The following is a 57,671-nucleotide window of genomic DNA, read 5'->3' on the forward strand; positions in this document are numbered from 1 at the left end:
GCTATCAATTCTTTCCTTGATTTCACGTGTTGCTGACATATTTTTCCTTCTTCAATTTCCGGCTGAGCTTATGCGTTCTTTGTCTTATGCGCTTCCGCGTATTCCGCGCCAAACTCATCCGCTGCTGCCAGGATTCTCTCGGTAAGTTCATCCGGAAGCTGTCCCTTTTTGTTGATCTCCTCGACGATATCCGAATACTTATCGGCGAAGAACGCAAGCATCTCCTTCTGGTAAGCTTTCACATTCTTAACCGGAACATTGATCATCTTCTTATGCTCGGCAACGCAGAGAGTAATAACCTGATCTGCTGTTGAAAGCGGATGACCAAGAGGCTGCTTCAGCAGCTCCATCAGAACATTTCCCTGTTTCAGCTGATTCTGCGTTGCTTCATCCAGATCTGAACTGAACTGGGTGAACACCTGCATCTCACGGAACTGTGCCAGATCGATACGCAGGGAACCCGCAGCCTTCTTCATTGCCTTGGTCTGAGCTGCTCCTCCTACACGGGATACTGAAAGTCCGACGTTAACGGCCGGTCTCTGTCCCTCGAAGAACAGATCGGACTCCAGGAAAATCTGTCCGTCTGTGATGGAGATTACATTGGTAGGAATGTAAGCGGATACATCGCCGTCCTGTGTCTCAATGATCGGCAGCGCGGTGATGGAACCTCCACCCAGATTCTCTGACAGCCTTGAGGATCTCTCGAGAAGTCTGGAATGCAGATAGAATACATCACCCGGATATGCCTCACGTCCCGGAGATCTTCCAAGAAGCAGTGACAGCGTACGATATGCAACGGCATGCTTACTCAGATCATCATAAATGATCAGAACATCCTTGCCTCTGTGCATGAAGTATTCAGCAATCGATGTCGCGGCATAAGGCGCAATGTACTGAAGCGGTGCCGGATCTGCCGCGGTGGATGCCACAACAATCGCATAAGACATCGCGTCATTTTTCTTCAGTGTGTTTACAATGCTGGCTACTGTTGATGCCTTCTGTCCGATTGCGACATAGACACAGTAGCAGTCCTTCCCCTTCTGGTTCAGGACGGCATCCATCGCGATGGATGTCTTACCGGTCTGACGGTCACCGATGATCAGCTCTCGCTGTCCACGGCCGATGGGGAACATAGAATCAATTGCCAGGATACCGGTTTCCAGCGGGACCGTAACCGGCTGACGGTCAATGATTCCAGGTGCCGGCTGTTCAATTGCGCGATATTCGTCGCCCTTTATCGGTGCTCCTCCGTCAATGGGATTGCCCAGTGCGTCAATCACACGGCCAAGATATCCGTTGCTGCAAGCAATGCCGGCACGCTTACCGGTACCGGTTACACGGGTTCCCTCTCCGATGCTTCCTTCGGCGTCAAACAGAATCGCGCCGATTCCGTCTTCGCCGATATTCTGAACCATTCCTTTTACGCCGTTTTCAAAGACCAGAATCTCTCCGTACTGCACATGATCCAGACCTGTGATGGTTACAATTCCGTCGCCGGCTGTCAGAACATGACCGACTTCAGACTGTTCCGCCTCAAGATGGAACTGTTCCACGGCAGCACGCATGATCTCCATGATGCCTTCCTGGCTCTTTTCTCTCGCAGCTCTGGCTCTCGCATCATTGATCTGATTTTCGAACTGTCTCTCTCTTCCGCGGGTACTCCAGTCGTACTCATCGCTTCCGATGTCGAGAATGAAACCACCGTGTACATCCGGATCCTGAACGATCTCAAGATTTACCTGATCCGTGTCTTCAAGCTCATACTTGTTTTTCAGAAACTGAACGAATTTCTGTCTCTGCTCTTCGCTCGGCTCAGTTACACAGCGAAGAACCGCATGAAGCTTTCCGTTCTCGTCCAACTTTATTGTTTTGTTCTCACTCATAGTGTCAGTCTTTCTTATCTTTATTCGCTGAGACCTTCTTCAGGAAGGCATCATACATCTTATCGTCATCCTCAGCCTCTGCGATTCTGGCAGCGGCATCCTTAACCATCTCAACAATGTCTTCCTCAGCTTTGTGCTTCTGGTCTGTCGTCTCTGCAGCTGCTTTGGCTCTGGCATCATTAATGATCTTGTCAGCGTCTGCTTTGGCCGAATCGACAATACGGTCGTATTCCACGTTTGCCTTTGCTCTTGCCTCATCAGCAGCTTTCTTTTTCTCATCATCAATGCTCTTGATCGTATCCTCATACTGTGTCTTGAGAGCATTGGCATCATTCTGTGCCTTTTCTGCGTCCGTGTAGGACTTCTCAATGTCTTTTGCTCTCTGATCGAGGATCTTGTGTACTCTTCCAAAAAGGAACTTTTTAAGAAGGAAATACAGAATCAGAAGATCGATGACCGTCCATAAAACATTTAAATCAAAACGTAACATGTCTTCTCCTAAGTTGTTCCGTACTCTGATACGAAATCTTTGTCACTGAAATTTATTTACGCGAACAGTGAGCCGCAGCCGAATGCGAAGTATTCGTGTGCGGCGAGCGTCGCGATAGCGAGATAAAACTCGCGCAGCGTGTTTCATCTCGTTTCAGTATCACTGAAACATTTCCCGATATGGCTTATGCTACAAACAGAATCATCAGACCCAGTACAAAACCGTAAATAGCGGTTGCCTCTGCAAGTGCGGATCCGAGAAGAAGGTTTCTCATGATTTTGTTGTCAGCTTCCGGCTGCTTTGCGATAGCGTCTGTTGCATGTCCGGTTGCGATACCGATTCCAAGTCCTGCGCCGATACAAGCCAGTGCTGCAATTCCTGCTCCAAGTGCTGTCATTTTTTCTTTCCTCCTGTAATCTTCCGGCATCCGACCGGAAATTCTTCTCAATACTCCCCGGGGTAAACCGGGAATTCCTACACGGATTCTATCCGTAAAAATAATTGATTGAAAGTTGACTTTAAATAGTTGACTGTGTAAATGATTGTGGCCAGTGGATACATCTGACACCGATCTTATTCTGTCTCAGATCTGCGTTCTCGCCGGAACAGCTTACGCGGCAACGGCAACAGCTTTCTTTTTTCTCTTTCTGGTCTTTTTCTTCTTCGGTTCTTCCGGAGTGATCTCTGCCGCCTCAGCGATAAACAGTGAGGTAAGGAATACGAATACGTACGCCTGAATCATTCCATCGAAGATATCAAAGTAAAAGCTGAAGATAAGCGGAACTCCTACCGGAATCAGATTTTCGATCAATGTCATGATGACATAGGATCCAAGTACGTTACCAAAAAGTCGCATGCAAAGTGAAAGCGGACGGATAAATACCTCCAGGATATTAATCGGTGTAACAATTCCGACCGGCTGTGTGAAACTCTTCAGCCATCCCAGAACGCCTTTCCGCTTAATACCAGCCGCCTCAATCAGCACAATGCTCATAATGGCAAGCGCAGCCGTCACATCCAGATCCTTCGTCGGAGGCTTCATTCCAAGAAGTCCTATAATATTGGAAAGACCGATGAACATGATGACCGTCATCAGATATTCCGCATACTCTCCCGCATCGGGACCGAGCATACCCTTGATCGTCTTCTCCAGCCAGGTTACAAACGCTTCAACCGCAACCTGTCTCTTCCCCGGGTTCCGAACTTTCATTCCATGAGTCAGCCAGAGTGCAAGTGCTAAAAGAATACCCATGACGATCCAGGAAACTACAACAGATTCGGCAATATGTATACCCCCGAAGACAGGGATCACAAATGCGTCCTGGACCTTAAGATCTTCCACAAGCTTCTGTGCCATACTCATTCTCACCACCTTCTTTCTAACGTGTTACTGCTGAAGCATTCAGGGTAAACCCAGCGAGGCATTCCGCAGCTGATACATTTTGTTGCTCCCCGTTTCCGGGGTATCGCGCAATATACGCGCATAAAAATAATCACCGGCAATTTTACAGTCAAGCAAGATGGCTCTGATTGCAAGTGATTACTTTATTATTTTTTTATCACTTTCATTTACGATAGTCAATAATTACAGCGGCTGACTTATAGTCAAATCGACGCTTATTACGGTCAAAAGTAGACAGCTGTTACCCTGCAGCCTGAGAGCTGCCGTACCGGCAGATATCCTTCAGACAGCAAATCCCGCACTTCGGATGCCTTGCGACGCAGACCGCACGTCCGTGATTGACGAATCTGTGACAGAGATCACTGCCTTCCTCCGGAGGAATAATTTTCCACAGTTCTCTCTCGACCTTTGCCGGCTCCTTCACATTGTCCACAAGGCCGATCAGATTGCAGAGGCGGATGCAGTGTGTATCCGTGACGATGGCTGGCTTTCCGTAGACATCTCCCAGCACCAGGTTGGCGCTCTTCCTTCCCACACCGGGGAGCTTCAGAAGTTCCTCCATCGTATCCGGAACACGATCATGATACTGCTCATGCAGCATCCGCATGCAACCGGAGATATCTCTTGCCTTACTTGGTCCCAGTCCGCAGGGTCTGACAATTTCTTCGATTTCCGCCGGTTCGGCAGCCGCGAGGGCTGCAACCGACGGAAACTTCTCAAAGAGCTTCGGCGTGATCATATCCACCCGCTTATCTGTACACTGCGCAGCCAGACGGACACTGACCAGAAGCTGCCAGGCATCCTCATATGCCAGCGTGCAGTGAGCGTCCGGGTATTCTTTCTTCAGACGCCGGATCACCTCCAGCGCAAGCTTTTTCTTCTGTTCAAGTTCCGAACCGTCCGTTTTCTTCTTCGCCATACGTTATCTGTCCTGTTCTGAAAAGCGGGTGAGACACCTGCTCCTTATCATTGCCGGTTATTTGCGGATTACAAAGTTTATGATTCTGCCGGGAACGTATACTTCCTTGACAATTGTGGCGTCCTCCAGGAATTTAGCCACATTCGGCTCCGCCTTGGCGGCCGCAAGAGCGTCCTCCCTGCTGATATCCGCCGCAAGCTGTACGGTTCCTCTCACCTTTCCGTTGACCTGAACGCCGAGCTCAATGACAGAATCCTTCGCCTTCTCCTCGCTGTATTCCGGCCAGGAGGAGAGCGTAATAAAGGTTTTTCCGTCCGGGTTCATTCCGATATACTGCCAGATCTCTTCGGTGATGTGCGGCGCGAACGGGGAAAGCAGCTTGATGAAGGTGATCAGGTCATCCTTTGTGATACTCCCCGCCTTATAGAATTCATTGATGAGCGACATCATCGCAGCGATGGCGGTGTTGAACTTCATGTTGTCAATATCTTCCGTAACCTTACGGATCGTCTTGTGAAGGCTGTTCTCAAGCTTCGGATCTTCCTTTTCCGCGGTCATGATATCCGTAAGTCCCGCCACACGGTCAAGAAATCTCTTGCAGCCGCGAACCGCCTCGTCACTCCACGGAGCGGCGCTCTGATAATCTCCCATAAACATGACATAGGTGCGAAGCGTATCCGCCCCGTAAAGCTTTACGATATCCAGAGGATCAATGACATTTCCCTTGGATTTGGACATCTTCTCTCCGTCCGCGCCGAGAATCATTCCCTGATAGGTTCTTTTTGCGTACGGCTCCGGTGTGTTCACCTCACCGATATCATACAGAAATCTGTGCCAGAATCTGGAGTAAAGCAGATGACGCGTCACATGCTCCATACCTCCGTTATACTGATCGACAGGCATCCAGTATTCCAGCTTCTTCCGGTCAGCAAATGCCTTGTCATTGTGCGGATCACAGAAACGAAGGAAATACCAGGAAGATCCTGCCCACTGCGGCATCGTATCGGTCTCGCGCTTTGCCGGTCCGCCACACTTCGGGCAGGTGCAGTTTACAAAGCTGTCGATCTTGGCCAGAGGGGACTGCCCGTCGGTACCCGGTTCAAAATTCTTGACCGGCGGAAGCTCCAGAGGAAGCTCATCTTCCGGAACGGCAACGGTGCCGCACTTCGGACAGTGAATCAGCGGGATCGGCTCGCCCCAGTACCGCTGACGATTGAACGCCCAGTCCTTCATCTTGTACTGAACGCCCTTGTGCCCGATTTCCTCTTCCTCGATATGCTTCAGCATCGCTTCAATGGAATCCTTCTTATTGGTAAAGCCGTTCAGGAATCCGGAATTGATCATCTCTCCGTCTCCGGTATAGGCTTCCTTTGAGATGTCTCCTCCCTTGATGACCTGCACAATGTCCATTCCGAACTTCTTTGCAAAATCATAGTCACGCTGATCATGCGCCGGAACAGCCATGATCGCTCCTGTTCCGTATCCCATCATGACATAGTCGGCGATGAAGAGCGGAATTTCCTTACCGGTAATCGGATTGACTGCCGTCAGTCCGTCGATCTTCACACCTGTCTTGTCCTTTACCAGCTGGGTGCGCTCGAATTCCGTCTTCTTTGCGCTTTCTCTTCGATACTGCTCGACTGCGTCCCAGTTGCGGATTCTGTCCTTATATTTGTCGAGAACCGGGTGCTCCGGGGCAACAACCATGAAGGTTACGCCGTACAAGGTATCGCACCGCGTAGTATAAATCTCGAGCTTCTCATCGGTTCCGGCAAGACGGAAGTTCACAAACGCTCCTGTGGATTTTCCAATCCAGGCGATCTCCTGCTGCTTGATGCTTTCCGGATAGTCCACATGATTCAGACCTTCCAGAAGTTTGTCCGCATAATCGGTGATCCGGAGGAACCATACATCCTTCGGGAGCTGTACAACCTCGCTGTGGCAGATGTCACATTTACCTCCCTGAGAATCCTCATTGGACAGAACAACCTTGCAGTGCGGACAGTAGTTGACCAGTGTCTTGGAGCGGAATACCAGTCCGTGCTCGAATAATTTTTCGAAGATCCACTGGGTCCATTTATAGTAGTCCTTATGTGAGGTAGCGATCACGCGGCTCCAATCGAAGGAAAATCCGACCTTGCGGAGCTGATCGGAGAAATGGGCAATGTTTTTCTCTGTGATGTCATGAGGATGCGTGTTCGTCTTTATCGCGTAGTTCTCCGCCGGAAGGCCGAACGAATCGAATCCGATCGGGAAGAGAACATTATAGCCCTGCATTCTCTTCTTCCGGGAGATAACCTCAATGCTGGAGTATGCCTTAATGTGTCCGACATGCATGCCTGCTCCTGACGGGTAGGGGAATTCCACCAGCCCGTACCACTTCGGCTTATCAGAAAAATCGACCGCCTTGAAAGCGTCATTTTCCTCCCATGCCTTCTGCCATTTCGGCTCAACGGTATTAAAATCGTATTTCATCTTCTGCACCTTCTTCTCTGATAAAATGCGCGGCCTCATCATACTGCCACGTCTGTTTTACGCGTAATTCTTTTTATTATGTTCCATTTTCCACCTTTGTGTCAACTCTTAACGGGCATTTGTCTGCGCACAGCCGGAAAAACCGGAAAGTCCTGACAGAAGAGTCAGAAAAAGATGTACCCCTCTGCTCTTTAAACATTGCTCCAACCATTCTTGAAAGCTTCAGCTTCTTTTTTTATAGTTCGAGCGAAGAAGCCACTTCTGATCGATTTTACGCACCGCATCCGGAAAGCGAATGGTCAGACGCACGGACCCCGTCATCTGTTCGAGATCCTCAATCGTTCCGGATCCGAACTTCGGATGGACCACCGTATCACCCTTCCGGTAGCGGATCATCCGGTTCCGGCTGTCCTCTGCCTCCCTCTTCCGATGAGCAAGATCGAGGAGCGCGGTGTGCGGATTTTTCCACGGATTATTCAATGCCTTCTCATAGTCATGCTTCTCTCTTCCCTTTCCGAACCGGTAATACTCGCTTGGAGCCGCTCCGACCAGCGAGCAGCAATATTTCCAGGCGCTTCCGTGCAGACCGCTCCGGAACCGGTATTCCTGCGGAATATCCATGTGAAACTGCATGTAGTGGGCATACTCATGTCTGTACAAATCCAGTTTGTCTTCCCTGTGCAGCGATTCTCTGCTCAAATATCCCACAAACACAAGGGAAAAGTAGAAGCTCTCCTCCTGTCCATTCCCGGACGGTGTATAAGCTCCAAGTCTTTCTTCATCGAATCCGAATTCAATCGGTACTTCTGCCGCATGCAAACCAAATTTCCGGTCCAGACTCCGGTAAAGCGCCAGAATCTCCGCCTTTAATGCCGGGATCTCCTTCCGAAGCTGCCTCTTTGCGCTCTCACTGATCAAATCATCCATTTTTTTTCATTCCTTTAATCACAGTCCAAAACCGCCATGCCCTGCGCATGCGCAGCTCCTCATAGAGTATAAGCTGCGGATTGCTCCGTGCTCCATACTTCGCGCTCCCCGCAATCCTGCAGTTGACCGGCTTCGCCGGTCTGCCGCGATGTTCGCTCCACCGCTTCCGCGTCACTTCGCTGCTTTGCAGCTTTCGAGCCGATAACAGGTATGAGCATGGAGCGGTGCCTTGCACTTCTCCATGCTCATACCTCTTGACATTGCTAAAGTTCTTCTCCGACGGATTCAGTCCTGTTCCCCCGTCTGTTCTTTCCTTTTGTCCTGTTCGTACATTCTTCCTCTTGCAAAGCCCTCACAGAAGATGATGAAGGAATCCGCGTCCGGCGCAGAAAAATGCTTTGCCATCCGCTCCAGAACCTCCACATCGCGCAGCGTAAGATTATATTTGTTCAGCTTCTGAACGACTGCCGCGCTCTCCGCAACCCTGTCACATACCAGCTTCGCATGTTCACGGTCTGACTCATTCGCATATTCGTTAAAAAAATCATCACTCATTTGAAAATTCATATGTTCCTTCTCCCTTCATCTCCACCTGCCATTTTTCGTGCGTTTCAGATAACAGATGTCTTCATCTCCGGATGCCATCTCCACTGCCCTGCGCTTCAAATAACAGATCCATTATTTTCTCAGAATCTCACTGAGGATCTGAATGCACTGCCTGACACCGACAGCTCCCGTATCAATACAGATATTATAATTGGAAATTTGTCCCATCTCAACCCCGGTGTAGGTCTTGTAGTAGATCTCACGAAGCTGTTCCTTTCTGAATGCTGCCTTCTTCGCGTCAAGGCCCCGGTTCTCCTCAAGTTCCGCGGCTCTGCGGATTCTGTGCTCCTCATCCGCATACAGAAATACCCGGAAAGCCGGGATACCGGCCTCTGTCAGGATGTGATCCGCGCATCTGCCGACGATGATGCAGGGTTCCTCCGCAAGCTTCAGGACCACCTCCTTCTGCGCCTCAAAGATTCTGTCGTGTGAACTCGGATAGGAGGCAGCATTGTTCAGCAGATCATTCATGAACTTTCCTGCCCTGCTGAGGTCCTCTCCCTCGCGCCTGATATCTTCCTCGGAAAAGCCGCTCTGCTCGGCTGTTTTCCGGACCACATCCTTATCATAATACGGGATTCCCAGCTCCTCCGACAATCCCTTCGCCACGGTGCGTCCATACGCGGCATACTGACGGCTGATCGTAATCACAGGATACCTTAACTCAGTCATAATTTTCCTTTCCGCGCGGTCCGGATCCGCCGGCCGCGTCATTCAAAAATGCTTCAGAAATCACGAAACCGCTGCACTCTTTCTGCGTTTTCCGTACTGAATCAGAAGACAAATCACAACAATACACAGACCTGCCACATCAGTAAGCGTACCGGGGTGAATCAGCAGCAGGCCACCCGCCGCAATGATCACCCGCATCACCGGATTCATACCGGCGAAGCAATATCCCTCGAATGAGGCGGCAATGCCGAAGATACCGATGGCCGCAGTGATCGCGATCCGCACGACGGTCAGCGCGGATGTATCGATCAGAAGCATGGCCGGATTGTAGCAGAACATATAGGGTACAATAAACACCGCAATCGCCAGCTTCGAGGCGTTGAACGCTGTCTTCATCGGATTGCTCTTTGCGATCGCGGATCCCGCGTAGGCGGCAAGCGCAACCGGAGGTGTAATATCCGCTACGATTCCAAAATAGAACACAAAGAAATGCGCCGCGAGAATCGGTACTCCCATCCGGATCAGAATCGGTGCGGTCGTCGCCGCCATGATACAGTAGTTTGCCGTCGTAGGTACGCCCATCCCCAGGATGATGCAGCAGACCATGGTCAGAAGAAGCGCGATGATCAGTTTATTCCCGGCCACTCCGACAATCGCGTTAATCAGATCATTCGCCAGTCCCGTCATTGTGATCGATCCCGAAATGATTCCCGCAACTCCGCAGGCAGCCGCCACCGTGATGGTGCTCCGCCCTCCTGCCTCCAGCGCATCAATAATTTTATGGGGAGTGATCCGGTTATCCCTGTCGAACAGGCTGACCACGATGGAAAGAACAATGGCAAGAGAAGCCGCTTTCTGCATGGTCATGAAGTTTCCGGATACCCAGATGACGAGCATCACCAGCGGAAGCAGCAGATAGATCTTCTTCATCAGTTTGCCCGCGCGCGGAAGCTGCTCCTTGGGAATACCATGAAGATTCAGCTTTTTTGCCTCCAGATGAACCGAAATAAAAATTCCCATGAAATAAAGGATTGCCGGGAGAACCGCTCTTCCGATGATATCTGAGTATGGAACACCGACGAAGTCGGCCATCAGAAACGCGGCGGCTCCCATGATCGGAGGCATGATCTGTCCTCCGGTAGAGGCCGCGGCCTCTACCGCTCCGGCAAACTCCGGACGGTAACCGGTCTTCTTCATCATTGGAATCGTCACGGAACCGGTGGTCACCGTGTTGCCGACCGATGATCCGGAGACCATGCCGCAAAGCGCCGAAGAGATGACCGCTACCTTTGCCGGTCCTCCCGCAAATCTTCCCGCCACGCAGTTTGCCAGATCAATAAAGAAATTGGAGATTCCGGTCCTCTCCAGAAACGCGCCGAAGATAATGAACACGACGATGTACTTGGAGCAAACGTTGACCGGAGTCGAAAAAATTCCTTCCTTGGTATAAAACAGATTCCGGACAAGATACTTCAGCCGCCCGAAAAAGTCGGGGTTCGTCAGTCCGTAGGTCAGTGCATAGATAACGAAAGCCGCCGCGACAATCAAAATCGGAAGTCCCACGCACCTTCTTGTAATCTCGACGAGTGCGGCAATACCGACAATGCCGATGATGATCTGATACCACTGAAACCGGGTACCCTGATTGATGATGGTGTTCGCGGAAAACGTAAAATAAAAGAATGATGCCGCACCCGCAATCATGAAGATGATATCACCGAGCGGCATGTAATTTTCCCTCTGGACTCCCTTCTTCGAAGGATAGATCAGAAATCCCATCAGGATGACCAGCCCCAGAAAGGAGGTCAGGCGGATTTCCTCCAGAAAGGTGGCGAACAAAGTTACGTAGATGCACCAGATCGAAAAAGCCGCCAGAATTGCGGTGATCATGATCTTCGGTTTTCCGGTCCATATCCTGGTATTGGATTCCCGGTCATACTTCCGCATCAACGCGTCGAGATCGTCCTTCACGGCGCCCTGACCGTCCCCGTTTGTCACTTCCGCACTGGAAGCTCCCGGCGTTGTCTTTTCTTTTGAATCGTTCAATCTTATCTCCTCCTCATTTGAATCGAACAGACAGGCATTCTGCAAGAATATTCGTTTAGTAAACGGCCATACGATACATTGCGCCACACACTGTATAAGTCCCCGCATTCTCGCGTTGCTTCGCACCGCTCCATGCTTATTCTTCCGTATTCACGGTGTAGCCCTGTTCTTTATAGTATCTTGCAGCGCCCTCATGATACGGGACTGTCGTAATACTTGTCGCCGTTTTAAGGTTCAGCTCCTCGCCTCTCGCATTCTCCTTCGCGATTTCCTTCGCGTTTGAGAATATTGCCCTGGTCAGATCATAGACCGTGTCCGTGTCCGCGGATGCCGATACGATCACGGTCGCAAGCACGGTAATCGTATCTATATCCTTCTTCTGCCCCGGATAGGTGCCGGCGGGAATGGAATAAGATTCATAATACGGACATTTCTCCATGATGGAATCCCGGACCTCTCCGTCAATATTCACAAAGTTCACTCCGTTGGTCGTTGCGAGCTCGGTGATCGCCGAGGTGGGTGCGCCCGCCACGATAAATGCGGCATCGATCTTGCCGTCTTTGAGAGATTCCTTGGAATCCTCAAAAGACTGGTACTGCGGTTTGATATCGTCGATATCCAGCCCCGCTCCGGCAAGAACGTCAATCGCGTTGAAATATACACCGGATCCGGCTTCTCCGATGGATACGCTCTTACCCTTCAGATCCGATACGCTTTGAATATCCTTATCCATGGTAATCAGCTGAACCGTCTCCGCGTAGAGCGCCCCGAGCACACGGAAGGAATGCGTCCCGCCGTCCTTCTCAAAAGCGCGGGTGCCGTCCCAGCCGTACGACATCACGTCTGACTGCGTAAAGCCGAGCTGAAAATCTCCGTCCTGGATGCTCTGGATATTCACCTTGGAACCTCCCGTAGAAACTGCTGTAACACGGACATTCGCGTAATTCTTCATATATTGGGCCAGAACACCGCCGTACGAATAATACGTTCCTGCCGTTCCTCCGGTACCGAACATCATCCTCTCCTTATACTGTGTGCAGCCTGTCATGCTCACCGAGACAGCAAGTACAAGCAGCACACACAGCATTCGGAATCCTTTTTGTTTTCTCATGATATAAATCTCTCCCTCAAATTATTTGTTAACTTGTCCGGCCATGACATTGACCATGAAACGTCAAATTCCCTCCCTGGAATTCTCATCCGCAGCCGACATGACATGACCGATATCCCTGGGATGGATCGCCGCCTGCAGGGACTCATCAAGAAGATCCCGTCCTCCCTGCTCCACAAACTGGCGTATAAACGGAAGCTTCAGGAAATCCGGATCTTCGCCGGAGTAACGGATGGCATCCGCGATAACCGCGTCGCCCGGCGTCTCCGAGAAGCGTGCCAGAACATCCTCCCCGTCAAAGTAAAGATTGATTTTTCGTGTGCAGGCTTCTTCCAAAAAAGCGATTTCCAGAAGCAGAACCACGTGATCGTACTCATCCGTCGCAATCCGCCCGGTGGTTCCGATATAATACGGTTCTCCATGCAGTACAATCTCACTGATCTCGGGTCTCTCAAATCCCACATTGACATGATGAACGTCATCTCCCTCGTACAGAAGAATGACCATCGTATCCTCAACCCTCTGAAATCCGATCTTTTGAATGCCGTCCGTGTAATTATTGTGCGTTACCTGGCACACCAGCGGAAAAATACCGGCTCTGCCTTTTTCCATTACGTAGGTGTGTGCGTCCAGAACGTCCAGCATCTCAGAAGGAGACATCACGGTGGATTTTTTCGACCACAAACCCCAGCCCTTTCTTCTCCTCCGCCTCTTATGATACACCGGTATCTCTGCCAGATTCTGCTTCGCTGCCTCTGAAAGAACCGCGCTTCCGACACCGGAACCACCGAAGGTATCATATCCGCTGTACTCGGCAATGGTACTCATCAGCTTGCGAAGAGCCGCAGGATTCTCCGCCAGGGGACCATCCGAAGCCACAAAAGATGCGCCCCAGTACCGCCTCATAATTTCAGTCAGATTGCCCTCCTGGAACAGCTCTCTGTTGCCCGCGTTAACCATGAGGATCATATCCAGATCCGGGTAGCAGATGACATCCTGCCCGAACAGCCCGTTCATGGCATATCCACCCGGACGCTCCTCCATCCAGACCTGATAGCCATAGCCGAACTTGCCGTTATCCACGTGAGATCTGGTTATCTCCTCTACCCAATGCTTCGGCACAAGCTGTTTTCCATTCCACTCGCCCTTGTTCATCAAAAGCTGACCGATCTTGCAGGCGTCCTCCGGCCGGATAAAACACCCCCATCCGCCCTTCGTGTATCCCATCGGACTTTTCTCCCAGAAAATCTCCCGGATTCCCATCGGGTCAAAGATCCTGTCCTTCAGGAAATCAAACATAGTCTGTCCGCTTTTCACCTGGATAGCCGCAGAAAGCATAAAGGAATTCATCGAATTATAATCAAACTTTGTTCCGGGATCCGACTTGAATCCCGCCGACATGAAATTCGTACACCAGTCGCTGCCATCCAATGCGCCAGACTCCGAATAATCCACCCCGCTTGTCATCTGAAGAAGATCCCGCACCGTGACCCGCTTGCGGCTGAACCGGCTAAGGAGCTTAATATTGGAAGGAAAAATCTCATCCAGTCCCTCGTTCAGAGTCAGCAGTCCCTCATGGATCGCCAATCCCGTCGCAATGCCGGTGAAGGTCTTGCACATGGAATAAGTTACATGCCACATGCCACGCTGATAAGGCGCGAAGCTGCATTCACAGATCACCTTCCCGTGACGGATAACCATGGCCTGCTGGATAGCCGCCTCCGGATCATCATGAAGAGAAATCAAATACTCCCTGATATGATTCGAAGAAATCCCCTGCGATTCCGGAGTCGCCCGCTCAAAAGGCTGCTCCACAGGCTTCCCCTCAAAATGCGGTTTCTGCGGCACAAAATCAATCTTGCCGATCTGCCCCGTCTGTCTCGCCAAAATCCGAAAGAAAAGTTGAATAAAAGAAAACCTGAACTCTGCCATATCTCTCCCCATGATGTATACTGTACTGTATAAAGTCGTCGTCAAGCGGGCAGTTTTGGGCATGCGAAGCATGCACAGAAAACTGCATGCTTGAACGACGCTAACATGTATGAGCATGGAGCGGTGTGAAACACCGCGAAAATGCGAATATGCGCGGGCAGTGAGCCACATCCGCTCACACAAAGTGTGAAGCGGTGGGGCGAACGCCGCGGCAGACCGACGAAGTCGGTCACATGTGGCAGCTGCGAGAGTTGCGAAGCAACGGAGCAGCTGGCTTTATACAGTATGTGGTGATTTCAAATATCTGCCAGCGGCACGGAAGCTGCGAAGCAGCATTCAGCCCGACACATATAGTAATGATAGCATAAACGGAGAACTATATGAATATTTTTACATGGATCCAGAAAATCTGGCGCACCCTTTCCAGTATCTCAGGCAACGTTGTCACAGCCGCCTTCCTGATCTCCCTGATTGTCTTCCTTATTGAAAAATACAGATATCATTATAAAAGAGCAGCATATAAAAAGGAAGAAAAATCTTTTCTCTCAGGCATACGTATGCCGGAAGGCTCCGCTGTCCGCAAAGTGGCCGTCATTACCGGAGCCTCCAGCGGCCTCGGCCGGAAATACGCTCTGTCCATTGACCGAAATCCCGCGAAATACGATGTCACAGAATTCTGGCTGATTGCGAGGCGCAGAGACCGCCTTGAGGCTCTGGCATCCGGGCTTCATCTCCCGGTGAAGGTTCTCTGCCTTGACCTGACAGATTCTGAAAACATCGACTTCCTTGAAAAATGTCTGGAACAGGAATCTGCATCCGCTGGAGGTTCCTCTGCCTTCACGGTTTCCATGCTTCTGAACTGTGCCGGCTATGGGAAATACGGTTCCTCGAGAGACATCGGAAGGCAGGAGGAATGCCGGATGATCGATACAAACGACAAGGCGTCGATCAGTGTCACTGCCGCCGTCATCCCGTATATGAATGCCGGAAGCCGGATCCTCGAAGTCTGTTCGGTCGCCGGTTTTCAGCCAATCCCGTTCTTTAACTGTTATGCCGCGTCCAAGTCTCTGCTCTATTCCTACAGCCGCGCGCTCCGGATCGAGCTTCTCAATTCAGGGATCAGTGTCACTGCCGTCTGCCCTTACTGGATCAAAGATACGGAATTTATAGCAAAGGCAGCCGGTAAGCAGAAAGACCTCTTTCTCGCTTCAACCGCCTCCCGTGTGGTCCGGATCTCCCTGTTCGATGTGCAGCACCACCACGCGCTCTCCACGCCAGGTCTTCTCTGCACGCTTGACCGCATCTTCGCCAGATGGATACCGGACGAGGTTCTTGCGTATATCATGACATTTTTCCTTTGACATTGTCTGACCGGAATATTCCCAGCCTCCTCTTTGTATCTGACATAAGGGGTTGTTTCCTCAGACCAGAGCTTAAATATCTGGTCCACATCAGCATATGATATTCAAAGTCAAAACGGGAAATGCCCGGTCCGCATTCCTCTCGAAATTCAGACCGGGCATTTCCCGCAAGTTCTCTTTTTATGTTTTTTATACGTTTTTCGCTATTTGTGAAAAGTAAATCACCAGGAAAGATGATCAATAGCGGCCTTCTCTACCGCAATTCCCGCGCGGTAGTGTTCAGCGAAGGTCTCGTATCCCGCCTCGTCCGCAGGATCCGGATCGATCGTAATTCCCTCCTGTCCGGCAAAAATCTTCTGTGACAGGTAATCGCCCAGTGAATCGTATTCGTTCGCGCCGCTGATCCGGTACGCTGCCAGTACAGCCATTCCCCATGGACCACCCTCGCTGGCGGTCTTCATGACCGTCACCGGCACATGAATGGCGGCAGCCAGATACTTCTGCGCCACTCCTTCCGTTTTAAACAGTCCGCCGTGACCGGTGATGCGGTCGATATGCACATTTTCCTCCTTCAGGATATCCATCCCGAGCTTAACCGCAGCCAGAGAAGTATACAGATTTGCGCGCATCAGATTTGCCAGATTGAACCGGCTGTCCGGCATTCTGACATACAGCGGCCGTCCCTCGTTCAGCATGGTTACATTCTCGCCCGAATAATAACCGTATGCCAGAAGTCCGCCGCAGTCCGGATCTCCCTTCAGTGAATTGGTGTAGAGCTTCTGATACAGCTCTCCCATATCCGCCTGAATCCCCATCAGCTCGCAGAACTCATGGAAGATCCCCACCCAGGCATTGAGGTCTGTTGTGCCGTTGTTCGCGTGAGACATCGCGCAGGGCGCCCCGTCCGGCGTCGTAACCATGTCAATTTCCCGGTGAAGCTTCTTCAGCGTCTGTCCCTTCTCCAGCACAATCATCGCAAACGTGCTGGTTCCCGCAGAAATGTTTCCGGTTCCCGGTGCGACAGAATTCGTGGAGACCATCCCGGTTCCCGCATCCCCTTCCGGCGGAGCCATCGGCACGCCCGGCTCCAGATTTCCGCTCTCATCCAGAAGGGCCGCTCCCTCCGCTGTCAGAGTCCCGGCATCCTCTCCCGCACACAGGACCTTCGGGAACAGATCTTCCGCGCGGAAGGAGTACCCGTGCTTCTGAAGAAGTCCGTCAAAAAGCTCCATCATGTGCGCGTCATAGTCCATTTTTGAGGTATCTATCGGGAAGATTCCAGACGCGTCTCCTGCGCCGGTCACCTTCCGCCCCGTCAGGCGGTAGTGCATGTAAGAGGCAAGGGTGGTGACAAAATCCACCTTATCCAGATGTTTCTCATGATCCAGAACACACTGATACAGATGCGCTGATGTCCAGCGGAGCGGAATATTGAAATCAAACAATTCCGTCATCTCATCCGCTGCCGCCTGCGTATTTGTATTCCGCCATGTCTGGAACGGAGCAATCGTATGATCCTCCTGATCCAACGCAATGTATCCATGCATCATGGCACTGATGCCCAGCGCACCAAGCTTCCGGATCACAACGCCATACTTCTGTCTGACATTCTCCCGCAGCGAGGTATAACACCCACGAAGGCCCCTGTCAATTTCCTCATAGCTGTAGGTCCAGATACCATCCCGCAGTTTATTTTCCCAGTCATACACACCTGTACCAAGTACATTTCCGTCAAGATCAATCAAAACCGCCTTGATTCTCGTCGAACCGAACTCAATGCCTAGTGCCGTCTGTCCCGCCTCGATCTGTTCTCCTGCTCCCATATTCTCTCCCTTCTCCTTTCGCACACAGCTCATATCTCTGTCTCAGGCAGCCATTTCTCACCTGTCCCCTGTAACTTACGGGGCTGCCTGCAAACCCGCAGATTCTGAAGTCATTCCTCCTTCTGACCGTAGTACGCGCCTGCTCCGTGCTTGCGGAAATAATGCTTGTCCTGAAGCGCCTGCGGTGCCGGCTGCACCTTGGGATTGATGCATTCACAGAGCGCCGCCATTTTCGCCACTTCCTCTACGACAACAGCATTGTGAACCGCTTCCTTTGCGTCCTTTCCCCAGGTAAATACTCCGTGATTCTTGCAGAGAACTCCCGGCACAGCGGCGGGATCTCTGTGATTTTCTTCAAAATCATCCGCGATCAGCACGCCGGTATTGGTCTCGTAGGCCTCCTCGATTTCCTCTTTTGTCAGGTTTCTCACGCAGGGAATGTCCCCGTAAAAATAATCTGCGTGCGTTGTTCCATAGCAGGGAATTCCACGCCCGGCCTGTGCCCAGCTGGTCGCCCAGGTAGAATGCGTGTGAACAATTCCTCCGATTTCCGGAAAACGATTATACAGAACGGTATGTGTCGGCGTATCAGAGGAAGGATTATAACGTCCTTCCACCTTCTCCCCCTTCAGATTTACCACAACCATATCCTCCGGCTTCAGCTTCTGATAATCCACACCGCTCGGCTTGATGACGAACAGGCCGCTCTCACGGTCAATCGCGCTGACATTTCCCCACGTAAAGGTGACAAGATGATATTCCGGCAGAAGCAGATTCGCCTCCCAGACCTTTTTCTTTAATTCTTCCAGCATGTCATATTCTCCCGTATGTTAATCTTATTTGTTATTATCCTTCTTTGTTATTATCCTTCTTTGTTAATCTTCCACGTTTTTGTTGTTCGTTTTTCTCTGTATTATTCTTCTGCGTTATTGTTGTGTGTTTTTCTTCGGCAGTATTCTTCCACGTTTTTGTTGTGCTTTTTTCTTCTGCAGCATTCATCTGTGTTACTGTTCTGATTTTTCTATCTTCCTCACAGATTCCCGGATCACCGGCTCAGCGTCATACAGATAATTCCCGTCAAAATCCGGATTTTCAATCATTTTCAGAAGATTTTCAGCGACGCGGATTCCGAGCTTTTCCTTCGGATGAGGAAACGAGGTAAAGGGAACGCGGCAGATCGACGCAAGATTGGAATCATCGATGCCGACCACAGAGATGTCCTCCGGCACCTTTACCCCGTGCGACAGCAGGATATTGATCACCTCCATCGCCACCTCATCATTATAGCAGACAACCGCCGTACAACCGGAAAGCCGGTACAGCAGATAATCCTCCAGCCGGTGAATGTTCTGCTGCATGGAAGTATCACACCAGATTACGGAAAAACGCTCAAAAGGAATGTTGTTTCGCATGATCGCATCGACATACCCCTGATAACGGAGCGGTCCCTGACCGTCGTCGGACTTGAATATTCCGGCTATTTTCCTGTGGCCATTCCGGATCAGAAGTTCGGTCGCGTGATCCGCGATCTTCCTGTCGTCAATTCTGACACAGGGTATCTTCAGATCGGGATAAAAGGTATTGAAGAACAGAATCGGAATATGTCTGCTCAGAATCTCCTGATAATATGGAAAATTCGGATTCGGAAGCGCGCTCTGCGTAGCCTCCACAATAAATCCGTCAATATCACTTTTTTCAAGAATCGACTCCAGATTTCTTCTCTCAATATCCGGCCGGTTATCTGTGAATGCGACCTGCGTCGTGTAACCCGCATTCTGCAGAACAGAGACGATCCCCCTCAGAATCGGCGGGAAAATATAGCTTTCATTGAACGTGCTGAGCACGGCGATGTTCATGAACCGCTCTCTTCGAACCGGCTGGAAAGACGCTCCAATATATGTGCCGCTTCCCTGAACCCGCGTCAGAATATGTTCCTTCTCAAGCTCTCCCGTCGCATGGCGGATCGTCTGACGGCTTAACCCGAACTTCTGACTGAGCTCCTTTTCAGACATCAGCTTATCGCCATACCGGAGACTTCCATCCCGGATTCCCTCCTTGATCCATCTGATCACTGTCTGATATTTGGGCTGCTCTGTCATACTTTTTCCTCATTTCTACGAATGTCAGGCTGCGGCTGTTCTGTGTATTCATCCGCAGAAAATTATACTGTCACAAATTACAAGTCTGAAATTTATACAAACACAAGTGATCGTCCGAAAATTATTCGAACACAAATGATGCACCTGAAAATTACCCTATCACAAATTATACACCCGACGCACAGATCATTCACACCATGAAAATTAAATTTTTTCTTTTTTCAGGAAAACGCATCCGTTCAACACGAAAAACGTCTGAGATCCTCCCGGGTTGTATCATCTCCGATTGTGATCAGCTCGGTTCCGGTCAGCCTTGCGAACATCTCAATATCCGCGCGGTCAAGTGCAGTTGATATTACGCTGTGATGTGCGCCTCCCGCATAGCACCATGCCGCGGTTCCGGTCTGAAAATCCGGTTTGTGACGATACATTATCCTCGCAACCGGAAGCTTCGGCATCTGCTCCGGCTGTTTCACAAGCTCAACATCAGCACAGATGATCCGGAAATGATCTCCCATGTCCACAAGCGTCACCTGGATTCCATCTCCGGTTACGCCGTCAAATACCAGCCGGGCAGGATCGTCCTTTCCTCCGATACCAAGCGGATGTACCTGAATCTCCGGCTTGTTCGCGGCAAAGGAGGCCGGAACCTCAAGCATATGAGACGCAAGTTCCAGTTCATTTCCCGGCTGGAGATCATATGTGTAGTCCTCAATGAATCCTGTTGCTCCCTCTCTTCCCTCAGCCATCTTCATCAGAACCGCAGAAAGAGCGGCGATCTTGTAATCCCCCTCCGGTCCGAATCCGACGCCTTTCGCCATCAGATCCTGGGCAGCAAGACCTGGAAGCTGGCGAAGACCAAACAGGTCCTGGAACGTATCGGTAAACGCAGAGCACCCGTTCTCCCGGATGAACTTCTCGAAAGCCACCTCGTATCGTGCCTGCTCACGTACCGCATCGAGATTATCAGTCGCCATGGTATACTTCTCGCTGTATTCCTCCATCTTTGCGTTGATCTCATCGTCCGTCACTTTCGCAGAACGATCCGCAATTTCTCCGATTCCCCAGTACTTAATCTCCCATCCATACCGGATCTCTGCCTCGAGGCGGTTGCCGTCGGTCACCGCAACATCACGCATATTGTTGCCGAACGTTGCAACGCGCAGGTTATGAGAAAATCTGACCGCCTTCGCTACCTGAGCGAAGCGCCGGATTCCGTCCAACACATCCTCGTGTCTGTAATATCCCGCAACAACCTCATGCGGGATGTGCAGTCTTGCAAGGATATATCCAAATTCTCTGTCTCCATGCGCAGACTGATTCAGATTCATGAAGTCCATATCGATCGCATCGTATGGAAGTCTCTCATTTGCCTGTGTGTGCAGATGAAGCAAAGGCTTTCTCAATTCCTGAAGGCCCTTAATCCACATCTTGGCTGGCGAAAACGTATGCATCCATGTGATCACGCCGGCGCAGTCATCATCATCCATTACTTTACGAATATCCTTCACGCAGGTTTCTGAGGTGATGACTGTCGGCAGAAGCTCGATGCGGATTGTGTCCGATAATTTGCTGTTCAGAAACGCTGTCATTTCTCCGGCATCCGCTGCTACCTGGCGAAGACACTCCTCGCCGTAGAGATCCTGACTGCCGACAATGAAATATAGTTTTTCCATTTTATTTTCTCCTAAATAAATCAGTTAATATGCGCTTTTACAGTATGTGGCACGATGTGTCGTATGGGAGTTATTTAATAACCTGAATGGATTGTCTGTCCGCAAAGATCAGTACAAACACCAGGAAGATAACGCTCTCAATCATCTGCATCGTCTGTGTGGACATTCCAAGCATCTGCAGTCCTGACTGAAGAATCGTGTACAGCAGAGCTCCGACGATTACATTCTCAAATCTGACCTTTGCTCCGCCGGAAATCGGCATTCCGCCTAATACCAGCGCAATCAGAATCTGTGTTTCCAGCTGGTTTCCGCCGGAGGACGTAACCGAACCGGCATGTACAATGCTTACAAACGCGGCAAAACCGGTTATTGCTCCGGAGAGCACATATACCCAGAACTTCATCCTGTCTGTTCGGATTCCGGCAAACCGAGCTGCCTTTTCTCCGGCGCCGATTGCCTTCAGGTCTGTTCCGAAACGCGTAAATTCGAAGAAGAAGAAACCGAGTGCCACTATAATCACCATACAGGTGAGCTTCACCGGAATCGTATCATAATTCAGCTGAAGCGCAGCACTTCCTGCTACCGGCGCGTTGCTTGTCAGATACTTGATGATTCCACGGAAGAGGAACATTGTACATATCGTAACAATAAAGGACTTTATCTTGCGGTTTACATAGAAGAAACCGTTAATCGCTCCGATTGCAGCACCGGCAGCGATTCCCGCAAGAATCGCCACTGCGATCGGCGCGAAATTTGACACGGTACAGATCACAATGCCTGCTATGCCGAGAATGGACCCCTGCGAAAAGTCTAGTCCGCCCATCGTCATGATGAAGAATACCCCGGTGCAGGCGATCATCAATGAATAGAGAGAACTTATGGTAAGGCTCAAATTTGTGATCATTCTTCCGCCCGTCAGAATATTAAAGATGATGAAGACAAGGACCAGACCGATCACCGGAAGGACTGCACGGAATGCGGAGGACTGAGCAAAACTCTTCCGCTCCGTTTTATCTGCTTTAACTGCTTTTTCCATAATTGACAATCTCCTTCCTTAAACCATTGTTGCGATCAGCGAGTTCTCATCGAGGCTTCTGCTTCTCATCAGTTCACCGCTGATCTTGCCATCACGCATGATAATGATCCGGTCACACATTCCGATCAGCTCCATCAGCTCCTCGGAAATCATTATGATTGATTTCCCCTCCTTGCGCATCCGGTTCATCAGCTGATAGATATCCTGCTTCACCTTAATATCAATACCTCTGGTCGGAGAATCCAAAACCAGAATATCAGAATCCGCGCCCAGCCAGCGTGCCAGGACAACCTTCTGCTTATTTCCTCCTGAGAGCTCAGAGACAAACTGATTTGTGCCAACCATCTTGACAGACATCTCTTTCGCGTATTTTTCGGCAAATGCCTTATTTGCCCTGTGGTTCTGCAGCTTCAGCGGTCCCTTACCGAGCTTGTCCAGGGAAGGAAGGAGAATGTTGTCGCCGATGCTCTGATTGATCACCACAGACTCATTATCCCGGTCTTTCGAAGTATAGGCGATGCTATGACGGATTGCTGTCGGTATATCATTGATCTCCGTACCGTCTGCCAGCTTCACGCTTCCGGTTCGATCATAAGAGGCTCCGAAAATAGCCTTGCCCACCTCGTGCATTCCGGATTCAGATAGCCCTCCAAAGCCAAGAATCTCACCCTTATGCAGCTGAAATGTCACATTACTGATCATCCTGGGAACAGATACATCATCGACTGTCAGGACTACCTCATCCGATACCTTTTCATCGTAATCCGAACGATAGTAATCTCCTGTCATTTCACGGCCGACCATCATTTTCTTCAGTTCTTCTTCCGACATCTCATTCGACGCAACACAGCCGATGTACACACCGTCGCGAAGAATTGTGATACGATCCGATTTTTCCAGAACCTCCTGAAGATCATGTGAAATAAAGATTACCGTACCCCCATAATCACGCACCCGGTTCATAACCTTGTACAGTTCCTCACGTCCCTCCTGGGAAAGAGCCGTCGTTGTCTCATCCACAACCAGTACCTTTGGCTTGAAATACGTTGACTTCACAATTTCCACAAGCTTCCGGTCCTCAAAATTATAATCATCTACGTAATCCGATGCTTTTATCCGTTCAAATCCATACTCCTTCAGGAGTCTGTTTGCCTCTCTGTTCATTGCCCCGGTATTCTTGATTCCGTGTTTCACAAAACGGTCTTCATGACCGAGGAAGATATTCTCCGCGACCGTAAGCCCGTCCAATGTTCCAAGCTCCTGTACAATAATCGCAATCCCATGATTATTTGCATCTACCTGATTGACCGGTCTGACATCCTTTCCGTCAAGGACAAATCTTCCGCTGTCAATGGAATAGATTCCTGTCAGCATGTTTGTAAGCGTTGATTTTCCGGAACCGTTTTCTCCGATCAGCGCATGAATTTCACCTTTGTAGAATTTTTCAGATACGTGCTGTACCGCCTTAGTGATACCGAAGGTTTTGCAGACGTCTATGGCTTCCAGCCTTACTTCATCACTCATGGTTCCTCCTCCTTACTTGACAATCTCGCCTTTTACGCTTCTTGTGGTTACAGTGATGATAACCAGAAGTGCAAGACCGGTGATAACATCCTGAATTGCCGTCGGTGCGCCAAGAGCTATGAATCCATAAAAAATAATATTCACGAAGAACTCACCGATCACAATTGCCTGAAGCGGAATGCCGTATTTCCTGAATGCCAATCCGAAAAAGCAGCCCATCGTGGGGATAAAGTTACGGCTCATGGAACTCATACCCGTAACGGCCACCATCGAAGATCCGTAACCAATGGAAAGAATTGCCTCAGCTCCGAAGAACGCGCCGGAAATTATAAACGCAATCAGTTTAAAACGATCTACGTTGATACCCATGTTTTTTGCCACAAATTCGTTGGAACCGATCGCATAGGTATAAGTTCCGATTTTGGTATAATTAAGAAGCATATATGCTATAAAAAACGCTGCAGCGGCCAGTACAATCGATCCCGCCGTAGAGCCAAACCAGCGCAGGTTATCGGGAAGGGTCTGCGTCTCACCGTTTGCCACAAAGTTTGCAAGCGATTCGAAGATCAGAGCTGTTCCAACAGTAACGATCATTGAAGGAATGCGCAGCTTCGTATAAAGAAATCCATTCAGCAGTCCGACAAGTCCGCCGGTAATCAGGCTTCCAATTACAAGTCCGAAATAGCCTAGCCCCAGTCTCGAAGCAAAAATACAGCCAACAATTGCAGAAAGAATTATATTCGATCCGATGGAGAAATCGAACATCCCCATAACCATTACAAAATAGAAACCGACCGCACCGGTCGCAGCCATAAGGCCCGCCTGAAAATACGAGATCAGATTTGCCGGAGACCCGAAGTTTCCAGGCGTAAGAATCTTGAATACCGCCCATGCAGCAAATACCAGAGCTGCCAGAATAAGGTATCCTTTCACTTTACCGTTTATTTTTCCGGTTTTTTTATTTTTTACAACAGATTCCATACATTTTACCTCAATTCAAGAATTGGTATAGAACAACCTTGTGCATAATCAAGGCCGGTATCGCCAGGATACCGGCCCGACAACCGATGAATCGCCTGTCTTTTCTTTCTGAAATTCAAAAACCCGCTTTATGAAGCTGAACTTACACTTACATTCTCACCGCCTGCTCTGGATGCGGCATCCTCAATCGAAAGCTTAGACGCGGCATTTGCCAGATCATCAAAGCTCATATCGGACATCTTCACGATTTCATCATCTGTATAAGGAAGCTGATCTACAAAATATTTCTCGTACTGTGCATAGTCATCTGCAGAGGATACATACAGATACGGGAACTGAATCTCATCAAACTTTCCTCCGAAGTCCTTATAATTGCCTTTGATTGCATTATAAACCATCAGGAACGCAAAGAGGGGATCGCAGTAATGTCCTCCAGACTCTCCTGCCATAGATCCATTTGCAAGACGGTCGCCAAGATCCGGAAGGAAGTCTGTAGATACGATATCAATGCTGTCCGTTTTTCCAGCTTTCTCAACTGCCGCAATCGCTCCCTGCAGAGGATCTCCGCCGCCGCCGGCAGGAATCAGTGCATCCAGCTTCGGATCGGACTGCATCAGCGCATCCGCTGCCTTTGCTCCACCATCAGAGGTTGTTCCAGCATACTGCGGCTCGGAAAGCTTCGCCTGATCATCCGGATTCTTTTTGTTCCACTCATCAATGCCTTCCTTGTATCCTTCCCATCTTCCGAGCCAGGTTGCGTCTCCCTGCTCCCATCCGATCAGTCCGATATCGCGGTCGCCTTTGTCCAGAAGCATCTGTGCAAGTTTCTTTCCGTTTTCAACCTCATTCTCATGAACGGCTCCGATATAGTACTCGGAGTCTGTCGCAGCCTTATAAATATCCGGGCTGCTGTCCTTATTGATGATACGGAAGAACTGTGCCAGATAAACCTTGTTATCATTGCAGGTTTTAATTGCCGATGTCATCTCTGTATCGGAAGAGTTGCAGATGATAATTCCCTGACACCCCGCTGCGCAAAGCTGTTCCACAGATGCGGTAACCTTTTCGGATACATGGCCCTGGTCGACATACTGAACATCAACTCCAAGGGCTTTCGCTGCCTCGTCCAGAATCAGCTTACACTGTGATCCGAGTACATCGGTGGAAGACCAGATGGATACACCGATTTTGATCTTGCTGTTGTCTGTTTCCGTTGCCGTTGCCGCAGCAGTACTTGATGTCTTTGCTGCCGCTGAGGCGCTCTTCGATGCAGCAGCGGTACTTCCGCATCCTGTGAGAAGTCCTCCGAGCATGGCTATGGACAGCCCTGCCCCCAGAAGTCTCTTGCCAATTTTTCTCATAACTTTTCCCTCCTCCTTTGCATACATCCCTGTACATAACAAAATTGACATCTGGATCTAAGTGTTTCATGAATACATATTGCAAATACATATTATGCATCTCTTAATGTGGTACATATATATATTTGTGGTATGCAATCATATTGTAATAATACAACTGCAGATTTATCACTTCTCGTTTCCAAATGAACTCCCGTGAAATTATGTAAATTATCGGGGGTTTATCCGGATATTATTGGTGATTCAGCAGATCTATTATCTTTACATCTTGCAGTACTTTGTTAATATGTACAAATCACTTTGTGATTGTTAATGTACCATTTATGTATTTTGCTGTCAATATGTATGGTATATTTTCGTTGTCTTCACTAATTTGTACGTTTAATTTTTGGGAAATTTTCTTCTTTGAAGCATTAAGTTGTACACCTTGTATATCTCAGGTCTAATGTAAGCGCACACGAATACTTCGCATTCGGCTGCAGCTCACTGTTCGCGTAAATAACGGGGCTGCTCCCGCAGATCAGAGAATATATATCCGACCTGCGGGAGCAGCCCCGTTTCACTGCATGCCCTCCTCCAATCGCCGGACGATTCGGCACCGTTCCTTCGATGAATCACGCAGTTTATCATTCATGTTTTTTCAATTTTTCTTTATCCTGAATGAATACATAAAAAATGTCGCCGAAATGCTCATCATGGACCATTCTTCCTATGTCGATTACATTTCGGACATTTCCGTTCTTTGTCAGGATCCGATATTCCACATAGTCATCAAACGTTGATTTCAGCGGATCCGACGAGTTTTTCTCGTGCAGAATCTGATCTCGTATGGACTGTTCCACTTTTATATAATCATCCGGATGAACAATATGACGGAAACTGGAGTGTGTGTATTCCAGAAATTCTCTGTGATTTTTGCATTCGAACAGCCGGACAAGATCATCATTTGCAAATAGAATCCGCTCATCTCCTTCCGCCTGATAGATGAGAACAGCCCCCGGGAGCCCTGTAACCATGCTTCTGACATTAAATCCCATGTAATCCCGGCTGATATTCATCATATCCGATTTGAAATGTAAGACTGTATGTTTTCCTGCGGTTTTCGCAGCGTAGAGCGCACTGTCCATCTGCTTCATCAGCGTTTCACGATCTGAAGCCTGTGACGGAAAATCAGCATATCCGCCGGAAATTGTGTAGCGAATCATCTTCCCGTCAAATTCGAATTTTCTATCCTCTGTGAGTGCATCTAGAATGATCTTCGCACAGTCCTCCGGAGACTTATTTCGAATAATCACGCAGAACTCATCTCCTCCGGTTCTTCCGATCAGACATCCCGGAAAAGCAAAAACAAGGTATTCCGCCAGATCACGCAAAGCAGCATCACCTGCCACATGGCCGTACAGATCATTAATCAGCTTAAAATCATCCAGATCGATAAACACACCTGTCATCTCATTCCTGTCATACGAACTGCAGTAATCATCCAGATGTGCAATCAGACCGCCCCGGTTGTACAGACCCGTCAGATGATCGCGGTATACAAGCATCCCGAGTTCCCGGTTCTTTTCAACAAGTATGGAATTATATTTTCTGCTGAATAAACCCGCCGTTATCATCGTGACAATCAATGCGGCAATCATCATGATTAAATTTGCACGAAACACATAGGGCAGGAGATGTCTTCGCTGAATTGTTTCGTATTCCTGGATACTGGAAAGATTTTCGCCTTCACAGATGACCCAGTTATATTCCCTGTACAATCGGCAGTAAGTCATCTTCTCGGTCACCTTGTCGCTGTGCAGTTCTTTAAAATAATACCGGTAAAATCCACTTCCGGATCGGTTGACCAGATCAAGTTCCTCCTGGTAAGGCTTATTGCCCTGTTCGTCTGTGGTATTCGTCGAAAGCTTTTCTCCCTCGGTATCCGGAAGATTCGGATGCATCAGACGAATCGCATATCCGTCACCGCCGTTGTAATCAATGATCTCATTGACCCATATATATCTTCCGTTTTCATATTCACTTAAATGTATTTTCGCATATAATCGATTCTGGATCACGTTCTTTATCTCTGAATCTGACTTTCCTTCTTTTTTCAGACGTTCTTTGGTATTTTCAATATCCCGGATAATGTTATCGACCGAATTCTTCAGCACTTTCTCATCCGAAGCAAGCATAATATTGGAAATAACCTCTGAATTCTTGCTCAAAAGCAGTCTGGTGCTGACGGTGAAAATCACGATAAGCTCAACTGCAACGAGTATAAACATAATCAGATTGATTCTCAGAGCAAAATTACTTCTCCCCGAGTGATATGAATTCTTCTTCATGATAAATCACCTGTGCATATAATCGATCGCAGCCTTCTCTGCCGCGATTTTCCTATAGAAACACGCATATATGCAATCGTATAACCGATTCTCCCCGTCACACTTCATAATCAGATGACCATTTTCACGGTCTATGGTGTTGACATTTTTCTCCGGATTCCGTTTGAATCTTTTTTTCAAACAGACAAAACGCTTTTCAATTATACAACAGACTCGTAAATCTTTCAGCAAAAATATTTCAGTCCCGAAATCTTCAATAAGCCACAAATGATAAAACCCTAAAATCTTCAGCTTTCACATTTTACACACCGCAGCGCACACAACGAGATAAAACACGCTGCGCGAGTTTTATCTCGCTATCGCGACGCTCGCCGCACACGAATGCTTCGCATTCGGCTGCGGCTCACTGTTCGCGTAAAAAACAGGGGCTGTCGCATAATCTTGCAACAACCCCGTTTTTACGATTTTGAAAATGTAATGGATCAACATTACCAGTCAGGGAAGAACCTGAGGATATCTTTGTATTTGAAAATAACTCTTTATATCTCCGTTCTTTAACGAAATATATATATTTCTGTCAAAATGACCTGCATTCCCAAATATATATTTCTGTTGAAATGGCTGGCCTGAATTCCTTTGATTGAAAAATATATTTCCGATTTTACATTTTCTCGTGAATGCATCTGGAGATAACATCCAGCTGCTGTTCTCTCGTAAGGTCGATGAACTTCACCGCATAACCGCTGACACGAATTGTGAAGTTTGCGTATTCCGGCTTCTCCGGATGCTCCATCGCGTCCTTAAGCTTCTCCAGACCAAAGACATTGACATTGAGATGATGCGCGCCCTGATCGAAGTATCCGTCCAGTACCCGGACCAGATTCTCTTTTCTTGAATTATCATCATGGCCGAGCGCTCCAGGGTTGATCGTCTGTGTGTTTGAGATGCCGTCAAGAGCGTACTCATACGGAAGCTTTGCCACGGAATTCAGGGAAGCCAGAAGGCCGTTCTGTTCCGCTCCGTAAGCCGGGTTTGCTCCGGGAGCAAACGGCTTGTAAGCCTCTCTTCCGTCCGGAAGTGCTCCGGTTGCCTTTCCGTATACCACATTGGATGTGATGGTGAGGATCGAAGTAGTCGGCTCAGAATTCCGATAGGTGTGATGCTTTCTGATCTTCTTCATAAAGGTCTTGAGCAGCCATACGGCGATGTCGTCGGCTCTGCTGTCATCATTTCCGTAGCGCGGGAAATCTCCCTCGATCTCATAATCAGTCACAAGTCCGGACTCATCACGGACGGTTTTTACCTTTGCGTATTTGATCGCGCTCAGGGAATCGACGACATGTGAGAATCCTGCGATTCCGGTCGCAAAGGTTCTGCGGACATCGGTATCGATCAGTGCCATCTCTGCCGACTCATAATAATATTTATCATGCATATACTGGATCAGATTCAGGATATTCACATAAAGATCTGCAAGCCAGTCCATCATGATGTCGAACTTGTGAAGAACTTCGTCGTAATCGAGATATTCAGAGGTGATCGGCGCGTACTCCGGCCCCACCTGCATATGGTTTCCCTGCTTGTCCAGGAATTTTTCATCCTTTCCTCCATTGATTGCGTACAGGAGGCACTTCGCGAGGTTTGCTCTCGCGCCGAAGAACTGCATTTCCTTTCCGGTCTGTGTCGCGCTGACGCAGCAGCAGATGCTGTAGTCGTCTCCCCAGACCGGTTTCATCACATCATCGTTCTCATACTGAATAGATGAAGTCCGGATTGAAATGGAAGCCGCGTATTTCTTGAAGCTCTCCGGAAGTGCGGAGCTGTAAAGCACCGTCAGATTCGGCTCCGGAGACGGTCCCATGTTCTCCAGGGTGTGAAGGAAACGATAGTCATTTTTTGTGACCATGGAACGGCCGTCCATGCCGATTCCCGCAACCTCAAGTGTTGCCCATACGGGATCGCCGGAAAACAGCTCATTGTAGCTTGGAATACGCGCAAATTTTACCATGCGGAACTTCATGGTCAGATGATCAATCAGCTCCTGCGCCTCTTTCTCCGTGAGAGTTCCCTCTTTCAGATCACGCTCAATGTAGATGTCCAGGAAGGTTGAGATTCTTCCGACAGACATTGCAGCTCCGTTCTGTGTCTTGATTGCGGCAAGGTAACCGAAATACAGCCACTGAACCGCCTCCCTCGCATTCTTTGCCGGTGCGGAAATATCGTATCCATATGCCTCCGCCATCTTTTTCATGCCCTTAAGTGCACGGATCTGCTCGCTGATTTCCTCTCTCAGACGGATGACATCATCGGTCATCGTTCCGTCTCCGCAGTTCGCGAAATCTTCCTGTTTCTTCGCGATCAGATGATCGATTCCGTACAGAGCAACTCTCCGGTAATCACCGACGATTCGGCCTCTGCCATATGTGTCCGGAAGACCCGTTACAATATGAGAATGTCTTGCCTTCCTCATTTCCGGTGTATACGCGTCAAAAACGGCCTGATTATGTGTCTTGTGATATTCTGTAAAGATCTTGTGGAACTTGTCATTGATATGATATCCATACGTCTCGGCAGCCTCTTCAGCCATCTTGATTCCGCCGTAAGGCATGAACGCTCTCTTCAGCGGTTTGTCTGTCTGAAGTCCGACGATCTTCTCAAGATCCTTTGTGGATTCATCGATGTATCCTGCGCCGTAAGCGGTCAGTCCGGAAACGACCTCTGTTTCACAGTCAAGCACGCCTCCCTTTGCGCGCTCCTGTTTCTGCAGCTCCTGTACCTTACCCCACAGAATATCGGTTGCCTCTGTCGGTCCTTCGAGGAAGCTCTCGTCGCCGTCATACGGAGTGTAATTCTTCTGGATGAAATCACGGACATCGATATCGTCCGTCCATTTGCTGCCCTTAAAGTCTCTCCACTCGTTTCTCATAGCTCTGTCTCCTTTCTTTCTTGTTGTCTGCTATCATCAGTCTTTACAACTGTTAACTGTGCTGCTGAAAATCCTTCCTGCGCTTTACGCGCTCTTTTCACCGGAAGTCTGCGGATGTTCACCGGCGCCGAGAATGTTTTCCGCTGCTCTCACCTGCTGCGCCGTGGGACTCTTAACCCCCCCCAGCGCATACGGAATACCGAGCAGTTTCCACTTGTAGGCGCCCATCGTGTGATACGGCAGTACCTCTACCTTCTGAACATTACTCAGTCCGTTCAGGAACTTCCGCTCCTTTTTCAGATCCTCCGACGCGTCGGTCCAGCCGGGGACAAGTACCTGGCGGATCCACACGGGCTTCCCGATTTCATTCAGATAGCGGATCATGGACAGGATGTTCTCATTCCTGACGCCTGTCAGCTTCCGGTGTTTTTCCGGATCCATCTCCTTGATATCCACAAGAAGCAGATCTGTATATTGCATCAGATTTCTGAATTTTTCGAACCATTCTCCCTCGCTCGTGAATGGCTGTCCCGCTGTGTCAATGACCGTGTGAATTCCTTTTTCCTTTGCCTTCCGGAACAGCTCCGTGACGAAGTCAATCTGGAGAAGAGGTTCTCCGCCGGACACCGTGATTCCGCCCTCATCGCCCCAGTAAGGACGATATCTTAACGCCTGATCAATCAGCTCATCCGCACTTCTCATATCATCGGACTGAAGCTTCCAGGTATCCGCGTTGTGACAGAATTTACACCGCATCGCACATCCCTGCAGAAAAATTACGAAACGGACGCCGGGCCCGTCTACCGAGCCAAATGTCTCTATCGAATGAATTCTTCCCCTGATCATGTTCTGCCTCCTTTGAAAACGCAAAAGAAAAACCGCCTGTCACAGAGGCTTTCACGAACGGCTCCATATTCCTCCGTTCCTCAGCTTTCCGTGTCAGACGGTTCTGTCATCTGCCATCTGTCAGCTCCCTGTGACAAGCTGATCGTAACAGAATATGGCAGACAACTCCTTGATTATAATCAAATTTAAGTTATTTTTTTAACACATTTTGGGGTCTGATTTTCAACCTGTTTTTTCGGTATATTCCCGCAGTTTCTTATGATCTATCACCTTCAGACACCCGCGGCCCAGCCTTTTCACCATTCCTTCCTTCTCCAGAAACGAAATGTTCCGGCTGACCGTTTCCGGCCGCAGATTGACCGAGGACGCAATGTCATCCAGCTTCAAATTGATCACATCTCCAAGGCATTTTCGTTCCCTTCGCAGCAGAAAAGCAGCTACCCTCTGACGGGGCTCACGAATGGAAAGGACGAAGATCTTATCCTCCGCGTCAGTGATATCACTGGCAAGAACCTCAATCATATTGAACGATATCTGAGGATTTTCGGTGATCATCCGCATAATGACCGATCGGGGAATCTCACAGGTCTTCACCTCTTCCAGAGCTACCACATCATAATTATACCGGTGCTCCTTCAAAAAGATGCCGTGCCACACACTCTGGCCGTCATGAAGAACATCCAGGATATGTTCCTCCCCCATGACATCCGTTCTCGATATTTTCACCTTTCCCCTGCGTATGATGATGATTGAATCAATGCTGTCGTTCTCGGATACGATACGCACGTCTGCAGGATAGATATGATGAACCGAATGATTAACCAGCCTTTTCTGAATCTCCGGAGACAGTCCCCGGAACAGCCGCACCTCGGAAATACAGAATTTGTTCCGTTCCCGAAATTCACAGTTTTCTCTGTTGCATCCCTCTTTTTCCATAGAATTCCTCCACTGTTCCGGACATTCAATCATGCAGCGCGCCGGGCTGTCAATTATGCCTGTTCCATTGCCCGGAAAACGAGATAAAACACGCTGCGCGAGTTTTTTCTCGCTATCGCGACGCTCGCCGCACACGAATACTTTGTATTCGGCTGCGGCTCACTGTTCGCGTAAATTACGGACGGTGCATGAAATCTTCATGCGCCGTCCGCTCGTCTCTGCCTCAGGCAAGAAACTGCCTGGCAAAAGCTTCCGCCTCTCTCAGCTGTTTATCCCCGGGCTTGCCGCGGAAATAAAATGTCCGATCCTCTACGGGAATTCCCTTTGCCTCCAGTTCCTTCCGAATGAGTTCGATTGCATGCTTTGATACCCAGGAAGTGGAGAAGATAACCGCTTTCCTGACCTCTTCCTTCTTCAGGCTGCGCAGATATTCCGTCAGTTTTCTGTCAATGCCGTAGGCATAGAGTGCGCCGCCGACAAACAGGATATCCACTGTTCCTGGAAGTGCCGCATCCGGTGCGTCTGCCGAAACCGCCTCCGTCCCTGCGGCCTTTGCGATTGCCTCCGCCGCAGCCCTTGTGTTACCTGATCTTGAATAATATCTCACTGCAATATCCATGCTCAACCTCCTGAATCGTAAAGTGTCAACAAATTCAGAATAGGTTCCATTTCTGCAGCTGTCAAGAAGGTCATTAAATATCAGCTTCCATTTCCGCAGCTGTCAAGAAGGTCATTACATATTCAGAAGATAACTCGTGATATCCACAGCCGCTTCTCCGCGCGCACGAACCGAAATTCCCTCTGCCTCCGGATCCGAGTAATGCGCCATGCTCATGACTGTTTCTCCGTCATTCACGAAGACTTCTGCACTGAATCGGTCCAGAATCATCCTCAGCTTCAGACCTTCATCTGCCGGAGATACCTTCGCCGTTCTTGAATGAAGCACATCCCGGATCACCCCGGAATGAGACCGGTCTATTGTGAGGGTCTGATCCTGCGGACGGTAGATGACAGCGCAGTAATGACTGCCTCCTTCCGCGAAACGGATTTCAACCTCCCGACAATCCTTCTCCGGACGTATTTCACAGATCAGGTCTGCGCATTTTCCGGAAAGTGCAGGATCTGTGAAGATACGGCTGTCGTCAATCTCAACATTCAGTCTCTCGACCTTGTCCGTCCTGTACTTCTCCAGCTCACGGACAGGTCTCTGCATCAGATGTCCATCCCGGATCGTCAGCTCTCTCGGGAGAGATACCTGGCCAAACCACTTCGCATTGTCCACGCGATAAGGCACAGTATCCCAGCTCTGCATCCAGCCGGTGAGAATCCTCCTCCCGTCCGGCGAGAGCACTGTCTGGGTCGCGTAAAAATCGATTCCATCATCAACCGGATGAACAAATTCCTCCCGGAAACACCCGTTCTCATCTTCCTCATCGAGATGGCCGATCATGCAGAGCACATTGTTGCCTGCATGGAATCCAAGGCTGTCCGGCTCCATATCCTGCGGGCTCATCAGAATCACGCTTTTGCCATCAAGCAAAAAATAATCCGGGCATTCCCACATTCTGCCGAACCGTCCGTGATTTACTGCCAGCTTTGACAGATAGGACCAGTGAAACGCGTCCGGGCTTGTGAAGAGCAGAAGCTGCCCTGTCTCATCCTCAGCCCGGTTCGCGACTACACACCTCCAGGATCCATCGGACTCCCGCCAGATTTTCGGATCACGAAAATCAATACGGCTCGCGCCTTCCGGCAAATCCAGCTCGGAAAGAACCGGATTGCCGGGATATTTCTGATAATCCACGCCGTCACCGATGGCAAGATTCTGTGTCTGCACATCACAGATGGTTCCATCGAGGTGCTTCTCCCGGCGGCATCCGGTATACATCAGAAGATGCCTACCGTCCGGAAGTTCTGCAGCGCCTCCTGAAAAGCATCCCGCTTCCCGGTCCGGAAATGTGTCCGGTGCAAGCGCACAGGGTCTGTTCTCCCAGCGGATCAGATCCTTTGTCACCGCATGTCCCCAGTGCATCGGGCCCCACTGTGTATCATAAGGATTGTATTGATAAAACATGTGGTATTCACCCTGATACCATGAAAATCCGTTCGGGTCATTCATCCACCCGACTCTTGGAGTGAGATGAAACGCCGGTCTCTCCTCCGGACGGATCTTCTTTTCATTTAACTGTTCTGTAATTCTTGCCTTAAGAAGTTCGTCTGATCTGTACATCAATCTGCTTCCTTTCATACTCTGTTTCGTTTCTCCGGTAATTCCCGGATTTCATTTTCATGATAACGATATGGTTTCTGATGTTCATCACCATGATAACGATATGGTTTTCTGCCATTATCTGTCCTGCTTACTGGTCCAGATCATAGCGATCCAGATACTTCTGGAAAATGCCCAGATACTGCTTTAAGCCGTAGGCATCCAGCTTCTTCAGATACGAATTCCACTCGCTGTCAGTCAGACCATTCATGATCCAGTCGGATCTCCTTGCATTGATCTCCGTAGTGATGTCCGCTGTAAGATTCGAAAGCTGCTCGGTATCATCCTGATTCATGAACAGGTTCGGATATACGTACTTTCCGTGCATATCCGGTGTATAGATGTTCTTGATCCAGTCCAAACGGTACTGGGCGTCCGCAGGACAGGTTACATACTTGCCATAGTAATCATTCAGCACCGCAAGCGGTCCGCCGACACATTCTGCTTCTCTTACCTCTACCGGAGAATGATCGCCGAGATCCATATGCTTCAACATTGGCTGTCCGTCTGCATTCTTTGACATTTCAAAAATGTGGAACTCGCCCTTCTTGCCGTAGGTTCCCCAGTTATTCTGCGGAGACTGCATCGGCGCATACATCTGATCCAGCCAGCTGCAGACAAGAGCGGGCTTCTTTGCCAGCGCGGTAACCACACATCTGCCGCGGTCAAATCCACTTGTATACGATCCGTTCTGCGGTGTGATATTTCTGGTGTCCGCAGTCAGAGCCGGAAGCGGCTCCCAGTCCTCCAGATTATCGATGTTGGCAATATCCCAGGAGAAGCATACACCGTATCTTCCGGATTTTCCCTTGGATACATAAGTGGACCATTCCTGCGTGAAGCACTCCGGATCGATCAGGCCCTCCTTATAAAGCTTATGCAGCCATTCGATTCCCTTACGGTAACCGGACTGCGTCGCGGAGCAGATCACCTTCTTGTCGTCCGTGACCGCAATGTGGCGCCCTCTGTCTCCATCGCCGTATCCCTCTCCAAATCCGTTAATCAGAATCGCCGGATCCTGATCCCCGTCATTGATGATGAATGACATGGGAATGATACTTCCCTTAATATTGAAATGCTCCTGAAGATCCTTGGAATGGTCATGAAACGCTTTCAGGACCTCCTCGAATTCATCCACCGTAGTCGGCATCTTCAGCCCGAGGTAGTCCAGCCATTTCTTATTGATATAGCTCATATCACCGATGGTCTGAATGGCTTCCTTGCCCTCGCCGAGCTGTTCGATCCAGGGAAGCGCCCAGATATGGCCGTTCTCATCGGTACACATCGAACGGTATTCCGGATATTCGTCGAAGACCTTCTTCAGATTCGGCATATACTTGTCAATATAGTCCTCCAGCGGGATGATGACGCCCTGCGTTCCATAACGAAGAAGATCACTGTCTGAAAATCCCGCGGTAAAAATGAAATCCGGAAGTGTAGAATAATTGCTCATCTGAAGTGAGATCTTATCTGACCACTGATCGGATGAGATTGCCTTCCAGTTTACATGTACGTTTGTCTGTTTCTCCAGTCTCTCGAAGATCGCTCTCTTATTCGGATCCGATTCTGTGGCACTCGGATAGCTGGTCATGCCGCTGATCGTTTCCTTCTCCTTGAGCGGGAAAGTATAGGAAGCCGGCTCTTCCGCCTTATTTCTTGCCTCTTTATATCCAAAAAACAATTCACCGCAGCCGGTCAGCGATGTCGCCGCGATGGCCGCAGCAAGTGATGCGGCACATATTTTTTTCATCCACTTTTTAAACATTTCTCAGCCTTTCCGCAGATTCTGCTGTAACCCTATCTCAATATCAGCCCTTTACCGAACCGACCATGATACCCGCATCAAAATATTTCTGGAAGAACGGATACATGACGATCAGCGGCAGCGACGAAATAATAATGGTTGCATATTTTAACAGTTCTCCAAGCTGTGCTCTTGCCGCGGTGCTCTGAATATCCGCGATCATTCCCGACTGCGGCTGATTCTGAATCAGGATCGCACGAAGCACAAGCTGCAGCGGCTGCTTAGACGCCGTATTGATATAAATCATTGCGTCAAAATAGCTGTTCCACATGGCGACGAACTGCCAGAGAACCAGGACGGCGATCAGCGGCTTGCAGACCGGCAGAAGAATCCGGAAGAAATACTGCACCTCATTGGCACCGTCTACAGCAGCAGCCTCTCTCAGCTCCTTCGGAATGCCCTGATAATAGGTTCTGGCGATGATCATATTCCATACCGAGAAAGCGCCAGGAAGAATGACCGCCCAGATCGTGTCCAGAAGTCCGAGGTCACTGATTACCAGGTAGGTAGGGATCAGTCCGCCTCCAAAGAACATTGTGATGACAAAGATCACATTGAAGAATCCTCTTCCCTTCAGATCCTTCCGTGACATCGGATATGCCGCAAGCATGGTGACTGCAACCGAGATCAGCGTGAAAGCTACCGAATAGATGACCGCATTCAGGAAGCCGATCCAGATCTGTTTGTTCGTCAGTACCCTCTGATAGGCTGTCACCGTCCACTTCTTGAAGTTGAAGGTGATGCCCTGGTTCTGAAGCGTCACCGGATCCATAAAGGACGCGATCACGATATATATCATCGGAACGATAATCGCAATTACAAAAATTGCAAGAAATAGTCTGCTTATTATGATAAAGGCTTTGTCAGATCTCCCGTATCTGGAAAACGGATGCCTTCTGACCGCTGCATTGATTTCCGCCATTGCTTTTTCCTCCTCATATTCCCTGTCCGTCATTCATCTTCTCCACGATCTTATTGACCGCGATCAGAAGTATGACATTAATGATCGTATTGAACAGACCTACTGCTGTAGAGAAGCTGTAGTCTCCGTCGAGAAGTCCCTTCTTGTACACATAGGTTGCGATGATCTCCGCAGATTTCAGGTTCATATCCGTCTGCAGCGCATAAGCCTTCTCAAATCCGATGCTCATGATATTTCCTGCCTGAAGAATGAACTGAATCACAACCATATCCTTGATTGCCGGCCAGTCTACCACGCGGATCTGCTGCCAGATATTCGCTCCATCCAGAGCCGCTGCCTCACGCAGCTCCTGGCTTGCATTGGACAATGCCGCCGTGTACATGATGGAAGCCCACCCGGCTCCCTGCCAGATTCCGGAGATGATGTAAATCGGCCGGAACGCCTCCGGTATTGTCATGAAATTGATGCTGGTGTGGAGCAGGCCATTTACCGGTCCCGTTACAGAAAGAAGGATACGGACCATACCACAAAGTACGATGACCGACACGAAGTTCGGCATATACAGAACCGTCTGAATCTTCTTCCGGATGCCCGTGCGCTTGATCTGATTCAGGAATAACGCCAGGATGATCGGAATCGGGAATCCCCAGAGCAATCCGTATACACTCAGCTTCAGTGTATTTACCAGATAGCGGATGAAGTCCGGAGACTCCAGGAATCTCTTGAAATACTTCATGCCCACCCACTGGCTTCCAAAGATTCCCTTGATCGGGTTGAAATTCTGAAACGCGATCAGTATGCCTCCCATGGGCGCATACTTGAAAATCAGTGTAAGCAGAAATGCCGGTCCGAGAAAAATTACATAAAGCTGCCAGTGCTGCCTGAAATACAGGAGCCCTCTTCCTTTTCTTCTTGCTTTTTCCTCCATGCTTCCATACCTCCTCATAAATCATTGCATGTCAGATGCCTTGCTGATCTGTCACCCTGCTGTCTCGCCATATTGTTGTCCGGTTGCTCTGTTGACGGTTACTTTGTTGTCCGATTACTCTGTCGACGGGCTGCCCTGTTGACTGGCTGCTCTGTCGACTGGCTGCTCTGTCGACTGGCTGCTCTGTCGACTGGCTGCTCTGTTGTCCGGTCACTCTATATTGTTTTATCGCTCTGTCTTCGTTGTTCAATATAATTCCCGGGTGGTCATTTGTCAATTGTAAAATGTGCATTTGCACTATTTTTACACATGAAAATGAGTTTTTTGTAAAACTTATACAAGAATGGGCAGGCAAAACTGTGAACTTTTCCAGATGCTTTCCTCAGAATCCGGAAGAATGAAAAAAAAACCGTTTAAAGCCTCAGGATTACCCAAAATGACAGGCCGCCGGAGGGGTGAGCCTTTCTGTTTTCCCGCGCATAAAGCTCAGCGGTTCAGATATGCTGTTACAGACTACTTAAACATCTATAATGTAAAATATGCATTTTTACATTTGACAAATTATAATAAGGGCATTATATTATATTGTAGAAAGACTGAAATAGTTCATGTAAAACAGAAACACAGAATGCAACTATTGACAGAACGCAACTATTGACAGAACTCAGGAACAAAGCTGCAGACAGAAATTGAGAACAGCGCTGTAGAAAAACAGGGTCAGAGCTCATTACGGAAGGAAGATAATGCTTGAAGCTGTGAAAAAGCAGAGATTGTAAATGGAACTGCAGCCAGATAAAAAATGGAGTTGATAATATATGGAAAACAGAGTCACAATTCAGGACATTGCGGATTCGCTTGGATTATCAAGGAATACCGTTTCAAAAGCAATCAATAACACCGGAGTCCTCGCGGACAGCACCCGCCAGAAGATTCTCGCGCGGGCTATTGAAATGGGATACAAGCAGTTTTCCTACCTTGATCTCGACGCGGTACAGAACAGTCTTACCCCGCCCGCTCCCGCAAAAAATGAAATTGCGCTGATCACCACCTGGTTCTTGAACAGCTCTCATTTTTCCGCGATGATGCTCGATAAATTTCAGATGGAAATATCCAAGCGCGGATACTCCATGACTATGCATTTCGCCAGAGCAGAAGATATTGCAGCCCAGAGACTGCCCGCCTCTCTGCGCCTTGAAAACTGCGCGGCAATTATATGTATTGAAGTTTTTGACGCGTCCTACGCGAGATTTATCTGCCAGTCCGGTGTCCCGGTTCTTTTCGTTGACGCCCCTGCCGACCCCGGTGCAGACCCGCTTCCCGCCGACATTCTCACCATGAATAATGATGAAGGCATCAGTCAGTTCATTCACCTTATGAAGAAGCGCGGAATATGTGACATAGGATTTGCGGGAGAGGCCATGCATTGCCGTTCCTTTTTCGAGAGATTCATGGCATACCGCAACAGCATGTACCTGTGTTCCCTTCCGATCCATGAAGAATGGTGCATCACCGAGAAGCCGGATCCCGCCTCCGCTTCCGCGGGAATGAGTCCTGCGGAAGGTTACTTCTACAGCAAGCTGAAGGAATTCCGGAAAATACCGCGCGTTTTTGTGTGCGCCAATGACTTTGTGGCAATTGATCTGATGCACGCGCTGAATCATCTGGATCTCAGTGTCCCGGAGGATGTCATGATTCTGGGCTTCGACGACTCCGCAGAGTCCCTTCTGGTGACGCCGAAGCTTTCGACCGTGCATATACACAGTCAGATCATGGGATTTTCCGCCACTGACCTGATTCTGTCCCGGATCCAGAACCCGGCACTGAATTACCGCACCTGCGCCTGCGAGACCAATCTGATACTCAGAGAATCAACAGAGGGAAGACAGGAGGATCACGAATGAATCATTTCATCAATCCATATAACCCGGTCATGAATTTTCTCGGAAAACTGCTTGACTGCATACTTCTGAACCTGTTATGGATTCTGTGCAGTCTGCCGCTCTTCACGCTTGGAGCCTCGACCAGCGCACTCTATTACTGCACGCTTAAGCTTGCCAATGATTCCGGAATCTCTCTTCTTCAGGATTTTTTTCACTCCTTCCGCCAGAATTTCCGTGAGGGAACCAAACTGTCCTGTCTGATCATTCCGATTGCGATCGCGTTCTTTTTCTCCGGCCGTTTCTATCGCCAGCGCGCGATAAGCTCTCCTCTCTTCATGATCGGCTTCGGTCTGTATATTGTATTTCTGATTGTGTTCGCGATTATCGTTCTGTATGCGTTTCCGCTCCTTTCGCGCTATGACAATTCCTGGAAGGTCACCCTGAAGAACGCGTTTATGATCGGAATCCGTTATCCCGTGTGCACGATCGTAATGGCTGCCATTCATTTTGCGATTTACTTTATCGCCATCCGTTATTTTACACCGGTCATCTTTCTCGGTGAGGGCTTTGCTGCCTTTCTTTGTTCTTACCTTCTGAAACCGGTATTCCGAAAGCTCGAAAATCCGGAAAGATCTTCAGACACTGAAAAGACAGAAAACGCCCCCGGAAACAGATCCGGGGGCACCGACACCACACGTCAGGATAATTTCTTACACCGGGAGGAAAAATGAAGCTCAGAGAAACATTGCGCGGTATGGATCGCAGACAGAGAATCACTTACCTCTGGGATTATTACAAATGGCTTTTTATCCTCCTGATTATCGCGGGAGGAATTCTGATCTATTCGCTGACAACAGTCCTCACCAGAAAGAAAACCGTGCTCTCCGTCGCGCTTGTGAATGTTCAGGCGGACGACAGCATCCTCGACTCCATCACCGATCAGTTCCTGCAGATGGAACCGGAAGATTTTTCCGGCGGGACGGTAAAGTATGAACGGAATCTTCTGATCTCCGCCGATCCGGAGGACAGCACTCAGGACGGAAGCACAGGTTCCGTCACGGATAGCGGAGCGTCTTACACAGCTTCCGGCACGGATGGCGGAGCGTCTTATGAATACTCCTACGCATCCCAGATGAAGCTCCTGGCCATGATCACAGATAAAAAGCTGGACGTCGTCATCATGGATCAGCACACCCGTGATATTTTTCAGCGCCAGGATTATATGTCTGCGTGCGTCTCACTGGAAGGCACTTCTCTGTACCGGAAGGCAGGCTTTTCCGAACCTGTATACGCCGGGATCATCCGGAATACGCAGCGGCCGGAATCAGCAGAAAAATATCTGGAAATTCTTCAGCAATAATGCCTATGCCCTGCTCTTCCCCGAAGTGAAGTATCCGATCAGATAGATAATCGCCGCCACCGCCATTCCGGTGATCGACGGAATACCCGCGGTGATGATATTTGCTCCCAGCGCTCCCGCGACAACACCGATGACGGAGAACCAGTTAACGGCCTGGAAATCCCGAAAATCATCGGTGTAGTTTTTTCTGTGCAGGAAATAGTCCAGAATCAGGATCACTCCGATCGGCGGAAGGGTGCAGTTCAGGATATTGAGCCAGTGCGTAAAATTCCAGTAGAGCCATACGGCGGTCACCGTTCCGATGACGCCGGAGATCAGAACCATCGGTTTTTTCTTCTGTCCGAAGATGTTCGCGAGGCCGAGGCCGGCGGAGTAAAGCGCATTGTCATTCGTTGTCCAGATATTCAGACCAAGGACAAGAACTGCCAGATAAAACAGATTCAGGTTGATCATTACTTCGAAGATATCATTTCCTCCCACATAGATGGAAGAAACCGCGCCGAAGAAGAACATCAGTGAGTTCCCGATGAAGAAGGCGACAACCGTAGTAACGACACCCTGCCGGGCATTTCTGGCAAATCTTGAGAAGTTCGGTGTAGCTGTTCCACCGGATACAAAGGATCCGATTACCATCCCCGCTCCTCCGATCACTGTGAGCGTACCGCTTGACTTTGCGAACTGGCTGATCAGAGTCCCGTCGCCTCTCTGAACCGCGAGAATCATAGCCACTGTTCCAAGAATTGCCACAAGCGGAACCGCGATATAGCTGACGATTGTCAGAGACTTTATTCCAAAGTACGCCGAAGAAGTCATGCACGCGCCGGCCACGAGCACTAGAATCCACTCCGCAAGTCTGCTCCCGCCGAGCAGCTCATTTGCCACCGGGATGGCAAACATCGCGACACCGACACCGAACCAGCCGATCTGTGTGAAGCTGATCATCGCCGATGGAAGATAACTTCCCTTCAGTCCGAAGGCACGGCGGCTCATCAGATCCAGACTCATTCCGGTCTTAGCTCCGACGTATCCCAGAAGGCCCGTGTACACGGCAAGGATAGCTCCTCCGAGAAACAGCGAGCCGAGAAAGCCGTAAAAATCCAGCCCTTTCGCCATCTCCTGCCCGACCCACATGCTCGCCGAGAAAAAAGTAAAACCGAGCATAATCATGAACATTGTAATAAAGCTCTGTCTCCGATCAACCGGCACCGACTGCTCGGCATAGTCGATATCCACCGTAGTTTCCCGCTGCTTCTGATTCTTCCCTCTCATTCTCTCTCCCTCATGAACTCAAAAATAGAAAAATAAATCCATATGAAACTCCAGATGATATTCCCGGATACGCCTACAGAATGTATTTTCTTAAGGAATCTGTAAAATCGCGGATTCTCTCATCTGCGATTTCCCTGAGATCCGTCCTCTTCAGGCTCTCTATATACCCCAGTTCCTGCTGGTAGAGCCAATGTGTCACGCTCGGATTCAGGTGCCCGTAGTGACAGTCCAGAACCCAGTCCTCATAAGTGATCGGTGTCCCGTGGCCCAGCTTTTCTTCGAGAAGATCCTTCATCTGAATCCGATCTGCCCGATCCCGAATATCTCTCCAGAAGCCGAGCACCTCGTCCACGTGCTCATGAATCTCGTAACGGCGGGCTCCTCCGTCGTAGATGATACATTTTTCAAAAAGAGGGTCCCGCATGGAAAGCGTCACCCTGCGGAATTCCGGCGAAATAATGCCGTCCTTCCAGTAGAAATCAACATCAGGGATATTGACTCCGGATACGCCTCTGTCCTGATAGGTGCTGAAGATTCCCTCGTAGAAGACGCAGTAGAACCCCTCGAACGCAGGCCAGAACTCCCGGAATTTCTCCGTGAGCCTTTCCAGAATTTCGACAGCCTTCGTTCCACCAATCGTAAAGATGATGATATTTCGAAGTGCCGCGCCGCTCGCCCTGTAAAAATCCGTCACATATTCCAGGCACTGAATCAGCGTCTCCCCTGAAGCTATGATATCTCCGATCAGCAGTGTGCTGTCCGGCACCATGGTCAGCTTTGAATACTTGATCTTCAGGCCGGCAAGCTCTTCTTCATTGAAGACACGCTCACTCGACAAAAAGCTGATGTCATGAATCCTCACATGTTCCCGATAGCATGCCTCTTCAAGCGGGTAATTCAATGCTCCCCGCAGAATCGATAGTATATTCGCGCAGGATACCTTCCCGTTTTCTTTGAAATAATACATCATCTGCGATGTGGCAGGGAGCATGCACCTGTATACCTCATAGCCGACAATCTCCGGCGTATTCATCAGCTTCCTGGTCTCCGACTCTGAGACAATGTAATAATGATTCAGATAATCCTTGCCCTTCAGCTTATAGCAATCGACTCCCTGTTCCGAGAATTCCTTTTCGATATATAACCTGCTCTCCACGATAACAATTCCCCCTCAATCACTTTCCGTACGCAACGGTTTATGTGCAACTCGCGGTAAGCATCTCTCCTCATCCAACAGTTTGTATGCAGCTCGCGGTAAGCACCTCTCCGTATACATCTCTCTGTATCATCTGCTTCATCCAGACAAAAGCCGGACAAATTCTTTTCAATACTACCACAGAACAGACCGGAATTCATCAACTTTAAAAAATAAAACAGAATAAAACAGAATCGCAAAAACAAAATCGCCCACACGCAAATCCCCTGTGAATTCTCCTCTGCCTGTTGACCAGAACCGGAACGCTGCCCGGATTTCGCCTGATCGCCTCCGGAACGAACAATTCATTTCAAATTTCCTTTTTTTATGCTATAGTTGTATAAGTCGGGCAAGAAGGTTGCCCGGGTCTGCACAGTGCAATCCAGCCTGCAATTCCGACTGCAATTCCGACTGTATTTCAGCCTGCATTTCGGATCGCGTTTGAGACTGCACTTTATTTTGCAATTTAAATTTTTTCTGATAAATATATGGGAGGAAGTATGGAAGCAAAAGACTGTAAAAGGAAAGTAATTCTGACCGGAGATCGCCCGACAGGCCGTCTTCATCTCGGTCATTATGTGGGGTCACTGAAGAGAAGGGTACAGCTGCAGAACTCCGGGAAGTTTGATGAAATTAATATTCTGATCGCCGATGATCAGGCGCTCACCGACAACTGGGACAACCCACAGAAGATCCGCGACAACATCATTGAGGTTGCTCTGGACTATCTGTCCGTCGGCATTGATCCCGAAAAATCCATCATCTGCATTCAGTCCGGTATCCCGGCTCTCCATGCGCTGACTTTCTACTACATGAATCTTGTAACCACCCAGAGACTGAGCCGCAATCCCACGGTAAAGAACGAAATGACCCTGAGAGGCTTCTCCAGTTCCGAAGGCGTGAACAACAATGAGGCGGGACTTCCCGCCGGCTTCTTCACCTATCCTGTATCTCAGGCTGCGGACATCACTGCCTTCAAGGCAACCACTGTTCCTGCCGGAGAAGACCAGGAGCCGATGCTGGAGCAGACACGCGAGATTGTCCGCAAGTTCAATACGACATATAGCCGGGATGTTCTGGTGGAGCCTGACATTCTTCTGCCGGAAAATGAAACCCAGAGACGGCTTCCCGGTACCGACGGCACCGCCAAAATGTCGAAATCGCTCGGCAACTGCATCTATCTGTCTGATGATCCGAAGACGGTCAAGACAAAGGTCATGGGAATGTATACCGACCCTCAGCACCTGAACATCGCCGATCCCGGACATGTAGAGGGCAACGCTGTGTTTACCTATCTGGACGCATTCTGCACAGATGAGCAGTTTGCCGAATACCTTCCGGAGTACGCAAATCTGGAAGAGATGAAAGATCATTACAGAAGAGGCGGCCTTGGTGATGTGAAATGCAAGAAGTTCCTGATCAAGGTACTGGAAGAAATGCTCACACCGATCCGCGCGGAAAGAGCCAGATGGGCAGCCGATATTCCCGAGGTGTACAACATACTCCGGAAAGGAACGGAACATGCAGCGGAAGAGACAAACCGGACACTCGAAGAGGTTCGCGACGCGATGCGAATCAATTATTTTGATGATGATGCCATAATCGGTGACTGGGAAGCCTGGATCAATCACTGAACCGGGGCATACCGTATAGAATCCCGGGTTAATCACTGAACCGGGGCATAAGTCACAGAACGAGATAAAACACGCTGCGCGTGTTTTATCTCGCTATCGCGACGCTCGCCGCACACGAATACTTCGCATTCGGCTGCGGCTCACTGTTCGCGTAAATTCTGATTCGTCCGGACCAGACGCCAGGTGCGCCAGGGGGCCGGACGAATTTTTATTCTGCGTTTCTGATGAACGCGAGCTGTGCAGCGAAGAACCGGGGAAAAACTGAGGAAAAAGAACGGAAGAAAAGAACCGGAAAAAGACTGAGAAAGATAAAGAGGTAATATGAAATGCCATCGCCGTCGATGAAAAAGGGTCTGTTCTCTGACCCGTTATTTAACCGGAAGCTGGTGTCTCTCGCTGTCCCGATTGCTCTGCAGAGCCTGATGCTGGCAGCGGTTGCGGCTGCGGACGCCATTATGCTGGGCAGGCTGAATCAGAACTCCATGGCAGCGGTATCGCTTGCAACACAGATTCAGTTCGTAATGAACATGTTTCTAAGCTCTGTGGTATCGGCAGGATCCATTCTCGGTTCCCAGTACTGGGGCAAACAGGACCTCCTGAGTCTGCACGATATCTTCAATCTCATGCTTCGTCTTTCTTTTCTGATTGATCTTCTGTTCGGTCTGCTCTGCATCCTGACTCCAGGTTTTCTGATGGCCTTTTTCACCAACGACCCGACACTTTCGGAGATCGGTGTCTCTTATCTCAGGATCGCCGGCTGGTCTTACCTGCTGACCGGTATCTCGCAGTGCTACCTGACCATCATGAAGCTCACAGGCCACGCGAACCGGACAGCGCTCATCTCATCAAGTGCCGTTATCCTGAATATTGTCCTGAACACGATATTCATCTTCGGCCTGATCGGGTTCCCGGAGATGGGCGCAAGGGGAGCCGCGCTCGCCACGCTGATCTCCAGAATCGTCGAGCTGGCATGGGCTGCGGGGTCCTCGCTTCAGAAGGGCTTTGTCCGCCCGGATCTTACGAGGCTTTTTCACCGCAACCGCCTGCTGGGATCGGATTTCCGGAAAATCAGCCTGCCGCTTCTCGGAGCCTCCCTTCTGTGGGGAATCGGTTTTACCTCATATTCCGCCATTATGGGGCATCTCGGTCAGAATGCCGCTGCCGCCAACTCCGTTGCCGCAGTGGTACGGGATCTTACCTGCTGTATGTGCAACGGTATCGCGAATGCCGGATCCATCCTTCTCGGGAATCAACTCGGTCAGGGGAATCTGGACATGGCGAAAATCTATGGACAACGGCTGATGAAGCTTTCCTTCCTCATTGGATTTATCACGACCGCGGTCGTTCTTGCAGTGATTCATCCGGTATTGCTTTTCTACCGGCTGACTCCCAATGCAAGAACATTATGTGCCGGCATGCTTGCTATTACCTCATTTTATATGATCGGCCGATGTGTGAACACAGTCGTAATCAATGGTATCTTCGACGCGGGAGGAGATACGAAATTCGATGTCTACTCCCTCATTGTCGTCATGTGGGGAATTGCCATTCCGGTCGCGCTATGCGGAGCCTTCCTGTTTCACTGGCCGGTTCTTCTGGTCTACGCCTGCACCTGCCTCGATGAGGTTGGAAAAATTCCATGGGTCATTCACCACTTTCACAAATACCGCTGGCTGCGCAATCTCACCCGCTAACGGCTCCGGAAAGCTTTTACCGCCACTACTTCATATACTGCCGCCGGAAAGCCTTTTCGCCACTACTTCATATACTGCCGCCGGAAAGCCTTTCCAGCGCTTCTTCATATGCCGGCACCGGATAGCTTTTCCGCCACTTTTTCATATGCCGGAGCGTCCACCTTGAGGCGACGGGCGTTCCGGACGACCTCAAAGATCAATCCGTCAATTTCGGAAGCCTTTCCGCAGGCGACATCTTTCTGAAGCGATGTTGTCATATCCGGTTTCAGGCTGTCCAGAATATGCAGATTTCTTTTCACAATGTCTTCCGTAAAGACAATTCCCTCTTTTTCCGCGATCCTTCCGATTTCGCGGACAAGCTCACAGAAGAAGTCACGATATATCCCCTCTTTCTGCATCGCCCCCGCGCTGACTCCGAAATAAAGGCCGCATGCTCCCTGCGGTGAGACATAAGAAAACTTCAGCAGCGCGTCTCTTTGGATGTTGTCGCTGAATCCGCCCCCGATTCCGCATTTTGCAAGATCTTTTTCTACCTCACGAAGAGCCGGACGGAATTCCGAGGAATCCCGCACACCAAAGACAACCCGCAGTATATCACCGCTCATCAGTATTTCACCAGGACTGCGGAGCTGGGAGGCGACATAAATACAGCCATCCGTTACCAGAATGCCGGGAAGCTGCTTCTGCATGACTGCCCCGGTTCCATAGATATTCAGGATCGGGATGACGATACTGTCCTTGCCGGCAATTCTCCGCAGAAACGGATACAGAGATTCCAGAGAATATCCCTTCACACAGACAAAAATCACGTCCGGATGATCCGTATACTCTTCCATTGTGCAGGCCTTAACTGGTTTCAGTGTGAATTCGTCGTCCGTCCGTATCACACGAAGACCATTATCCTTCATTGCTCGCAGATGTGCGCCTCTGGCAATGAAGGTCACATCCATTCCTCCGCGAGCCAGATACGCGCCCAGTGCGCCTCCGGTGCCTCCCGCACCGATTACAAGATATTTTCTCATTCCCTCCTCCTTCTGATTCAAACCTCTGGCTGTCATTCTCCTCCTGTCTTCTGTTTACGCGATGACCATGAGCAGTGTGCCGGCGCCGATCAGCACGCATCCGATCACAGATTTCACGGTAACCTGCTCGTGTAGAAACAGAAACGCCATGACAAGGGTGATCACAACGCTCAGCTTATCAACCGGTACTACCTTTGAAGCATCTCCGATCTGGAGCGCTCTGTAATAGCACAGCCAGGATGCTCCTGTCGCAAGACCGGACAGAATCAGAAAGATCCAGCTTCTTCTGCTGATGGAGGCGACACCGCCCTGCACATTTGTCAGAAAAACCATTCCCCAGGACATGATGACGACCACAACCGTTCGAATTGCCGTAGCCAGCGTTGAATTCACGCCCTCAATACCGACCTTGGCAAGTATTGAGGTCAATGCCGCGAAGACCGACGAACCAATTGCAAACCATAGCCACATACTATTCTCCTTTCCCCTCATTTAAGGATAAAACAAAATCCACGCCTTTTTTATTATACCATATTAAGTAACTCCCATACGATACATTACGGCTGTACTTATACAGTACACACCCATATGATACTTCGTGCCACAAACTGTATAAGTCCCCGCGTCACTTCGCTGCTTCGCAGCTTCCGTGCCGCTAACAGGTGACCGACTTTGTCGGTCTGTCGCGGCGTTCGCCCCACCGCTTCACACTTTATGTGAGCGGATGTGGCTCACTGCCCGCGCATATTCGCACTTCCGTGCCGCTTACGCGTCACTTCGTGGCTCATACCTGTTGTCGTCGCTAATGTTCTTGCCCACTGGTGAGCAAGCTCCCCGTGGGCCAAGAACATTGCGACTGGACTTATACAGTACAATAATCCCCGGCGGATAAATCCGCCGGGGATTTGGTATACTTATTTCATGCCTGAAAATGACAGTTTCTGTCTTCAGCACATGCCATTTTATTCTGGTTTATAGTCGTCAAAATCATACCTGATTGTTCCAAAAGGTGTCTCCTGCTCGCGAAGCGCGATGGATTTTGACATTGCCTTGATTTCATCTGCAGTCACGCTGCGTCCGAGCTCGCTGGAGAGCACAACACCTTCGGAAAGAAAGGCAGTCTGCATTGCGATATACGGAGAGTCAACACGTGTCTCGTCAGTAAGTTCGCCGCGAAGATAAGAATACCACTGCAGCTGGTTATCATTGTACTTCTCCATCTCAGGATTCAGAGCGACCTCCTGCATGCCCGAGATATCACCGATCGCACATTCGATTTTATTGTCGAACAACACGCCATCCCCATCTACGCCGAACCACTCAAGCCTCGGCTTCTGGAGAGCACCTCCTCCTACGATGGATCCTCCTTCCGGAACCGCCAGCGGCCCTCCGGTGGTATCAACATCCGTAAATTTCAGTCCGCCAAGAGAACCCGCAATGAAGCTTGTGCCGATTTCGTCCATGTGTATCGCCCAGTCCTCATAGATATCCATTGAAATTCCGCCCTTGAACCGCGCCATTCCAACGCCAAGATCCTCGATCGGGGTATGGCAGTTTACCGCATTGTCAATGCGCGCATCTCTCCAGTAGGAACAGCTCTGTACACCGTACACGCTCTCCAGTTCCGGCATTCCAAGCACGTACAGCATCTGTGCCAGATGATAGATTCCCAGATCAAACAGAGGTCCATGAACACCGATCTTTGGATCAATAAAGTCATGACTGAAAAACGGCATGTCATAACCCGGCCTGCCCTGTCTCCTGTGACCAACGCTTCTTACATGGTATACATCTCCCAGTTTGCCCTCCGCAATCATTTTTTTTGCGATACGGGTCTGCGGGTTGTAGATAGAGCTGATCTGAACAGCAAGCTTCTGTCCATACTTTTTCTGCGCATCGTAAAGAATTTTTGCATCAGCATAGCTTGCCGCCATCGGTTTCTCCGAATAGCAGGGATAACCCGCTGCCATGACTGCTGTCGCAACAGATGTGTGCAGATTGTTATGTACACAGACCTCAACCTCATCAATGTCGTCTCTCTTCAGCATCTCCCGGAAATCCGTATAAAGCCGGTCTTCCGGAAGGCCATATTTCCTGCCGAAGGCTTCCACCTTCTCCTTTACAATATCACATGCTGCAACTACGGTGAGGTTCTGACCTCTTTTCTTCAGATTATTGATCACGGTCATATGCCTGTCGGAGATCATTCCGGTTCCGATGATGGCAATTCTGATTTCCTTCATGTTTTGTCCTTTCATTTGAATAATTACTTCTTTCGTCTTCTGCTCAAGGTTCACCCAAGCTGCTTACCAGCCGAGAATTCTGAGGTATTCACGGCTTCTTCTCGCGCACTCCAGCGGATCCATGTCATAATGCTCATCCTGTTCTACAACAGCCCATCCTGTATTTGCACGGAGCGCAGCATCCAGAATCGGCTCCCAGATCATCTGGCCAAATCCGACCGGACGGAACCCGAAGTAACCCTCATCCTCTCCGGACTCCTCCTGATCGATCCCGATCAGCTTGTACATATTTTTCACTTCGCCGCGCTTGATGTAATCCTTCAGATGAATGACCGGCAGACGGTCGGTGTATTTCTTAATAAACTCTGTGACCTTACCGGTCGCGACGTCACACCAGCAGGTATCAAGCTCACTCATCAGATGATCATGCGGAATTGCCTCGAACATCGCGTCATATCCCCATCTTCCATCCGGAAGTTTCACAAACTCGAAATCATGATTGTGATACAGGAAAGTCATACCCGCCTGATGGATTCTCTCCCCTACCTTATTCAGCAGAGGGAGAAACTTCTGAAATCCCTCCGGGTTTACCGGCCGATATTCCTCCGCCATATAAGGCATCACCAGATATTTTACTCCGATTTCCGAATAATCCGCGATCACACGATCCAGATCTTCTACCATGTCCGCGAATGGTACGTGCGCTGAAATCGGAACCAGACCCACCTCTTTCAGGATTTCTCTGACATCCGCAGGCTTCAGTCCGTAAAGTCCGGCCAGTTCTACACCGTCATAACCATAATCTTTGATCTTCTGCATTACATTCCTGAAATTTTCCGGATCCTCCTCCAGAAGATCTCTCAATCCATAAACCTGTACAGCAATAGGAATCTTTCTGTCCATCGTATCTACCTCACTTAATCTTAACTTTTATTCAAAATCAACGGACTTTCCGGTGCGTCCGGATTCTCTGACCGCATCCATAAGTTTCAGCACGCGGCGCACCTCCGGTATTTTTACAAATGCTTCCTCCTCGCCGTGATAGTAACGGATGTAATGCTCAAAATAATTTCTGTGGCTCGTATGCACCTCCGGAAGCGGCTCCGTTACAATGGTTCCTTCCGGTGCAGGTCCGAACGATCTTGTCGGCCCTGCGGCAGTCATCGTTCTCTTTCCTCCGACATTTGTCAGAAGATGGGTGGTGCGCACAATCTTTCCCTCCGGGAAGAATCCGTCCACATACGCGGTACCCTTGTTTCCGGCGACAAACCAGTGCCGCTCGAACCATTTATCCGCGGTCTTATCCGCCAGGTAATATGTCCCCAGTTCAACCGTTGCCGTTACTCCGTTATCAAAGCGCAGCATGATCTGAAAATAATCATCCACCTCTTTATTGATGACATTCCTGATATCCGCAAACACAGATTTCAGCTTTGCGCCAGGGAACATCCAGCAGACCTGATCAAGAAGATGAACACCCCAGTCATACAGCATCCCGCCGCCTTCACTTTTAAATATGTGCCAGTCATGCATATTCCCATTAAAGCCGTACAGCTGATTCTTGATCGCATACACATTTCCAAGTGTGCCGGAATCGTACACTTCTTTTGCCGTGCGGAAATCCGGATCAAACCTTCTCTGCTGATGAACCGTGAACCGGACACCGTTTTCCTTAACTGCCGCTTCCATGTCATCCAGCTCCGCCAGACTCATTGCCACCGGTTTTTCACAAATAATATCTTTGTGCGCTTTAGCTGCCTGAATGACAAGATCGTGATGCTGATTATTATTTGCCGCAATAATAACCACATCTACCTCCGGATCTGCCAGCAATTCTTCATTGCTGCCGTATCTCTTCAGTCCTTCTCCGACATCTTTCAGCTGCTCCGGATCCTTGTCCGCGAATCCAACAAGACGGATCCCCGGAAAGTTTGTCAGCATTTTCTCATGCTCATGCCCCATAAAGCCATGGCCGATAATCGCAATTCTGATATCCTCTGACATATCTTCCTCCTGTCTGATCTGATCTCACACCCTGTCAGATCTGTGTACTTTCGTTCTCTATCGTATCTGATTGATCTGTCTGTTCTGAAAAATCTGTTCCCTCTCATTTATCTGGTCTGAGAATCTATTGCCTCTCATTTATCTGATCTGAGAATCTGCTGCGTCTCATACAATCAGAAGATGCCGTTCATTCACATGATGTCCGAACTCGGGCATATATACCATGCTTTCCTGATCCGGATCCAGATTGGCCTGTATGATCGGCGGCATATAAGAAGAGGTAAAGCAGAAGCCATACTTCAGATCATGATAGCCCTGTGCGAGACCCCCTTCCTTCTTTACCTTCAGTACTGCCGGCTTTGTCACCGACCAGTGCACCTGGAAATTTGTCCGCATCTCCTCATTTGTATACTCTTCTCCGTTGATCACCCAAGTGATACGATCCTTTTCGATCTTCTCCCCATCAATGAACAATGTTCCCGGCCGGATCTGAGAGAGAAAAATTCCTCTGTAATACGGAAGCCGAACCTTAAACTGAAAGCCTGTCGTCTTACCTTCTGCATCTTTAATATTTCTGAATCCAACGGACTGAATTACATGCTTTTCCATCTCTGCACCTCCTTAGTCTCCGAGAAGATTTTTCAGCATGATGTGCTGTTTTCTCAGTGTCTGTCCAACCTCATATCCCTCTTCGTATTTATCAGCGCCTTCATATTCGCTCAGAAGATATCCGTCATATCCATTTTCGGTCATCACCTTGATGATCTCCGGATACGGAATCGTTGTCTCCTCAAAATCATCGCTCATATGAATAAACTTTGCATGGCAGCAGTAGATATATGGGAGCAGCGGAATAATGTCCTCCGGTTTGTTCGGCGTGTAATTTGGATCTCTCCATTCTCCCTCCGCAAATGTAGTGCGGAATACCGAAAAATCAATATTGAGTCCGAAGTTCTTTGTTCCCGTCTCCTTGATGAAATCTACAAAATCCGTCACAAGCTTTCCCTTCAGATTCGATGGATTATGTATCTCCGGGCACATTTTAATATTTAGTTCCTCTGCCAGAGGAAGTGCTCCCTTGATGATTTCTCTCCAGTTCAGAACAGGCTCCAGAAGATCATTGATTACCGGCATCTTGGTACGCATTACCGTAAAACCAAGGCGGTGTGCCAGACGGATGTCACGCTTGAGCATTTCCACGGCTTCTTCTGTGGTAAGATCTCTGTCTCCCAGGACATGCGAATCAATCCAGTTTCCATACTCAACCGGAATGATTTCGTACTTATCGCAAAGCCGGAACCAGTTTTCCACCCACTCATCCGTCGGATAGGGATAATTCTCAATATGTGTATTTGCCAGAATTTCGATACCATGCGCACCCATGTCATGCACATCCTCGAAGCAATCCTCCAGTGTCTTTGTGAGACCGAATTCCGCCGAATAGCTGTATAGTGCCACTCCACGTTTTGGCCCTTTTTTATTGTATGTATACATAATTGTCCTCCTTCATCCAATTAATTATATCTGCAATAATTCTATGTGTATTGTTAGTATTGCGGTCTCTGCCCCGCTTGCGGGGCAGACTGATTTACGCGAACAGTGAGCCGCAGCCGAATGCGAAGTATTCGTGTGCGGCGAGCGTCGCGATAACGAGATAAAACTCGCGCAGCGTGTTTTATCTCGTTCACTGCATCGTCTTGCCGCTATCCTCTGCTGCATGTCTTGCCATCAATCTCTCGCGAATGCCGTCCGCATCCTTATCGCTCATGTTCCAGAGCAGGCAGAGCAGACATGCGACAATATAAAGAATGGCAGGGATCAGATTCACTGTAATGTTAATACCTCTCTGTGCTGCCGGTGTCTGCTGTGTATTTGCCACATATCCGAACGCACCCATGATCACGACTCCCGCAGCTCCGCCGATTGCGTTACCGATTTTTGTTGCCAGTCCATAGGTCGCGTAAGCGGTTCCGTCTGTGCGGACTCCGGTTTTTTCCTCCATATAGTCGACAGAATCCGCTACCATGGACAGCGACATCGGCATTCCGACATTAAACAGGCCGAAGATCACATCGCCGAGGATAACCATCGGCATATTGTTGTATGGTGCAAAGAACATGACCAGAAGTCCGATTACCTGCACCGCCATCGAATACATCAGAACATTTCTCTTTCCGATCTTTTTTGCGATGGGAGGCACAAACAGGGAGCCGACGATTCCCAGCAGTGTCGGGAGCGTCATGATCAGAGAGATCATCGTGAATGAACCGAGATCATAGATAACCCAGAAGGCGCATACAGCGATCCGGCCCATGAAAGCGGTCATCTGGACAACCATGACGGCGCTGATGATCATCAGATATTTGTTGGTCACAAGATTACGGATGGTTTCCTTAAACGTAATCTTCCGATTCATTGTGGATGCCAGCGGCTTTACATTCTCTCTCGAGGTAAAAAATACAATCAGGAACAGCGGTACAGAGATAATACCATAGACAATTACCGTTCCGAGGTAACCTCTCGCATCCGCAACCTCAGCCCCCTTTGCAGAGAATGCCAGAAGCAGGACCGGTGAGAGAGCGTTGACGATTGCCATTCCCGCGTTCATTCCGATATTTCTCGAGGTATTAATCTGGTTACGCTGATTGGAATCCTCGGACATAACGGCAGCAAGCGCGCCATAAGGAATATTGGTCAGCGTGTAAATCATACCAGCAGCGATATACATGGCCGCGGCCCAGATAACGCCTGCCTTGCTCGATCCTCCAAACGGATTTGTGAATGTCAGGATAGAGAAAATCGCCAGGAACGGGCATCCAAAGGCGATATACGGCCGGAATCTTCCCCATTTCGACTTTGTGCGCTCTGCGATTGCTCCCATCATCGGGTCATTTACCGCATCCCAGATTCTTGCAATAATCATAATTGCAGAGACCGCCAACGGAGTCAGCCCCACGATATCCGTATAAAAAATTGTCAGATATGAACCGACAAACGTCCACACAAACTGTGACGCCAGATCGCCAAACCCATAACAGATTACAGCGGCCTTTGAGGCTCTGAGTTTATTTTCCATATTATTATCCTCACTTACTTCATCGAATAATCTGATTTCTGAATACCTCAGAAAAAAGTTGCACTGCGAATGAATCATCTGAAAAAGGCCGGTCTTTCACGCTGATGTTTTATCTGCACATCAGCTTTTATGATTACAGTTTACCTGAATCCTTGTCTGTAAGCTTTCCTTATCCTCACATTTTTCATGCATTTACTTGCATCAATCACGCGCAGAAAAAAGGCCGTGCAAGAAATGATCATCATCTCTTGCACGGCCTTTTTATCGGCAAACCGCATCTCAGTTTTTTCTTCTGCGATAGATATGCATCAGAACAACCTCCTGAACATCCAGTTCTACCGTAATTTTCAGAGTACCCTCCGTGTCCGTACTCCCTCTTTCCAGTTCTATCTCCGGGATGCTCACTGCCTGAAGATATTTGATTTCCTCTCTCGTCAGATCACTCTCAAATCCCAGATGCCTCCACTTATCCATGAGACTGCCGCTGCTTGTATTCAGACGGCGGTTTTTGATTGCATACACTCCGGATGGGTCCATGTGCAGCAGGTTCAGTTCAATCTTCAGAGGTTTCTCATCCTCAAAACGAATCTTCCGGACCTCATCAAGATTCACCTGTTCATCTCCGGGGATCATTTCCTTTCGAAACCATGAAAAATGATGAAACAGGACAATCAGTTCATTTTTCTCATTTCTGGTGATGATATAATTCTTACCTCGTGAAAGAAACTGAGGGCCCAATTCGTTCAAAAAGGCAAGCACAAAGAAAGCCGGCTTCCGGATCGTATCTTTTGTGAGAAGCCCGACACCTCCGTTAATCACTCTGTTCGTATCATAATAAATGCTGACCCAATCCGTTCCTCCCATGACACACAGCAAGTCCGTTTTGCCCCACAAATCAATAACCCCCGCTGCGAGATACGCAGAACGAAAGCAGGAATCATTGAGAAAATTGCGATTCGCGATCGTGTTATTCCATTCCGTAATATAAAGCTTCCGGTCACCGATTCCG

The 57,671-nt window shown here is 49.2% G+C and carries 49 protein-coding genes (2 of these 49 only partly in view); 6 read left to right on the plus strand and 43 right to left on the minus strand.

Going from position 1 to position 57,671, the window contains the following annotated elements:
• The 13 genes from atpG to ACTQ1O_RS00590 all read right to left on the minus strand — a co-directional run.
• Positions 1-39 carry the start of an ATP synthase F1 subunit gamma gene (gene atpG, locus ACTQ1O_RS00530; protein WP_441485654.1) on the minus strand. It extends 951 nt beyond the left edge of the window, so only the first 39 of its 990 coding nucleotides appear in the window; its start codon is at positions 37-39; its stop codon lies off the left edge, out of view.
• A 29-nt stretch (positions 40-68) separates the two neighbouring features.
• Entirely contained in the window at positions 69-1,883 is a 1,815-nt protein-coding gene (gene atpA / locus ACTQ1O_RS00535; RefSeq protein WP_441485655.1) for a F0F1 ATP synthase subunit alpha, read from the minus strand.
• Between the two features lie 4 nt (positions 1,884-1,887).
• Entirely contained in the window at positions 1,888-2,373 is a 486-nt protein-coding gene (locus ACTQ1O_RS00540) for an ATP synthase F0 subunit B (RefSeq protein ID WP_441099519.1), read from the minus strand.
• Positions 2,374-2,557: 184 nt separating this feature from the next.
• Entirely contained in the window at positions 2,558-2,770 is a 213-nt protein-coding gene (atpE, locus tag ACTQ1O_RS00545; RefSeq protein WP_441099518.1) for an ATP synthase F0 subunit C, read from the minus strand.
• A 213-nt stretch (positions 2,771-2,983) separates the two neighbouring features.
• Complete coding sequence (locus ACTQ1O_RS00550) at positions 2,984-3,730, minus strand: F0F1 ATP synthase subunit A (protein ID WP_441099626.1); 747 nt, start codon at positions 3,728-3,730, stop codon at positions 2,984-2,986.
• Positions 3,731-4,016: 286 nt separating this feature from the next.
• A complete protein-coding gene (locus ACTQ1O_RS00555; RefSeq protein ID WP_441485656.1) occupies positions 4,017-4,694 on the minus strand; it encodes an endonuclease III domain-containing protein in 678 nt (225 codons plus the stop codon).
• 57 nt (positions 4,695-4,751) lie between these two features.
• Positions 4,752-7,169, minus strand: a complete 2,418-nt coding sequence (gene leuS / locus ACTQ1O_RS00560) for a leucine--tRNA ligase (RefSeq protein WP_441485657.1) — start codon at positions 7,167-7,169, stop codon at positions 4,752-4,754.
• Positions 7,170-7,391: 222 nt separating this feature from the next.
• Positions 7,392-8,096, minus strand: a complete 705-nt coding sequence (locus ACTQ1O_RS00565) for a hypothetical protein (RefSeq protein WP_441485658.1) — start codon at positions 8,094-8,096, stop codon at positions 7,392-7,394.
• Positions 8,097-8,381: 285 nt separating this feature from the next.
• A complete protein-coding gene (locus tag ACTQ1O_RS00570; protein WP_441485659.1) occupies positions 8,382-8,663 on the minus strand; it encodes a hypothetical protein in 282 nt (93 codons plus the stop codon).
• Between the two features lie 111 nt (positions 8,664-8,774).
• On the minus strand, positions 8,775-9,374 hold the full coding sequence (locus tag ACTQ1O_RS00575; RefSeq protein ID WP_441485660.1) for an AAA family ATPase: 600 nt from the start codon (positions 9,372-9,374) through the stop codon (positions 8,775-8,777).
• A gap of 60 nt (positions 9,375-9,434) precedes the next feature.
• A complete protein-coding gene (locus ACTQ1O_RS00580) occupies positions 9,435-11,420 on the minus strand; it encodes a TRAP transporter permease (RefSeq protein WP_441485661.1) in 1,986 nt (661 codons plus the stop codon).
• Between the two features lie 136 nt (positions 11,421-11,556).
• Positions 11,557-12,531, minus strand: coding sequence for a TAXI family TRAP transporter solute-binding subunit (locus ACTQ1O_RS00585; RefSeq protein WP_441485662.1), 975 nt, complete (start codon positions 12,529-12,531; stop codon positions 11,557-11,559).
• 63 nt (positions 12,532-12,594) lie between these two features.
• A complete protein-coding gene (locus ACTQ1O_RS00590; protein ID WP_441485663.1) occupies positions 12,595-14,463 on the minus strand; it encodes a serine hydrolase domain-containing protein in 1,869 nt (622 codons plus the stop codon).
• A 380-nt stretch (positions 14,464-14,843) separates the two neighbouring features.
• Between ACTQ1O_RS00590 and ACTQ1O_RS00595 the strand changes: the two genes are divergently transcribed.
• A complete protein-coding gene (locus ACTQ1O_RS00595) occupies positions 14,844-15,824 on the plus strand; it encodes an SDR family NAD(P)-dependent oxidoreductase (protein ID WP_441485664.1) in 981 nt (326 codons plus the stop codon).
• A gap of 221 nt (positions 15,825-16,045) precedes the next feature.
• Here the strand turns inward: ACTQ1O_RS00595 and ACTQ1O_RS00600 are convergent, their stop codons facing one another.
• From ACTQ1O_RS00600 to ACTQ1O_RS00690, 19 genes are all read right to left on the minus strand, one after another.
• Entirely contained in the window at positions 16,046-17,680 is a 1,635-nt protein-coding gene (locus tag ACTQ1O_RS00600; RefSeq protein ID WP_441485665.1) for a xylulokinase, read from the minus strand.
• A gap of 77 nt (positions 17,681-17,757) precedes the next feature.
• Complete coding sequence (locus ACTQ1O_RS00605) at positions 17,758-18,459, minus strand: L-ribulose-5-phosphate 4-epimerase (RefSeq protein WP_441485666.1); 702 nt, start codon at positions 18,457-18,459, stop codon at positions 17,758-17,760.
• Between the two features lie 34 nt (positions 18,460-18,493).
• A complete protein-coding gene (locus tag ACTQ1O_RS00610) occupies positions 18,494-18,646 on the minus strand; it encodes a hypothetical protein (protein ID WP_441485667.1) in 153 nt (50 codons plus the stop codon).
• 5 nt (positions 18,647-18,651) lie between these two features.
• Positions 18,652-19,746 (minus strand): GntR family transcriptional regulator, encoded by a 1,095-nt coding sequence (locus ACTQ1O_RS00615; protein ID WP_441485668.1) that lies wholly within the window; start codon positions 19,744-19,746, stop codon positions 18,652-18,654.
• 239 nt (positions 19,747-19,985) lie between these two features.
• Positions 19,986-21,422, minus strand: a complete 1,437-nt coding sequence (araA, locus tag ACTQ1O_RS00620; RefSeq protein ID WP_441485669.1) for an L-arabinose isomerase — start codon at positions 21,420-21,422, stop codon at positions 19,986-19,988.
• 70 nt (positions 21,423-21,492) lie between these two features.
• Entirely contained in the window at positions 21,493-22,458 is a 966-nt protein-coding gene (locus ACTQ1O_RS00625) for an ABC transporter permease (protein WP_441485670.1), read from the minus strand.
• Positions 22,459-22,476: 18 nt separating this feature from the next.
• Complete coding sequence (locus ACTQ1O_RS00630; protein WP_441485671.1) at positions 22,477-23,982, minus strand: sugar ABC transporter ATP-binding protein; 1,506 nt, start codon at positions 23,980-23,982, stop codon at positions 22,477-22,479.
• Between the two features lie 12 nt (positions 23,983-23,994).
• Positions 23,995-24,963 (minus strand): ABC transporter permease, encoded by a 969-nt coding sequence (locus ACTQ1O_RS00635; RefSeq protein WP_441485672.1) that lies wholly within the window; start codon positions 24,961-24,963, stop codon positions 23,995-23,997.
• A gap of 128 nt (positions 24,964-25,091) precedes the next feature.
• Entirely contained in the window at positions 25,092-26,324 is a 1,233-nt protein-coding gene (locus ACTQ1O_RS00640) for a sugar ABC transporter substrate-binding protein (protein WP_441485673.1), read from the minus strand.
• Positions 26,325-26,950: 626 nt separating this feature from the next.
• Positions 26,951-28,654: a diguanylate cyclase gene (locus ACTQ1O_RS00645; RefSeq protein WP_441485674.1), complete on the minus strand. Its 1,704-nt coding sequence runs from the start codon at positions 28,652-28,654 to the stop codon at positions 26,951-26,953.
• A gap of 661 nt (positions 28,655-29,315) precedes the next feature.
• The gene (gene pflB / locus ACTQ1O_RS00650; protein WP_441485675.1) at positions 29,316-31,580 is read right to left on the minus strand and encodes a formate C-acetyltransferase; all 2,265 of its coding nucleotides are present in this window, start codon (positions 31,578-31,580) and stop codon (positions 29,316-29,318) included.
• A gap of 84 nt (positions 31,581-31,664) precedes the next feature.
• Positions 31,665-32,426 carry a pyruvate formate-lyase-activating protein gene (gene pflA, locus ACTQ1O_RS00655; RefSeq protein WP_441485676.1) on the minus strand — a complete coding sequence of 254 codons (762 nt, stop codon included), beginning with the start codon at positions 32,424-32,426 and terminating at the stop codon, positions 31,665-31,667.
• 222 nt (positions 32,427-32,648) lie between these two features.
• The gene (locus ACTQ1O_RS00660) at positions 32,649-33,362 is read right to left on the minus strand and encodes a Crp/Fnr family transcriptional regulator (protein ID WP_441485677.1); all 714 of its coding nucleotides are present in this window, start codon (positions 33,360-33,362) and stop codon (positions 32,649-32,651) included.
• A 223-nt stretch (positions 33,363-33,585) separates the two neighbouring features.
• On the minus strand, positions 33,586-33,981 hold the full coding sequence (locus ACTQ1O_RS00665) for a flavodoxin family protein (RefSeq protein WP_441485678.1): 396 nt from the start codon (positions 33,979-33,981) through the stop codon (positions 33,586-33,588).
• 114 nt (positions 33,982-34,095) lie between these two features.
• Positions 34,096-35,592: a glycoside hydrolase family 32 protein gene (locus tag ACTQ1O_RS00670; protein ID WP_441485679.1), complete on the minus strand. Its 1,497-nt coding sequence runs from the start codon at positions 35,590-35,592 to the stop codon at positions 34,096-34,098.
• Complete coding sequence (locus ACTQ1O_RS00675) at positions 35,567-35,710, minus strand: hypothetical protein (protein WP_441485680.1); 144 nt, start codon at positions 35,708-35,710, stop codon at positions 35,567-35,569. Before ACTQ1O_RS00675 ends, ACTQ1O_RS00670 begins: the two co-directional genes overlap by 26 nt.
• A 12-nt stretch (positions 35,711-35,722) precedes the next feature.
• On the minus strand, positions 35,723-37,396 hold the full coding sequence (locus ACTQ1O_RS00680; RefSeq protein ID WP_441485681.1) for an extracellular solute-binding protein: 1,674 nt from the start codon (positions 37,394-37,396) through the stop codon (positions 35,723-35,725).
• Between the two features lie 43 nt (positions 37,397-37,439).
• A complete protein-coding gene (locus ACTQ1O_RS00685; protein WP_441485850.1) occupies positions 37,440-38,357 on the minus strand; it encodes a carbohydrate ABC transporter permease in 918 nt (305 codons plus the stop codon).
• A gap of 13 nt (positions 38,358-38,370) precedes the next feature.
• Positions 38,371-39,285 carry an ABC transporter permease gene (locus ACTQ1O_RS00690; protein ID WP_441099495.1) on the minus strand — a complete coding sequence of 305 codons (915 nt, stop codon included), beginning with the start codon at positions 39,283-39,285 and terminating at the stop codon, positions 38,371-38,373.
• Between the two features lie 815 nt (positions 39,286-40,100).
• Here ACTQ1O_RS00690 and ACTQ1O_RS00695 point away from each other — a divergent pair.
• From ACTQ1O_RS00695 to ACTQ1O_RS00705, 3 genes are read left to right on the plus strand one after another with little or no spacing between them, the layout of a single operon-like run.
• Positions 40,101-41,186 carry a LacI family DNA-binding transcriptional regulator gene (locus ACTQ1O_RS00695; RefSeq protein WP_441485682.1) on the plus strand — a complete coding sequence of 362 codons (1,086 nt, stop codon included), beginning with the start codon at positions 40,101-40,103 and terminating at the stop codon, positions 41,184-41,186.
• The gene (locus ACTQ1O_RS00700) at positions 41,183-41,896 is read left to right on the plus strand and encodes a YesL family protein (RefSeq protein WP_441485683.1); all 714 of its coding nucleotides are present in this window, start codon (positions 41,183-41,185) and stop codon (positions 41,894-41,896) included. Before ACTQ1O_RS00695 ends, ACTQ1O_RS00700 begins: the two co-directional genes overlap by 4 nt.
• On the plus strand, positions 41,893-42,525 hold the full coding sequence (locus tag ACTQ1O_RS00705) for a hypothetical protein (RefSeq protein ID WP_441485684.1): 633 nt from the start codon (positions 41,893-41,895) through the stop codon (positions 42,523-42,525). The genes ACTQ1O_RS00700 and ACTQ1O_RS00705 overlap by 4 nt, the downstream gene beginning before the upstream one ends.
• Positions 42,526-42,528: 3 nt before the next feature.
• Here the strand turns inward: ACTQ1O_RS00705 and codB are convergent, their stop codons facing one another.
• Positions 42,529-43,794, minus strand: a complete 1,266-nt coding sequence (gene codB, locus ACTQ1O_RS00710) for a cytosine permease (protein ID WP_441485685.1) — start codon at positions 43,792-43,794, stop codon at positions 42,529-42,531.
• Positions 43,795-43,867: 73 nt separating this feature from the next.
• Positions 43,868-44,950, minus strand: coding sequence for a hypothetical protein (locus tag ACTQ1O_RS00715; protein WP_441474692.1), 1,083 nt, complete (start codon positions 44,948-44,950; stop codon positions 43,868-43,870).
• A 539-nt stretch (positions 44,951-45,489) separates the two neighbouring features.
• On the opposite strand from ACTQ1O_RS00715, the gene trpS reads away from it, so the two are divergent.
• Positions 45,490-46,623: a tryptophan--tRNA ligase gene (trpS, locus tag ACTQ1O_RS00720; protein ID WP_441485686.1), complete on the plus strand. Its 1,134-nt coding sequence runs from the start codon at positions 45,490-45,492 to the stop codon at positions 46,621-46,623.
• A gap of 326 nt (positions 46,624-46,949) precedes the next feature.
• Entirely contained in the window at positions 46,950-48,317 is a 1,368-nt protein-coding gene (locus tag ACTQ1O_RS00725) for an MATE family efflux transporter (protein ID WP_441485687.1), read from the plus strand.
• Between the two features lie 104 nt (positions 48,318-48,421).
• On the opposite strand, the gene ACTQ1O_RS00730 is transcribed toward ACTQ1O_RS00725, so the two are convergent.
• From ACTQ1O_RS00730 to ACTQ1O_RS00770, 9 genes are all read right to left on the minus strand, one after another.
• Complete coding sequence (locus ACTQ1O_RS00730; protein ID WP_441485688.1) at positions 48,422-49,339, minus strand: ketopantoate reductase family protein; 918 nt, start codon at positions 49,337-49,339, stop codon at positions 48,422-48,424.
• A gap of 54 nt (positions 49,340-49,393) precedes the next feature.
• Positions 49,394-49,810, minus strand: coding sequence for an EamA family transporter (locus ACTQ1O_RS00735; protein ID WP_441485689.1), 417 nt, complete (start codon positions 49,808-49,810; stop codon positions 49,394-49,396).
• Between the two features lie 491 nt (positions 49,811-50,301).
• Positions 50,302-51,582 (minus strand): Gfo/Idh/MocA family protein, encoded by a 1,281-nt coding sequence (locus ACTQ1O_RS00740; protein ID WP_441485690.1) that lies wholly within the window; start codon positions 51,580-51,582, stop codon positions 50,302-50,304.
• 63 nt (positions 51,583-51,645) lie between these two features.
• A complete protein-coding gene (locus tag ACTQ1O_RS00745; RefSeq protein WP_441485691.1) occupies positions 51,646-52,485 on the minus strand; it encodes a sugar phosphate isomerase/epimerase family protein in 840 nt (279 codons plus the stop codon).
• A gap of 27 nt (positions 52,486-52,512) precedes the next feature.
• Complete coding sequence (locus ACTQ1O_RS00750) at positions 52,513-53,586, minus strand: Gfo/Idh/MocA family protein (RefSeq protein WP_441485692.1); 1,074 nt, start codon at positions 53,584-53,586, stop codon at positions 52,513-52,515.
• A 165-nt stretch (positions 53,587-53,751) separates the two neighbouring features.
• Entirely contained in the window at positions 53,752-54,195 is a 444-nt protein-coding gene (locus ACTQ1O_RS00755) for a C-glycoside deglycosidase beta subunit domain-containing protein (RefSeq protein ID WP_441485693.1), read from the minus strand.
• A 12-nt stretch (positions 54,196-54,207) separates the two neighbouring features.
• On the minus strand, positions 54,208-55,080 hold the full coding sequence (locus ACTQ1O_RS00760) for a sugar phosphate isomerase/epimerase family protein (protein ID WP_441099481.1): 873 nt from the start codon (positions 55,078-55,080) through the stop codon (positions 54,208-54,210).
• A 190-nt stretch (positions 55,081-55,270) separates the two neighbouring features.
• Positions 55,271-56,662 carry an MFS transporter gene (locus ACTQ1O_RS00765; protein ID WP_441099480.1) on the minus strand — a complete coding sequence of 464 codons (1,392 nt, stop codon included), beginning with the start codon at positions 56,660-56,662 and terminating at the stop codon, positions 55,271-55,273.
• A 279-nt stretch (positions 56,663-56,941) separates the two neighbouring features.
• Positions 56,942-57,671, minus strand: partial view of a GH39 family glycosyl hydrolase gene (locus ACTQ1O_RS00770; protein ID WP_441485694.1) — the 3' portion only. The gene runs 1,661 nt beyond the window's last position; the window shows 730 of its 2,391 coding nt (coding positions 1,662-2,391); its start codon lies beyond the right edge, outside the window; it ends in the stop codon at positions 56,942-56,944.

It is taken from the genome of Bilifractor sp. LCP21S3_A7 (assembly GCF_052118825.1).
Classification (GTDB): Bacteria; Bacillota; Clostridia; order Lachnospirales; family Lachnospiraceae; genus Bilifractor.

Coding starts and splice junctions, on each gene's coding strand:
- atpA (WP_441485655.1), bottom strand. CDS start 1,883: ATGAGTGAGAACAAAACAATAAAGTTGGACGAGAACGGAAAGCTTCAT.
- ACTQ1O_RS00540 (WP_441099519.1), bottom strand. CDS start 2,373: ATGTTACGTTTTGATTTAAATGTTTTATGGACGGTCATCGATCTTCTG.
- atpE (WP_441099518.1), bottom strand. CDS start 2,770: ATGACAGCACTTGGAGCAGGAATTGCAGCACTGGCTTGTATCGGCGCA.
- ACTQ1O_RS00550 (WP_441099626.1), bottom strand. CDS start 3,730: ATGGCACAGAAGCTTGTGGAAGATCTTAAGGTCCAGGACGCATTTGTG.
- ACTQ1O_RS00555 (WP_441485656.1), bottom strand. CDS start 4,694: ATGGCGAAGAAGAAAACGGACGGTTCGGAACTTGAACAGAAGAAAAAG.
- leuS (WP_441485657.1), bottom strand. CDS start 7,169: ATGAAATACGATTTTAATACCGTTGAGCCGAAATGGCAGAAGGCATGG.
- ACTQ1O_RS00565 (WP_441485658.1), bottom strand. CDS start 8,096: ATGGATGATTTGATCAGTGAGAGCGCAAAGAGGCAGCTTCGGAAGGAG.
- ACTQ1O_RS00570 (WP_441485659.1), bottom strand. CDS start 8,663: ATGAATTTTCAAATGAGTGATGATTTTTTTAACGAATATGCGAATGAG.
- ACTQ1O_RS00575 (WP_441485660.1), bottom strand. CDS start 9,374: ATGACTGAGTTAAGGTATCCTGTGATTACGATCAGCCGTCAGTATGCC.
- ACTQ1O_RS00585 (WP_441485662.1), bottom strand. CDS start 12,531: ATGAGAAAACAAAAAGGATTCCGAATGCTGTGTGTGCTGCTTGTACTT.
- ACTQ1O_RS00590 (WP_441485663.1), bottom strand. CDS start 14,463: ATGGCAGAGTTCAGGTTTTCTTTTATTCAACTTTTCTTTCGGATTTTG.
- ACTQ1O_RS00595 (WP_441485664.1), top strand. CDS start 14,844: ATGAATATTTTTACATGGATCCAGAAAATCTGGCGCACCCTTTCCAGT.
- ACTQ1O_RS00600 (WP_441485665.1), bottom strand. CDS start 17,680: ATGAGCTGTGTGCGAAAGGAGAAGGGAGAGAATATGGGAGCAGGAGAA.
- ACTQ1O_RS00605 (WP_441485666.1), bottom strand. CDS start 18,459: ATGCTGGAAGAATTAAAGAAAAAGGTCTGGGAGGCGAATCTGCTTCTG.
- ACTQ1O_RS00610 (WP_441485667.1), bottom strand. CDS start 18,646: ATGAATGCTGCAGAAGAAAAAAGCACAACAAAAACGTGGAAGAATACT.
- ACTQ1O_RS00615 (WP_441485668.1), bottom strand. CDS start 19,746: ATGACAGAGCAGCCCAAATATCAGACAGTGATCAGATGGATCAAGGAG.
- araA (WP_441485669.1), bottom strand. CDS start 21,422: ATGGAAAAACTATATTTCATTGTCGGCAGTCAGGATCTCTACGGCGAG.
- ACTQ1O_RS00625 (WP_441485670.1), bottom strand. CDS start 22,458: ATGGAAAAAGCAGTTAAAGCAGATAAAACGGAGCGGAAGAGTTTTGCT.
- ACTQ1O_RS00630 (WP_441485671.1), bottom strand. CDS start 23,982: ATGAGTGATGAAGTAAGGCTGGAAGCCATAGACGTCTGCAAAACCTTC.
- ACTQ1O_RS00635 (WP_441485672.1), bottom strand. CDS start 24,963: ATGGAATCTGTTGTAAAAAATAAAAAAACCGGAAAAATAAACGGTAAA.
- ACTQ1O_RS00640 (WP_441485673.1), bottom strand. CDS start 26,324: ATGAGAAAAATTGGCAAGAGACTTCTGGGGGCAGGGCTGTCCATAGCC.
- ACTQ1O_RS00645 (WP_441485674.1), bottom strand. CDS start 28,654: ATGAAGAAGAATTCATATCACTCGGGGAGAAGTAATTTTGCTCTGAGA.
- pflB (WP_441485675.1), bottom strand. CDS start 31,580: ATGAGAAACGAGTGGAGAGACTTTAAGGGCAGCAAATGGACGGACGAT.
- pflA (WP_441485676.1), bottom strand. CDS start 32,426: ATGATCAGGGGAAGAATTCATTCGATAGAGACATTTGGCTCGGTAGAC.
- ACTQ1O_RS00660 (WP_441485677.1), bottom strand. CDS start 33,362: ATGGAAAAAGAGGGATGCAACAGAGAAAACTGTGAATTTCGGGAACGG.
- ACTQ1O_RS00665 (WP_441485678.1), bottom strand. CDS start 33,981: ATGGATATTGCAGTGAGATATTATTCAAGATCAGGTAACACAAGGGCT.
- ACTQ1O_RS00670 (WP_441485679.1), bottom strand. CDS start 35,592: ATGTACAGATCAGACGAACTTCTTAAGGCAAGAATTACAGAACAGTTA.
- ACTQ1O_RS00675 (WP_441485680.1), bottom strand. CDS start 35,710: ATGGCAGAAAACCATATCGTTATCATGGTGATGAACATCAGAAACCAT.
- ACTQ1O_RS00680 (WP_441485681.1), bottom strand. CDS start 37,396: ATGTTTAAAAAGTGGATGAAAAAAATATGTGCCGCATCACTTGCTGCG.
- ACTQ1O_RS00685 (WP_441485850.1), bottom strand. CDS start 38,357: ATGGCGGAAATCAATGCAGCGGTCAGAAGGCATCCGTTTTCCAGATAC.
- ACTQ1O_RS00690 (WP_441099495.1), bottom strand. CDS start 39,285: ATGGAGGAAAAAGCAAGAAGAAAAGGAAGAGGGCTCCTGTATTTCAGG.
- ACTQ1O_RS00695 (WP_441485682.1), top strand. CDS start 40,101: ATGGAAAACAGAGTCACAATTCAGGACATTGCGGATTCGCTTGGATTA.
- ACTQ1O_RS00700 (WP_441485683.1), top strand. CDS start 41,183: ATGAATCATTTCATCAATCCATATAACCCGGTCATGAATTTTCTCGGA.
- ACTQ1O_RS00705 (WP_441485684.1), top strand. CDS start 41,893: ATGAAGCTCAGAGAAACATTGCGCGGTATGGATCGCAGACAGAGAATC.
- codB (WP_441485685.1), bottom strand. CDS start 43,794: ATGAGAGGGAAGAATCAGAAGCAGCGGGAAACTACGGTGGATATCGAC.
- trpS (WP_441485686.1), top strand. CDS start 45,490: ATGGAAGCAAAAGACTGTAAAAGGAAAGTAATTCTGACCGGAGATCGC.
- ACTQ1O_RS00725 (WP_441485687.1), top strand. CDS start 46,950: ATGCCATCGCCGTCGATGAAAAAGGGTCTGTTCTCTGACCCGTTATTT.
- ACTQ1O_RS00730 (WP_441485688.1), bottom strand. CDS start 49,339: ATGAGAAAATATCTTGTAATCGGTGCGGGAGGCACCGGAGGCGCACTG.
- ACTQ1O_RS00735 (WP_441485689.1), bottom strand. CDS start 49,810: ATGTGGCTATGGTTTGCAATTGGTTCGTCGGTCTTCGCGGCATTGACC.
- ACTQ1O_RS00740 (WP_441485690.1), bottom strand. CDS start 51,582: ATGAAGGAAATCAGAATTGCCATCATCGGAACCGGAATGATCTCCGAC.
- ACTQ1O_RS00745 (WP_441485691.1), bottom strand. CDS start 52,485: ATGGACAGAAAGATTCCTATTGCTGTACAGGTTTATGGATTGAGAGAT.
- ACTQ1O_RS00750 (WP_441485692.1), bottom strand. CDS start 53,586: ATGTCAGAGGATATCAGAATTGCGATTATCGGCCATGGCTTTATGGGG.
- ACTQ1O_RS00755 (WP_441485693.1), bottom strand. CDS start 54,195: ATGGAAAAGCATGTAATTCAGTCCGTTGGATTCAGAAATATTAAAGAT.
- ACTQ1O_RS00760 (WP_441099481.1), bottom strand. CDS start 55,080: ATGTATACATACAATAAAAAAGGGCCAAAACGTGGAGTGGCACTATAC.
- ACTQ1O_RS00765 (WP_441099480.1), bottom strand. CDS start 56,662: ATGGAAAATAAACTCAGAGCCTCAAAGGCCGCTGTAATCTGTTATGGG.